37 protein-coding genes are annotated in these 46,486 nt (G+C 48.6%); 13 read left to right on the top strand and 24 right to left on the bottom strand.

The annotated features are described in order from the left end of the window. Positions 1 to 204: 204 nt before the first annotated feature. The 7 genes from ACKFKF_RS21325 to ACKFKF_RS21295 form a co-directional block, all read right to left on the bottom strand. Positions 205 to 939 (bottom strand): glycosyltransferase family 2 protein, encoded by a 735-nt coding sequence (locus ACKFKF_RS21325; RefSeq protein ID WP_446869588.1) that lies wholly within the window; start codon positions 937 to 939, stop codon positions 205 to 207. Between the two features lie 69 nt (positions 940 to 1,008). Further along, a complete protein-coding gene (locus ACKFKF_RS21320; protein WP_446869587.1) occupies positions 1,009 to 1,575 on the bottom strand; it encodes a class I SAM-dependent methyltransferase in 567 nt (188 codons plus the stop codon). A 97-nt stretch (positions 1,576 to 1,672) separates the two neighbouring features. Next, positions 1,673 to 3,106 carry a hypothetical protein gene (locus ACKFKF_RS21315; RefSeq protein WP_446869586.1) on the bottom strand — a complete coding sequence of 478 codons (1,434 nt, stop codon included), beginning with the start codon at positions 3,104 to 3,106 and terminating at the stop codon, positions 1,673 to 1,675. 887 nt (positions 3,107 to 3,993) lie between these two features. After that, the gene (locus ACKFKF_RS21310) at positions 3,994 to 4,173 is read right to left on the bottom strand and encodes a hypothetical protein (RefSeq protein WP_446869585.1); all 180 of its coding nucleotides are present in this window, start codon (positions 4,171 to 4,173) and stop codon (positions 3,994 to 3,996) included. A gap of 120 nt (positions 4,174 to 4,293) precedes the next feature. Next, positions 4,294 to 4,458, bottom strand: a complete 165-nt coding sequence (locus tag ACKFKF_RS21305; RefSeq protein ID WP_446869584.1) for a hypothetical protein — start codon at positions 4,456 to 4,458, stop codon at positions 4,294 to 4,296. Between the two features lie 174 nt (positions 4,459 to 4,632). Continuing rightward, positions 4,633 to 5,652, bottom strand: a complete 1,020-nt coding sequence (locus ACKFKF_RS21300; RefSeq protein ID WP_446869583.1) for a long-chain acyl-[acyl-carrier-protein] reductase — start codon at positions 5,650 to 5,652, stop codon at positions 4,633 to 4,635. Between the two features lie 131 nt (positions 5,653 to 5,783). After that, positions 5,784 to 6,479, bottom strand: a complete 696-nt coding sequence (locus ACKFKF_RS21295) for an aldehyde oxygenase (deformylating) (protein ID WP_446857168.1) — start codon at positions 6,477 to 6,479, stop codon at positions 5,784 to 5,786. A gap of 288 nt (positions 6,480 to 6,767) precedes the next feature. On the opposite strand from ACKFKF_RS21295, the gene ACKFKF_RS21290 reads away from it, so the two are divergent. Beyond that, a complete protein-coding gene (locus tag ACKFKF_RS21290) occupies positions 6,768 to 7,595 on the top strand; it encodes a carbohydrate ABC transporter permease (RefSeq protein ID WP_446869582.1) in 828 nt (275 codons plus the stop codon). Here ACKFKF_RS21290 and ACKFKF_RS21285 read toward each other — a convergent pair. After that, positions 7,592 to 7,867: a hypothetical protein gene (locus tag ACKFKF_RS21285; protein ID WP_446869581.1), complete on the bottom strand. Its 276-nt coding sequence runs from the start codon at positions 7,865 to 7,867 to the stop codon at positions 7,592 to 7,594. The two genes, ACKFKF_RS21290 and ACKFKF_RS21285, sit on opposite strands and share 4 nt — an antisense overlap. A gap of 101 nt (positions 7,868 to 7,968) precedes the next feature. Here ACKFKF_RS21285 and ACKFKF_RS21280 point away from each other — a divergent pair, with 101 nt between their 5' ends. Next, complete coding sequence (locus ACKFKF_RS21280; RefSeq protein ID WP_446869580.1) at positions 7,969 to 11,268, top strand: type ISP restriction/modification enzyme; 3,300 nt, start codon at positions 7,969 to 7,971, stop codon at positions 11,266 to 11,268. Between the two features lie 356 nt (positions 11,269 to 11,624). Here ACKFKF_RS21280 and guaD read toward each other — a convergent pair whose 3' ends face one another. From guaD to ACKFKF_RS21240, 8 genes are all read right to left on the bottom strand, one after another. Continuing rightward, a complete protein-coding gene (gene guaD, locus ACKFKF_RS21275; protein ID WP_446869579.1) occupies positions 11,625 to 12,959 on the bottom strand; it encodes a guanine deaminase in 1,335 nt (444 codons plus the stop codon). Between the two features lie 41 nt (positions 12,960 to 13,000). Then, entirely contained in the window at positions 13,001 to 14,383 is a 1,383-nt protein-coding gene (locus ACKFKF_RS21270) for a glycoside hydrolase family 76 protein (protein WP_446869578.1), read from the bottom strand. 188 nt (positions 14,384 to 14,571) lie between these two features. Next, on the bottom strand, positions 14,572 to 15,285 hold the full coding sequence (locus tag ACKFKF_RS21265; RefSeq protein ID WP_446869577.1) for a phosphatase PAP2 family protein: 714 nt from the start codon (positions 15,283 to 15,285) through the stop codon (positions 14,572 to 14,574). 174 nt (positions 15,286 to 15,459) lie between these two features. Continuing rightward, positions 15,460 to 16,359, bottom strand: coding sequence for a S66 peptidase family protein (locus ACKFKF_RS21260; RefSeq protein WP_446869576.1), 900 nt, complete (start codon positions 16,357 to 16,359; stop codon positions 15,460 to 15,462). A gap of 54 nt (positions 16,360 to 16,413) precedes the next feature. Next, on the bottom strand, positions 16,414 to 17,493 hold the full coding sequence (locus ACKFKF_RS21255) for a glycosyltransferase family 4 protein (RefSeq protein WP_446869575.1): 1,080 nt from the start codon (positions 17,491 to 17,493) through the stop codon (positions 16,414 to 16,416). Positions 17,494 to 17,661: 168 nt separating this feature from the next. Then, positions 17,662 to 18,849 carry a HEAT repeat domain-containing protein gene (locus tag ACKFKF_RS21250; protein WP_446869574.1) on the bottom strand — a complete coding sequence of 396 codons (1,188 nt, stop codon included), beginning with the start codon at positions 18,847 to 18,849 and terminating at the stop codon, positions 17,662 to 17,664. A gap of 364 nt (positions 18,850 to 19,213) precedes the next feature. After that, positions 19,214 to 20,326 carry a DMT family transporter gene (locus ACKFKF_RS21245; protein WP_446869573.1) on the bottom strand — a complete coding sequence of 371 codons (1,113 nt, stop codon included), beginning with the start codon at positions 20,324 to 20,326 and terminating at the stop codon, positions 19,214 to 19,216. 60 nt (positions 20,327 to 20,386) lie between these two features. After that, on the bottom strand, positions 20,387 to 20,539 hold the full coding sequence (locus ACKFKF_RS21240) for a hypothetical protein (RefSeq protein WP_446869572.1): 153 nt from the start codon (positions 20,537 to 20,539) through the stop codon (positions 20,387 to 20,389). 454 nt (positions 20,540 to 20,993) lie between these two features. Between ACKFKF_RS21240 and sppA the strand changes: the two genes are divergently transcribed. Together sppA and aroH are read left to right on the top strand one after the other, a co-directional pair. Then, positions 20,994 to 21,845: a signal peptide peptidase SppA gene (sppA, locus tag ACKFKF_RS21235; RefSeq protein ID WP_446869571.1), complete on the top strand. Its 852-nt coding sequence runs from the start codon at positions 20,994 to 20,996 to the stop codon at positions 21,843 to 21,845. 140 nt (positions 21,846 to 21,985) lie between these two features. Next, positions 21,986 to 22,381, top strand: a complete 396-nt coding sequence (gene aroH / locus ACKFKF_RS21230) for a chorismate mutase (RefSeq protein WP_446857156.1) — start codon at positions 21,986 to 21,988, stop codon at positions 22,379 to 22,381. A 214-nt stretch (positions 22,382 to 22,595) separates the two neighbouring features. Here the strand turns inward: aroH and ACKFKF_RS21225 are convergent, their stop codons facing one another. Both ACKFKF_RS21225 and crtR read right to left on the bottom strand, forming a co-directional pair. Next, the gene (locus tag ACKFKF_RS21225; protein ID WP_446857155.1) at positions 22,596 to 22,988 is read right to left on the bottom strand and encodes a phage holin family protein; all 393 of its coding nucleotides are present in this window, start codon (positions 22,986 to 22,988) and stop codon (positions 22,596 to 22,598) included. 156 nt (positions 22,989 to 23,144) lie between these two features. Next, positions 23,145 to 24,089 (bottom strand): beta-carotene hydroxylase, encoded by a 945-nt coding sequence (gene crtR / locus ACKFKF_RS21220; protein ID WP_446869570.1) that lies wholly within the window; start codon positions 24,087 to 24,089, stop codon positions 23,145 to 23,147. A gap of 257 nt (positions 24,090 to 24,346) precedes the next feature. On the opposite strand from crtR, the gene ACKFKF_RS21215 reads away from it, so the two are divergent. Next, positions 24,347 to 25,123, top strand: a complete 777-nt coding sequence (locus ACKFKF_RS21215) for a COP23 domain-containing protein (protein WP_446869569.1) — start codon at positions 24,347 to 24,349, stop codon at positions 25,121 to 25,123. Positions 25,124 to 25,298: 175 nt separating this feature from the next. Here ACKFKF_RS21215 and ACKFKF_RS21210 read toward each other — a convergent pair whose 3' ends face one another. Continuing rightward, the gene (locus ACKFKF_RS21210; RefSeq protein ID WP_446869568.1) at positions 25,299 to 28,343 is read right to left on the bottom strand and encodes a PAS domain S-box protein; all 3,045 of its coding nucleotides are present in this window, start codon (positions 28,341 to 28,343) and stop codon (positions 25,299 to 25,301) included. 717 nt (positions 28,344 to 29,060) lie between these two features. On the opposite strand from ACKFKF_RS21210, the gene pyk reads away from it, so the two are divergent. Then, entirely contained in the window at positions 29,061 to 30,842 is a 1,782-nt protein-coding gene (pyk, locus tag ACKFKF_RS21205; RefSeq protein WP_446857151.1) for a pyruvate kinase, read from the top strand. A gap of 154 nt (positions 30,843 to 30,996) precedes the next feature. Next, complete coding sequence (locus ACKFKF_RS21200) at positions 30,997 to 32,448, top strand: phosphoglucomutase/phosphomannomutase family protein (RefSeq protein ID WP_446869567.1); 1,452 nt, start codon at positions 30,997 to 30,999, stop codon at positions 32,446 to 32,448. A gap of 222 nt (positions 32,449 to 32,670) precedes the next feature. On the opposite strand, the gene ACKFKF_RS21195 is transcribed toward ACKFKF_RS21200, so the two are convergent. Together ACKFKF_RS21195 and ACKFKF_RS21190 are read right to left on the bottom strand one after the other, a co-directional pair. Next, a complete protein-coding gene (locus tag ACKFKF_RS21195) occupies positions 32,671 to 33,198 on the bottom strand; it encodes a pentapeptide repeat-containing protein (protein ID WP_446857149.1) in 528 nt (175 codons plus the stop codon). A 272-nt stretch (positions 33,199 to 33,470) separates the two neighbouring features. Next, positions 33,471 to 34,847 carry an LCP family protein gene (locus tag ACKFKF_RS21190; RefSeq protein ID WP_446869566.1) on the bottom strand — a complete coding sequence of 459 codons (1,377 nt, stop codon included), beginning with the start codon at positions 34,845 to 34,847 and terminating at the stop codon, positions 33,471 to 33,473. A 465-nt stretch (positions 34,848 to 35,312) separates the two neighbouring features. On the opposite strand from ACKFKF_RS21190, the gene ACKFKF_RS21185 reads away from it, so the two are divergent. Continuing rightward, positions 35,313 to 36,374, top strand: coding sequence for a mannose-1-phosphate guanylyltransferase (locus ACKFKF_RS21185; protein WP_446869565.1), 1,062 nt, complete (start codon positions 35,313 to 35,315; stop codon positions 36,372 to 36,374). 68 nt (positions 36,375 to 36,442) lie between these two features. Here ACKFKF_RS21185 and ACKFKF_RS21180 read toward each other — a convergent pair whose 3' ends face one another. Then, the gene (locus ACKFKF_RS21180; protein ID WP_446869564.1) at positions 36,443 to 37,288 is read right to left on the bottom strand and encodes an alpha/beta fold hydrolase; all 846 of its coding nucleotides are present in this window, start codon (positions 37,286 to 37,288) and stop codon (positions 36,443 to 36,445) included. 50 nt (positions 37,289 to 37,338) lie between these two features. After that, positions 37,339 to 38,061, bottom strand: a complete 723-nt coding sequence (locus ACKFKF_RS21175; RefSeq protein WP_446869563.1) for a lysophospholipid acyltransferase family protein — start codon at positions 38,059 to 38,061, stop codon at positions 37,339 to 37,341. A 484-nt stretch (positions 38,062 to 38,545) separates the two neighbouring features. Between ACKFKF_RS21175 and metG the strand changes: the two genes are divergently transcribed. The 5 genes from metG to ACKFKF_RS21150 all read left to right on the top strand — a co-directional run bounded on the left by metG (position 38,546) and on the right by ACKFKF_RS21150 (position 44,706). Further along, complete coding sequence (metG, locus tag ACKFKF_RS21170) at positions 38,546 to 40,153, top strand: methionine--tRNA ligase (protein WP_446869562.1); 1,608 nt, start codon at positions 38,546 to 38,548, stop codon at positions 40,151 to 40,153. A gap of 79 nt (positions 40,154 to 40,232) precedes the next feature. Continuing rightward, positions 40,233 to 40,847, top strand: a complete 615-nt coding sequence (locus ACKFKF_RS21165; RefSeq protein WP_446869561.1) for a LabA-like NYN domain-containing protein — start codon at positions 40,233 to 40,235, stop codon at positions 40,845 to 40,847. A gap of 94 nt (positions 40,848 to 40,941) precedes the next feature. Further along, a complete protein-coding gene (gene lptC / locus ACKFKF_RS21160; protein ID WP_446869560.1) occupies positions 40,942 to 42,096 on the top strand; it encodes an LPS export ABC transporter periplasmic protein LptC in 1,155 nt (384 codons plus the stop codon). A gap of 149 nt (positions 42,097 to 42,245) precedes the next feature. Further along, on the top strand, positions 42,246 to 42,989 hold the full coding sequence (locus ACKFKF_RS21155) for a phosphoadenylyl-sulfate reductase (RefSeq protein WP_446857141.1): 744 nt from the start codon (positions 42,246 to 42,248) through the stop codon (positions 42,987 to 42,989). Between the two features lie 277 nt (positions 42,990 to 43,266). Further along, the gene (locus ACKFKF_RS21150; RefSeq protein ID WP_446869559.1) at positions 43,267 to 44,706 is read left to right on the top strand and encodes an IctB family putative bicarbonate transporter; all 1,440 of its coding nucleotides are present in this window, start codon (positions 43,267 to 43,269) and stop codon (positions 44,704 to 44,706) included. A 162-nt stretch (positions 44,707 to 44,868) separates the two neighbouring features. On the opposite strand, the gene ACKFKF_RS21145 is transcribed toward ACKFKF_RS21150, so the two are convergent. Then, positions 44,869 to 46,116: a HetZ-related protein gene (locus ACKFKF_RS21145; protein WP_446869558.1), complete on the bottom strand. Its 1,248-nt coding sequence runs from the start codon at positions 46,114 to 46,116 to the stop codon at positions 44,869 to 44,871. Positions 46,117 to 46,486: the final 370 nt, after the last annotated feature.

Raw genomic sequence — 46,486 nt, 5'->3', positions numbered from 1 at the left:
TGAATTTACTGTCCTCTCTTGCATTCCGGCTTCCTAGTTTTGTCAGTCAAGCAGTTCTTTCATGTTGCAGCGCTGAAGTTATTGACTAGGAAAGAATTTTTCTGCATGTCTCTTCACAAGAAAAACTCACTCTATTTCCTGTGTGAAAATTACCTATAGAGTTCTCAGAAAGAGGCGCAATAGGTAAGTTCTTGCCTAACATCCCTAAAATCTGCTTAAGCTTCTGGCTTGCTGAATAGAAGAAACCTTTGAGGAAAACAAGTTGTATTTAAAAATACAAACGATCGCGCGAATGCCGTCCTTCCAAGTAATTTTCTTACCTTCTTTATAAGTGCGACCGTAATAAGAAATTCCAACTTCGTAGATTCGGCAACCCATTTTTGCAACTTTCGCGGTGATTTCTGGCTCAAACCCAAATCGATTTTCCTCAATTTGAACCGCCTGGATGACCTCTCGTCGAAAAGCCTTGTAGCAAGTCTCCATATCAGTGAGATTAATATTAGTCATCATGTTAGAAAGCGTCGTTAGAAATCGATTTCCAACCATGTGCCAATAGTAAACAACCCGATGAGGCTGACTGCCCACAAACCGTGAACCAAACACCACATCCGCTTTCCCTTCTACGATCGGCTGGATCATGACCGAAAACTCTTGAGGATCATACTCAAGGTCAGCATCTTGAACGATGACAATATCCCCTGTTGCGGCTGCAAATCCTGCCCTCAAAGCCGCCCCTTTGCCACGGTTTCTAGAATGGTAGATCACTTGATTAACCTGAGATTCTACTTGAGATTTCAAAAGTTCTCGTGTACCGTCGGCGGAAAAGTCATCCACAATAATCACTTCCAGGTCTCTAATTGGTGCAGCTTTGACCGCTTCAACGACCTGCATAATGGTGCCTAACTCATTGAAACAAGGAATGATGACTGACAGTTTCATAGTGATAGATCTTCCCAAAAACACCTGTACCGACGCTCAACCCAGTTTTAAGTTTTTAGCTTGCTCAACCTATTGCGATCGCTTGACAACAGTGCAAAAGTTATTCATCCAAAACTGAAAATACTGATGTTTAAATTCCTTGAAGCTAGAGTCGTCTACTAAGACTTTTCTTAGCCTTTGGCGATCGTAGTATCGCTTGTGATCTCTAATTTCTGCTTCACTAATAATCTTTAGTTTGTAGGATAAAAACTCTAAAACAGGCTGTGACCAAACTGAGGGAACCGTGAGCACGAGTTTGCCATTGTCTCTCAAAACTCTGTGAATTTCTTGCAGAATTGGTTTTTCTTGCTCAATATGCTCTAAAACAGCCAGCATGGTGACTACATCAAAGCTGGCATCCTCGAAAGGTAGAACGCCGCCCAACATCATTTGAGTCGTTTTAAGATTTCCTGACTGCATAGTAGGCACTTTGAAATCAATGCCCACACCCTGCTTGATGCGAGGGGCGATCGTCTTCAAAAAAGCCGCTTTGGTACCGCAACCCACATCTAAAATTTCTGCGTCGGGTGGGATTTGCGAAATTACTTTTCGTAAGCGCAACCACCGCAACAACGGCTCCAATAGTGCTTCAGGCATAATTTTGAAAAAGTAGCATTCCAAAATACTCAGGATATCAGATAGTGCAAAGCTTAACCTGCTCAAAGCCATTTTGGGGTTGACGACTCACAGCGCTTTAGGTGCCGACTTTTGCAAGGATTTCTAGTAGCGATCGTCCTTCAACGTCATTCATTTCACCTGTTCCAGTGATTACTAAATCAAAAATCATTTTGTACAGACCCGCCTGTGGAGGAAAGGCGACTTCTCCCAAAGCGTTGGCTGTTTTCTGACTTCGAGGTCTTCCAGAGACATAAAGCTGACCCGATTTTATGAGTTGACCTTGCTGATCGAAAAAGCGAATCCTCACATAGACTTCGCCCAACCCGGCCCCAGTCTCATAACCTAACCATGTGGACTTTCCGGTATTTTTAACTTTTGCTTTCAATACATGAGTGGTGCCAGGAGCGACTGATAGTGAAGTTGTAATCGGCTGCTTTTTCTCATCTCTAATTTGCAGAATAGATCCTTTCAGTCCTGCTATGTAGTCTAAATTTCTGGCAGGCTTAGTAATTCTAAAAAATAAGGTTTGAGCATGTCTTTCGATTTGACTATCCCGAAGTTCCCACAGTCGCCAGGTACTTTGTGATTGGGCGTAGCTTCTATCAATTGTGATTGGAATCGCCTCCCACATGGATGTCCCAAATGCTCCCACTACTTGAACGAAAAGAGAAAATAAAAGCACAGATAAGAAGACGAAGGTTTGTATGTTGAATAAACTGCGTTTAGTCTCGTTGAGCAATTTTAAGTGAGCTACGATCGTATAGTTAATTAAAAAGCAAGCGATCGGCAAAGCATCCGTCAAGAATCTTGGGCCATAGCTATAGCCAGCCCACCAGATTTCAAAGAAGCAGTACTGAATAAAGAGCACAAGTGCAGCTAAGAAAAGGTAAAGAAGCAGTTTCTCATCTCTGTTTGACTTAAGCTTTAAGACTTGTCCCAGACCGGGAATTGCGTAAAGAACAATAGGAGAAAAAACTAGGAAACCTCTACTAGGACTCACAAGAAGTGCAGAAAATCCTTCAGCAAATCGCTTTAGAGTAAACAGATAAAGACTGCCTGCTCCACCATAACCTCCGCCAAAACTACCAAACTGGTAAAAATTCCAAATAGCACTGATCAAGACAGAGGATAAGCCCAGAAATAGAAAGAAACTTTGCTTACGGTAGGTGAATAGAGCGTAGGTTAAAATTGCCAGCAGAAAGACAATATTAGTTGGGCGAATTCCAGGCAGAAGACCGCAGAAACTGCCTGCAAGGAGTAAGAGTATCTTTTCTCGTTTTTTAGAATGGTTTACTTTTAGTAAACAGAGCAATGCGGCAAGCGTTATTAGATTGGTTGGCCCATGTTGCCAGAGTCCTTGAGAGCTAATCATCCAGGTTCCTGTTGCAAAGGCGTAAACAAAGGTGGAAACGATCGCTACAGATTTACCAAACTTGAGCTTAGATGCTAAGTAAAAGATGACTACCGAAAGGGACGCGACGATCACAGCAGCCATCTTTTCAAAAAACAAGCGATCGACTTCAAAAGCAGCGCTCGTAATATCAATTGACTGAAATCCTTTAGAGATTAGTAGGTAGATATAGAAGCAAACGTAAATTGGAAAAGTAACAATTGCGGCTCCGATCGGATAAAAGGCCGTCAAAGATCCTCGAATGTTTTCAGCAAAGAAATAGTGGTTAGCAACAAAGAATAAATAGGTATTCCTAAAATTCTCAAAGTTCAGCGTGTGGTTGATCAACCAATTGAAGGCAAGCAAGGTGTTAGGAATCGTATCACCTGCACTAATGGTTCGTCCATTTAGAAAATAGATGATGAAGCAAGCACCGAATATCAGCCACCCTTCATGTGCTAGAAAAGTACCTGAAACTTGGAGAATGTTTTTTTTGGATGACATGCTTTGAACTGCTTCTATTCAAAAGTTGAAGGAGTGATCGCTTTATCTGACTCAATAATTATCTTTAAGCTGACCTCGTAAGTAGTAGAAAATGGTCACAAGTGAGCAATGATTCTATCGATATTTTTTGCTGCTGCAAGGTTTATTTAAAGAAAATAAGTCGCTCTAGCAATCCCAAATCACTCGTGAAATGCAGACTTGATCGTGCCCCCTAAATCTCCCAACTTTGGGGGACTTTGAGGCGAGAGACTTCCTAGATTTCAAGACCCATTCCCCAGTTTCAAAGCTGGTTGACTGACAAAACTCCTGAAGCCCCCGTTTTTTGTAGGTTGGTGTTGAGCAACGCGAAACCCAACAGTCGCCTCTCTCACGTTGGGTTTCACCGAGTTCAGCCCAACCTACTGGAAAAGATCTGTCAGTCAATCAGGTTTCAAAGTCCCCCAGAATGGGGGATTTAGGGGGCGTAGCGGACTGGAACGGAGCGACAGAAATCTGTTCATGACTCATTTAGGATTGCTATAGCTGAAATTAAACTCAAAACGTTCTAAAGCATAACCCATTGTTTTACTTCGTGCTTCTATGCTTTTGATCACTGTCATTGCTAGATCATACGCATCCTCAAACATCTGTCCGGTGACCTTCATGCGCTTTGAGTTGATGCCATTGACCTCAATCTGATTCATCAAAGCACTAAGTAGAGAGCACAATAAATAAGGAGCGTGAGAATCGTCGTTTCGATCAAATAGGCTGAGGTGTAATGTCCATTGGAAGCCTCCACAAGAAAACTAAGCTTTGCCAATTCCCTAGTGGCTGGTTCTCAGGTTATCAAAGGTATAAATAAACCAGTTGAGGGCAAGCAATGTGTTGGGCACCGGATCAGCCGTCATTATCGTTTGCTCACTAAGAAAATAGATAAGAAAACACGCCAAAAAGATCAGCCACCCCTCATGAACAGAAAGGTTCTTCAAAGATTTTCTCATCAATTCTCTGCCTGCGAATTCTTGAAGTCATTATAGGGTCGAGAGAATTTGAGATGGAGACAGCGATCGACGCTATTAAAACTCTCCCCTTCTAACCAAAAAAATAGACGGATGCAAGATCCGCCCGTTCACTTAAAAGATTGTTAGAGGGTAGAGCAATTCTTAGATTAACAACGGTCGGAACCCGTGTTTTACCGACGCTTCGCCGATTTGCTCCATCTTTTCGATCGTGATCCGGTTTCTTCCCCAAGAAAAGTTAGTGTGCCACTTCTCAAATTCCAGCAGCATTGATTCCGCAAAACAGGCGAACAGTTGACGAGCAGGCACATCCATATTGACAATGCTCATGATTCGCCAGTCAATATCGAGGGAGTGTTCGACAATGCCACCATTCAACACGGTAATGCCAGGATGCTGGATTTTGGTGCCCAGATTTTTGGGGTAGCCGCCGTCGATCAGCAAGCAAGGCTGTTTGAGAACGGTTGGATCGATTTCAACACCTTTGGGCATACTGGCGACCCAAACGATGATGTCCGCTTGGGGCAGAGCTTCTTCTAGTCCGACAATTTTGCCGCGGCCAAGTTCGGCCTGCAATTCCTGCAACCGCTCCTGGTTACGGGCGATCAGCAACAACTCAGTGACATCCGTTCGAGCATCAAGCCAGCGACAGACTGCGCTGCCAATATCACCCGTCGCCCCGCAAACGGCCACCGTCGCCTCAGATAGATTGATTCCAAGCTGTTTGGCGGCTTGCTCGACCTGACGGCAGATAATATAGGCGGTATGAGTGTTGCCCGTCGTGAAGCGATCGAACTCCAGCATGACGTTGCGGACTTGTCGAATCTGCTGCAAATTGAAGTTTTCAAAGATGATCGATGAGAACCCCCCCAGGGCTGTGATGTCGATACCGTGCTTTTGGGCGTGAGCCATCGCGTTGATTACTTTGCGCGTCGCGGCTTTGATCCGACGAGTCGCCAACATTTCGGGCAAGAAACAAGACTCGACGTATCGACCCTCAATTTTTTGTCCGGTGGCACTGGTGACCGTAATGTTGTCAACAATCTGGGGCGGGGCACTGCACCAAAAATCTAACCCCTGGTCAGCGTATTCTGGATACCCTAACTCTCTTGCAACCGATTGAGCGTGTTCTAGACTTGTGAGATGACCAATTAGACCAAACATCGACAGATATGGTAGCAGCCCGTGGATGGCTGAGATGGGTGAGTAGGAAGGGATGAGGGAGAGCTTTGCCCTGCATTCGCGAGGAGGGATGAGGGAAGCGATCGCAATCCTTACATCCCCTGTGAATCCTTTTAGACGGTTGCGAGTCCGTAGGCAGACATTTTCATGATGTCACGGGTGGTAAAGCCGATGTTGCTCAGGGCTTCGCCGTATTGAATCATGAAGTCTTCGACAAGTGCCTCGCGCTCCATGCCGAGAACTTTGGCATCGGTTTCGACCTGGTTGAGCATCTTCCAGACGATCGGCAAATTCTGCTTGTTGGCGGCTTCGAGTTCTGCTTTAGAAGCTTCAAAATTTGCTTTTAGCCATTCTTCACCATAGTTAAGGTGAGTGTATTCGTCCTTGACTACGCCTTCAGTGATTTTGCGGGCAAAGTCGTCGGCTACGGGGATGTAGATGTTGTAGGCGGCGATCGCAAAGCATTCAATGATCAACGACTGAATCAGCAGGCAGGTGACGACGTTTCCTTGGGCGGCCGCAGTTTGAAAATTCTCGTGGAGTTGTGAGAAAAACTGACGGGCAAATTCCATGTCTGGGGTGACTTTGAGGTTGCGTCCACAGGCTTCAAAGCCTTTTTTGTGGCGGTTCTCCATTTTTGCCAAGCCGAAGAGTTGATCTTTATCATCAGGCAGAAAGTCCGCCAATCGCTGATAATTTTCGTGGGCTTCTTGCTCGCCTTCAATGACGATCGCGTTGATGCGGCTGTAGGCATCTTTGTAAAGCTCGCTGTGGAAGTCAATCTCTGGGGTCGCCTCAAGTTGCGGCATAGAACAATTGTCTCCTGGTCGTGGATAAGTCGGGGTAAGCCGATTTTGGGACTGTAAGGGTTAGGGAAAATGGGGTTCTTAACTCCAGTCTGCTCCCACTCTACACTTTACCGTCTCTGGTTAAGATGAGGCTGAGAATCGTTAAATTCTGCTCTGATGGTGCAGTTGAGAGCTAAAATGCCAGTCTGGTGAATTTGGGTCGTTCAAGCGTTAAGTGTAGCTTGTGACGATGAACTTTTCTTAATTTTTCTATCAAGAACCGTTTCATCGATCCATCAAAGGAAATTTATGCAGCGAGAAAGTTCCTTCGATCGAGCCGCTTTCAGTGTAAATACCTTGAGTGTGCAATGGCTCAGTTTGTTCCTGCTAGTTTTGGGCGCAATTTTGGTGCTGTTGCCCTTGAGCGTGATGGCGGGAATGTCGTTGACCAAAACGGGGGGCGGCTGGACGTTTGACCACTATCGAGAAGCGTGGGAGCGGGGCGGTTTTTTGCTGGCGTTCGCCAATTCGACCTTTGTGGCGCTGGCGGTGACGGCAATTCAAATGGTTACATCGGCGTTGGCAGGTTATGCGCTGGCGCGGCTGCAATTTCGAGGCAAGCAGGCTTTATTGTTGGTCATTTTGACGACATTGGTGATTCCGTTTCAAATTCTGGTGATTCCTATTTTTTTGGTGTTGAAATGGGGGCATTTGATTAACACGTATGGCGCTTTGATTTTGCCGACAGCGGTGAATGGATTTGGGATCTTTTTGATGCGGCAATATTTTCAGACGATTCCGATCGAGCTAGAAGAAGCGGCCATGTTGGATGGAGCTAATCGGTTTCAGATTCTTTGGAGAATTATGCTGCCGTTGTCTCGTCCGGCTTTGGTGACGCTGTTCCTATTTACCTTTATTGGCGAGTGGAATGATCTATTTAAACCGCTGGTGTTTACGACGCGATCGAGCCTCCGGACAGTGCAGCTTGCGTTGGCGGGCTTTCAAGAACAGTTCACGAACAATTGGACGCTAATGATGGCGGCGGTCGTGATTGCGACGATTCCGGTTGTTCTCTTATTTTTGTTAGGTCAACGGCAACTAATTCGCGGGGTGGCGGCCACGGGGATTAAGAATTAGATTAGGGCGCTTTTTGCTTCGTTGTTTGAGTTTTCTGCCCCCCAACCCTCCATTCTGAGGGACTTTAGGATGTTCAGGAGCCGCGATCGCTGTTCTAAAGTGTGCAATTGGAGTAATTTACTCGGCCTTTCGAGTTCTGAAGTCAAATGATGGAGTTCTGAGGTCGAAACTTTGAGTTCTGAAGTCAAATGATGGAGTTCTGAGGTCGAAGTTTTGAGTTCTGAAGTCAAATGATGGAGTTCTGAGGTCGAAGTTTCGAGTTCTGAGGTCAAAGTTTCAAGCAAGAAGGTTGGCCTTTCGAGTTCTGAGGTCAAATGATGGAGTTCTGAGGTCGAAACTTTGGGGGTCGAAGCTGATATTTCAGGATTTGAGGGTGGAAGATGGAGAATTAAGTGGGAACACTGAAGCGGCGGAAGGCGTTTACCAAAAGTTCACCAATTACACCGGGGCTGAGAGCATAATGTCATCTTTCTCGTTTGATGTTTATCTAAAGTCAATTCAAAAGAATCTGCAAAAGGGCAGTGAGCGCAGCCATTACCCAGCATTAAAAGATTTGTTGGATGATCCTGCTGTTGGAATTGATGCGGTGATCGAGGAAAAAGGCAACAAAGCAGGGATTCCAGACTTTACGGTTAAGCGACGAGACTTGTTGGTGGGCTATGTAGAAGCCAAGGACGTTGGATTAGATCTGGATCAGATTGAGAAATCAGAGCAGTTGCAGCGTTATCTCGAAGCCTTTCCTAATTTGGTGTTGACCAATTATCTAGAGTTTCGCTGGTATGTCAACGGCAAGCGCAGGCTAAAAGAAGCTTTAGCTGATCGCAATGGTAATAAGCTGCAAGTTAGAGAAACTAACACGATCGCGGCTCTGCTGGATCAGTTTCTCAACTACACGGGCGAGATCATTAGCAGTCCTGAAGACTTGGCGCGACAGATGGCGAGGTTGACGAAGGCGATTAAGTTGGCGACATCAACGGCACTTGGGCTAGAAGAATCTCAGGGCGAGTTGCATCAGTTAAAGCAGGGGTTTAGTGAGGTGTTGTTGCCCGATTTGAATGATGCTGACTTTGCGGATATGTATGCTCAGACGATTTCTTATGGGCTATTTGCGGCAAGGGTGGGTCATGCTCAAAATTCAGGAAGTGATACGTTTACTCGGCGCACGGCGGGCACTTACATTCCGGCAACGAACCCGTTTTTGAAGCGGTTGTTTAATACGATCGTAGAAACCGATGCAATTAGTCAAATTGATTGGGCGATCGATGATCTGGTGCAAGTGCTGTCTCAGGTCGATATGGGCAGCATTTTAGAAGATTTTGGGCGGCGGACTCGTCAAGAAGATCCGGTTGTGCATTTTTATGAGACATTTTTGGCGGCGTACAATGCGGCTTTGCGAAAGAGTCGGGGCGTTTATTACACACCGGAGCCTGTGGTGTCTTTTATTGTGCGATCGGTGGATGCGATTCTCAAAGATCGCTTTGATCTGCCGTTGGGGTTGGCTGATAATGCCAAAGACCCGGTGACGCAAAAGCCGAGGGTGCAAATCCTTGACCCAGCCACGGGGACGGGCACATTTTTGTATGAAGTGGTCAAGCAGATTTATCGAAATTTAGAAGAAATCGGCATGGCCAATCAGTGGGATAGCTATGTCAAAGATAATTTGCTGAATCGGTTGTTTGGCTTTGAGTTGTTGATGGCTCCTTATGCGATCGCTCATCTCAAACTCGGTCTACAACTGCAAGAGTTGGGCTATCAATTTAAGGGCAAACAGCGATTAGGCATCTACCTCACGAATACGCTGGACGAGGCCCTCAAAAAATCAGAGATCTTGTTTGGTCAGTTTGTCGCCCAAGAAGCCAACGAAGCCTCAGTAGTGAAGAAAAACGCACCGATTATGGTGATTTTGGGAAATCCACCGTATTCGGGAAGCTCTCAAAATGCTAGTAAGCGGAAGAGAATTGCAAAGGCTAATGAAAGCTATTTAGCTGACATTAGATACACAGGAAGAGTTTGGGAGAAAATCGTAAAAACAGCGAAAAAGCCTCAAGAAATTACTGAGCTAACTTACATTGGTGAGCTTTTGGAGCGTTACAAAGGCAGAGTTCGGAAGGAAGGTGAGAAAAACATATCACCTCTAGACAATGACTACCTAAAATTTATTTGCTTTGCTCATCATCGTGTTGAACAGACAGGCTATGGAGTGGTTGGATATATTACTGCAAGCTCTTATCTAAATGGTTTAATTCACCGTGGAGTTAGAGAGGAACTCTTAAAGACATTTGATCAGTTTTATGTAATGGATTTACATGGAATACCGGATCAGAACTGTCCTGATGGAAGTCCTGATCGAAACGTTTTTGATATCAAAGAGGGCGTATCCATCGTAATTGGAGTTAAGGATAATAACCCATCTGTAAAAGAGCCTAAGAAGTTGTCAAAAGTTGCCTACTATGATTTGTGGGGTAAGCGCCAAGAGAAGTATAATTTCCTCTCTAGTGCTGACATTGAATCTGTAGAATGGCAAGAAATACAGCCATTACCACCAAACTACTTTTTTGCTCCTAAAGACTTTAGCTTAGGCGATGAGTACCAAAGTCTGGTAATTGTGACGGATATTTTTAGTCTCTATAAAAATGGTATTCAGTCAGGTCACGATGATTTTGCCGTTTCTCTAGAAGAAACTACACTCACAATTCGGCTAAAAGATTTCTACTCTAATCAAATTAGTAACAGCGAAATACAATCAAAGTACGGCTTAAAGGACAAAGCAGGATGGGTATTTGAAAAAGAGCGTAATGCAGCTATTACAGAAGGATATATATCAGACTTACTTAAGCGCTACTTTTATAGACCTTTTGATAATCGTTGGATATACTTCAGCAAAAGGACTTTAAAGCGACCAGTCAAGGATGTAATGCAACATCTACTGCAAGAAAATACAGCTTTAATACTTTGTAGACAGCAAGTAGAACTAGGGTTTGATCACGTTTTTGTGACTAACCTATTAGGTGATTGCAATGCAATTTCTATTGAGTCGCGAGAATTCAACTATTACTTTCCTCTTTATCTTCATCCTGATACTGACAATCAGCAAGGCAATTTATTCGCTGAAAGATCTCCAAATTTCTCTTTAGAGTTCATTGCAGCAATTCGAGAGAAGCTTGGCTATGTGCCGACTCCAGAGACCATCTTTTACTACATCTACGCCATCTTCCACAGCCCCACTTATCGCCAACGCTACGCCGAGTTTCTCAAAATCGACTTTCCCCGCGTACCTCTGACCAGCAACGATCAATTATTCAAAGACTTGGGTGCAAAAGGCGAAGAATTAGTCGCTCTACACCTGATGAAATCAAAAAAACTCAACAAACTGATCACCATACTGGGCGGCGATGGCGACAATGCCGTAACCGAAGTTACCTACAAACCGTCCGAACAGCGAATTTATATCAACAAAAACCGCTACTTTGAAGGCATCACCCCTGACGTTTGGGAATTTAAGATCGGTGGTTATCAAGTCCTAGACAAATGGCTAAAAGATCGCAAAAAAGCCAAACGCACCTTATCTTTTGACGACGTATTGCACTATCAAAAAGTTGTCGTTGCTCTCAAAGAAACCATGCAGACCATGCAAGCGATTGATCAATTGATTCCTGGCTTCCCGATCAAGTAACCCTTATTGTGAAACATCACCAGGAGAAACTAATGTGAGCATCAGCCCTAAAAAGCAACTATTAAAAGAGATAGAAAAGCATCCGATTCTATACTTAAAGAAGTACTAGATTTTTTGCTGTTTATCAAATCTAGAGAACTTGAACAAACGCAATTAGAAATTAGCTTATCTAGTGAATCCAGTTTGGCGGAAGATTGGCTGACCCCTAAAGCTGACCCCTAAAGAGGATGAAGCGTGGCAGCATTTGTAAAACACTCAATGAAGGGTCAGTATTGATCTACAGTGTTGATCTACAGCGCACTAATTCCAAACGTATCGTAATTGACGTTGTTAATACTGGCAAGGTTATCCATCAGTTAAACGCGCTGGTAGGTCAGCTCTCCCGCCACATAGGTCGCACAAACAGCCCGATCGTCTCCCATTATTACCAGACTAAACACTTTATCGGCGAGTTCATCCAGTGTAGTAGCGGTTGCGATCGGGTTGCGGAAAGCCATAACTGGAGTCGATCGCGTATCCAATACAGTAAAATCTGCCTCTTTTCCAACTTCAAAATTGCCGATTTTGTCATCAAGTGATAGTGCCCTGGCTCCGCCCAACGTCATCAAAAACAGTGCCTTAAAGGGAGAAAGATTTTGTTGGCGCATTTGAGCAATTTTGTAAGCTTCATTTGCTGTTTGCAGCATCGAAAAGCTAGTCCCCCCGCCAACATCTGTGCCCAACCCCAACTTGACCGGGTGTTCAACGGATTTTGCTTGCTCAATTCTAAACAGTCCGCTCCCCAAAAATAAGTTAGAAGTAGGACAAAACGCGATCGCTGCTTCGGTCTCTGAGAGCCGCCGAAACTCTTCATCTGTAAGCTGGACACCGTGGGCGAAGACGGAGCGATCGTGAACTAATCCGGCGCGATCGTAGACATCTAAATAGCCCGCAGCATCGGGAAAAAGTTCTTTTACCCAGACCACTTCATCGACATTTTCAGACAAGTGGGTGTGCAGATAAACATCCGGAAACTCTGCTAACAGTTTGCCTGCGAGACGCAGTTGTTCATCACTGGAGGTAATCGCAAATCGGGGCGTAATCGCGTAGAGCAATCGGCCGTTTTTGTGCCATTTCTCGATCAGTTGTTTGCTTTCTTGATAAGAGGTTTCGGCGGTGTCACACAGGTAGTCAGGCGCATGGCGATCCATCATAACTTTGCCTGCAATCATCCGCAGATTTCGCTGACTGGCTTCTTCAAAAAAAGCCTCTACCGATTCGGGGAAAACAGCCGCAAACACAAGCGCCGTTGTTGTTCCATTCTTCAACAATTCATCTAAAAAGAAACTTGCCACTTTTTGAGCATAGGACTTATTGTTAAACTTACCTTCAACTGGAAAGGTATATTGATTTAACCATCCTAAAAGCTGTTCGCCATATGCCGCAATCATTTCGGTCTGTGGAAAGTGAAGATGAGTATCAATAAACCCAGGCACAATCAAGCGATCGACATAGGAAACCACTTCAATATCCGAATAGCGATCGCAAAGCTGTTGATAAGCTCCCAGTTCTTTCACATAGCCATCTTCTAAAACTAACAGCCCATCGGCTAAGTAGCGAACACAGTCTGACTCATTCACATAAAAAGGATCATCGATAAAATCTAGAAAAGCACCGCGAATAGCCAGCGATCGTGCAGGTGAATTAACCATCAAAATATCCAGGTAAAAGTATCCAGGTAATTGAACAAACGTTACGATCGTGGCTCAATTCGCATTTCATCTAACGTTAATGAATTTTGGCTGCCTTTGAGCGCATTAAAGATAATAGACACGGTATTCTCGCCAGCATTCAGCCAGACATTAGAAACGGTGGTCTCGTTCCAGGTCTGACCTTGTGGAAAAATCTGATTATCTACGACCTTTTTACCATTAGCATAAACATATCGAGATGCATTTCCCTCAATCGTCGCATAGCGAAACTTAAGATCATACTTTCCAGAACAAGAAACTTTGACATTAAAGGTCACAGAATCGTTGTTAACTGTACTTTTAACATACCCAGCCCCCCGAAATCCTGGCTCGATCGCTGCCTGCTTTGCTCCAGATAACATTGCATTCTCAGCCTGATAGATTCCCGTGGTTCCCAGCAAGATTGCCGCATTCACAGCATCCATCGCAGAACTTTGTCGAGATGCATCCGCCTGATCAAACTCGCCCGCCCAGCTTAAACCAAATTGGTTACTACGATCGCGCCGTGACCAGATCGCCGCCGCATTTTGCGTTATAAAATCTTTGTACTCAGGCTTGGGTAACGTCTGGTAAAGGTCAGACAAATTTCGCATAAAAATCCCCTTAAACTGCGGCCCATCAGCTCCACAATCCCGATTGATTTCACAGGGTTCCTGTAAGATGCCATTGGGTGCCAGCTTTTGAATTGCAGCATCGGCGATCGCTTCTGCCTGAGCCAACAAGGTCGGATCTTTTGTGCTGTGATACAAGTCTACTAACCCACCCAAAATCACGCCCTGATTATATGTCCAAATTGTTTTACCATTATTCCGGCAAGCATCATCTAAACCATCATTCACCAAGTTGTCAGAGTTGATCATTCCGGTGTTTCTAAACCATTCCCATTCTCGTTGTGCCCAGTTTAGATAATAGACTGCTTCAGCTTGAGTAGATGATCGTCTATGGAGTTTAGCTGCGATCGACAAAAACAATTCATTCGTAATCGCATTTTTGTATTGTCGGCGTTTGTGCCACCAGATTCCACCGCCGCAGGTTGCATCCCAGCCTTGGGTCATATTCTCAAAGATGGTTTTTGACATCTCTAGATAGCGACGTTGACCCGTTACATCGTAGGCTCTAATCCAAGTTAGCGCCCACCAGCCTTCGTCATCATAAAACCAGGGATTGAGAAAGTTAGTGTGCTTGTTTTTCTCAAAGGTATTGAACACATTGCCCCGATAAGGAATTGTCTGAGTGATCGTCGCATAGTCGATCGTCGTCTCCAAAGCATTTGCCGAATTCCACCAACCTGTTGTATTCCATAGCCCTGTCGAGAGATTATAGAAAGCTTGCAGAGCAGCCATTCCAGCCGCCACACTCGGAGAACAACTTCCCGGAACAACCATTCTCTATTGCCTCGCTGAACCTAAATAGGCGATCTAATATTACAGATCTTCAGTCGCTTATATATAACTATTTTTAGTCAATCACTAGCGACTAGAGACTTGCAGACAAATGATATCCCAATGTAGAAGCATAGTGTAGAGGCATAGCAATGTCATGCCCTTAGCGGAATCCACTTTTAACGGGTGCTTTATTTATTGGGTGTTTCTTTTAGTCGAGGTTGAGTCGATCGCGGTCTGATCAACAAACTTACGCCGATTGCCCAGGCGATCGAAACCAGCCATCCAGCCAAAACATCACTGGGATAATGCACACCCAGATAGAGACGAGTCCATCCGATCGTCAGCACAAATACGGCTCCCCCAATTAGCACCCACCATCGCCATCGAGTGTTCCAGGTCAAAATAACCAGGGTGGCAACCAGCGTCATACTTGACATCGCATGTCCGCTCGGAAACCCGTAATCAAACTCCGGAGCGGGCGACTGCCACAAGCGCGGACGAACTCGATGAAGCAGTGCTTTTGCAGTTCGATTGATCAGAATGCTTCCTGTTAGCGTCGTGACCAGATAAGCCAATGAGTGCCATCGTCGTTTGACTAGCAATATCAATCCTGTGACGATCGCAATCGGAAACACGCCCAAAAAGACTCCCAACTTGGTGAGAAAGGTCGCGATCGCATCGAGTTGTGGCTGGCTAGTCGAGTGAATCGCCAAAAGAATCGGTACATCCCAAGGAAAGCCGCCCTGATGCTCCCAAACATCTTCTGCCAGTTCTCCAAAAAATTGCAGAGGCAAAAAGACTCCAATCAGCAACAGGATTAGGGATTTGCGACGCGCAATTAGTACATACTTGAGAAACTTGAGAAAAGACTGAAACAGTTTGGGGAGACCAGAGTCAAGCATTCATGGAAGTACAGGGTTAGAACAGAGGTTGGAAAGCTCCTACTTGCTTAAAGTTAGGCGATCGCTCCTTTAAACCCATCAATCTGGAGTGATAAGAATGGGCATTAGATGACCTTCAGATAGAATTTTTGGCATGGTAACCCCAGTGGACAATTGCATAGAATTCACGTTAACTTAGCCTTCGTTTGGGAAGCTGAGAATTCCTTGATCGCCATCCAACAAAGCGGGGATTCCGACGGGCAGCGCGGCATTTTCGCCATCGTGACCAAAGGGCAGATCGGAAACGATCGGAATCTCCAAATCCCCTAATCGATCGCGCACCACTTCTTCAACGCTAAAGCTCGGAACGCTAGCAGGTGGCTCACATTGGCTAAATCTTCCTAATGCAATGCCGCGAATTTGGTGAAAGGCACCACTCGATCGCCACTGGGTCAACATTCGATCAATCCGATAGGGCGCTTCGCTCACATCTTCTAGCGCTAAAATCACACCCGCCAAATCAGGCTGTAAGGGCGTATTCAAAAGATGGGTCGCCACGGTCAAATTTGCGGGCAGCAACAATCCGGTCGCTTGTCCGTTTCCCCAACCTGTGCCTTGAATGGGGGGTAATACTGTCTTCTCAAGCCAATCAAATAATCGTCGCGTTGACCAATCTGGCTCGGTGGCGATCGTCGTCAATAAAGGAGCATGAATGCCCGAAATTCCCTGCTGACTGAAACTCCACAGCAAGCTTGTAATGTCTGAGAAGCCAATCAGCCACTTGGGTTTACTGATCGGCAGCGTCCAATTTTCGAGCAGTCTCGCCCCGCCATATCCGCCTCTAGCGCAGAGAATGCCACGACAAGCAGGATCTTTGAGGGCCGTTTCTAGCTGAGTGCGGCGGGCTTGGTCAGTGCCAGCGAGATAGCCCCAGCGATCGTCAAACCCATCGCTTAATTGAATCTGATAGCCTCGATCGCGCCACACTTCAATCCCTTTCTCAAAAGCAGAAAATTCTCGTAACGTACCACTCGGCGCAATCACCCGCAGCAGATCACCCGGTTTTAGCGGTGGTGGAATTTGGCAAGGCTTCATGGGGAGAGGGATGAGGGAGGAGGGAGGAGGGACGAATGTAGGATGGCTTTTGGTTTAGCGTATCAGGTCGGCAAACCAGGATTCTAGACGATCGCCGAAGGCTTCGAGAGAATAGTGGGCTTGGGCTTGTTGGCGGCAGAGCGTACGATCGAGGGCATCGATTTTCTTGATGGCGGACACCAATCCATCCACGCTATCGGGTTCGACGAGCCAGCCTGTTTCACCATCGCGCACAATTTCTGAGGGGCCACCGCGACGATAGGCAATCACCGGAACGCCACAAGCCAGGGACTCGATCGCCACATTGCCAAATGCCTCTACCCACCGCGGAGTCATTAACAAAGCTCTCGATTCTCCCAAAACTTGCTGTAGCTCACGGGTTGAGAGAAATCCCCCATACTCAACGGGCGCACCTGGATGGTCAATCAATATCTTTTGCCAGTAGTCTTCATCCTGGATCACGCCCCAGATTTTGAGCGGAATTCCCACCCTTTCAGCGGCCGCCACTGCATCTTCTAGCCCTTTTTCGGGGGCAATCCGACCGACCCAGGCAAGCTGATTTTTGGGCTGAGAACAAAACTGATAAAGCGACAAATCAAAGCCGTTTTGCAAGTTGCGACAGTGATTTTTGAATCGAAACGTCTCGGCCTGAGCCAAACTGTGAACCCCGATCGTTCCTTCAAATTCAAGCGCGACTTTCTCAATGATCTGATCCATCGCCTCCGTTAGCGAACCCATACTCACTAGATGAGCGATCGGGCGCTCAAAAAACGGAGTCAAATAAAACGGCAGCCAATCGTAAGCAAAATTAAACAGGAGATCATACTCGTGCTGTACCTGACGCGCATAGTCCCACATATTCCCCAGGACAGAATTTTGAGGAATCGTCACCAGCGCATCGCGTCCTTGAGTTTGAGCCGTGATTTGAAGTGTGCCAGCGATCGACACGAGAGAAACGCCTTCTAAGACTGACCCTTGTGGAGCGACGATCGTCAAAGAATGACCTCGCTGACTCAACGCCTGAGCCACACTCTTGAGCGTCAACTCGACACCCCCACCTAACCCCGACCCCAGCGCACCAACCGAGGTAGACAACAACAATATTTTGAGCGGTTTTTGAAAAAAATGAGACACAAAAAGAAGGGATGAGGGATGAAGAATGAAGCCAAACGGACTTAGAACTTTCTCACAGATACACCCTATCCTCAAATCAACCCATTATGTAGCGCACCCTTGCAGTAACTCGAAGCAATCCCTCATCCCTCATCCCTCATTCCTCATCCCTCATTCCTCATCCCTCTCTTACGGCAAACTCTCCGGCGGACTCACCGAATTTTTGAGCGCAGGCAGACTCTCCATTCCTGGTACAGTCCGAATTCGATTTAATTGCCCCAGGGCCCAACGGGCTGTCTCCTGAACCTCTTGATCGGGATCGTCAGTCGCTTTGTGTAACAGATGACTGATTTGAGCCACCATGTCATAGACTCGCGTCAGGTCGCGAATCGCATTTTTCCGAACGTCTGCATTCTCGTCCTGGAGCGAAATCGCCAACGCTCGACTCAGCGGTTTGAGTGTCCGAGTTCCAATTTCTGAGAGCGCTGAGAGAATCAAACTTCGCTGCTTTGAGTCAGAGTCAAGCATCAAATCAACCATCGGCTGGACTGCGCGCGTGTCTCCTCGTTGACCCAATTCCCAAATGACCTTTTGCCGTTTGGCCGGATCAGGTGTCCGAAGGTCTCGAATCAACTCATCGACGATGTTAATTTTCGCCAGCCGAGTCGTTTCTGAAACCTTGGGTGTTTCTGTGACATAACTCATGGGTGGTTCTGTATGCTGTGGAAGGGTTTCCGAAACGGTGACTGTCGTGTGACCGTGACCGTTGGAATTAGAGTGCCCCTTGAGCGCAGCCGAATCACTTACCCCATTTTCTGAGTGGTCTACAGGAGACTCACTGGGTCGATCGTGCGATTCTTCAGAAGATTCAACCAAAGCGTCCGGTAATGGCTGTTCTGGTTGGGTAGGTCGATCGACTGGTTTTCTGCGCCTCCAGGCTAACAAGCCGACTCCGCCCATCAAAAGCGCGCCCCCGATCGCGCCTGGTATCATCCATCCTGGTGCATTCTCTGATTTTTGAGGCTCATCCGCTTTGGCTAACTTGGCCTCTGGCAGACTCGTCGCTTTTTGAAACTTACTGACCGCCTCCGCCGTACTTTGTTCGTAGATGCCCGTAATTTCGCCGTCAAAGTAGCCCAAGAGCTTGAGGGTTTTTTGCAGCTTGCTCACCTGGGGGCCTTGAGCGCCGATCGTCAATTCTGTCTGACCAGCGTCTTGAGAAGGGGCTTGAGCAAATTGGAGCGCTTTGGGGGAAATCTGGGCAACCGCGTTTTTTGGGGTTGTCAATTCACCTGCAAAACTGGCTGCTGGTTTGGAGGCGACCGTCATACACACGGCGCAAGCGATGAATAAAAAACCAGGGCAACGAGAAATCATAGGCTGACCCAAAAGGGGGGTGCGACTAGCGTATCAACAAAGGGGGGGAAGTTCTTTTAGCTAGCTCAATCCTAACCGCCAGATCAATATAGTGCCCTCAAAAAGTTTGGCACCTACACAGAAATGATAATCCGTCAACTAGTGATCAGTCTTCCGCCAACGATCTCAAATTCAATGGAATCGTCATCTGTAGGGTGTATTGAGTCATGCGAAACGCAGCGATTCTGTCTGAGGGTAAGTTTTGAGCAGCTTAATGCACCCTATGTAATCTTTGGGGTTATTAAGTTTACAGGTGGTGCTCTTTGAGACTGGTGGTGCGTTTCGCATTGCCCAACACACCCTACGGGATTTTAACTACACAGGCTTAGGGCAATCTTTCGGGTTCAGTTTCGACGACGGCCAACGGCACTCCCGCGATTTCACTGGTTTCTGGTTGTGCTGACAGAGAACTATTCTTGAGCGCGTCCGATTGATCCGGAGAAACTTCTTCAGAGAACGATCGCTTTAATTTCTCAGTCAAGACTTCTCGCTGATTGATTAGATAAATGCTCACCAGCGTCAAACTCACGCCTACCCACTGAAGCGGACTCAGCACTTCAGACAAAAATAGATTGCCAAACAGCAGGGCAAACACGGGAGTCAAAAAGGTCAGCGAACTCAAACTGGTCAGACTGCCGCTGGAAGCAAAGTAAAAAAATAAACCGTAGGCGATCGCGCTGCCAAAAATTGTCGAATAAGCCAGCGCCGCCCAGTTAGCACTACTCAAATGAATCCACTGATCGGACTCAAGCTGACTCGATAGCCCAAAGAGCGGCAGTCCTCCCAAAATCATGTGCCACCCCGTCGCGCTCACTGGGTCGGCATACCGACAAACGTAGCGAACTAAGACGGTTCCGACTGCCATCGACAGGGCCGCCAACAGCATGAGCCACTGTCCGTTATCAAATAGGTTCAAGACAAAATTCATTCCTGAGAAATTATCTAGAACCCACCGCCCCTGAGCGATCGACTGCACGGCTGACGAAATCCATTCCTCCGGTAGCCCCAGCAAACTGATTCCGAGAACGCCGATCGTCAGCCCCAGCCAACCCCACAAGCCGATTTTTTCGCCAAATAGCCACAGGGCCATCAAGGCAACGGCCAGCGGTTGAGAGTCAATCATCACTGACCCCAGACCTGCCCCGGTTCTCATCAGTCCTTGAGCGAGAAATCCTTGAAAAAGTGCGCCATCGACGATCGCAAACAGCGAAATCCACAGCCACGCTGCCCAGCCCTTGGGTTGAGGTCGTTCCATCCAGGTGGTCGCTATCAGCACCATCACTCCCGCAGGCACGAGCCTCACTCCCGCTAAAAAGAACGGAGTCGTCTGCGGAATCACTCCTTTCATGGCGACCATTGCCGTGCCCCAAAGAAAGAAGGGTGCAATCAGCAGCAACGGCGCAAAGGGAAGTCGAGATTCAGTAATCTTCAAGTGCATGGGATTTGCTGATGAGGGGGTTGAGCTTATTGTATTTAATTATGTAGTTCTATGAAGCACTTAATCATTTTTGAGGTTCAAGTTAATACCCCACACGCCACACGCTGATTGACTGACAAATTTCTCGTAGTTTTGTAGAACCCTGCAAAGTGCGATCGCTAAAATCACCTCAAACTGACCACGGAACAGCAGCGCTTTAAGAATTTTGTCCATCAATCCGCCTCAAACCTGAAATCTTTTTGTTCAGAACACGATCGTTGCCATCTGAAATTGAAACGTTGGAGTTCAAAACACGATCGTTCCTATCTGAAATTGAAACGTTCCCGTTTGAAATCGAAACGTTGCGGTTCAGAACACGATCGTTCCTATTTGAAATAGAAATGTTGTGGTTCAGAACACGATCGTTGCCATCTGAAATTGAAATGTTGGGGTTTGAAGGGCGATCGTTCCGCTTGACGAAGGGGTTCTTTCTGGACTGGCTAAAAAATCTCTGATCATTTCACAGCCTCTTCGCGAAGCATCACCGCTGAACCTGTCCGTGACAGCCACCTAGCGACAGAAATTAGAAGTTTGTCCGTCAACCAGCCTCACGCTTCACTCCTCACACCTCACCTCCAAATGAGGCACACTAGAATTTGGTCATCCACACTACATTGTGCAAACTCCTATGCTTCGGCTCTTTAAGCCCCGGTCTCGTAAACAAATTGCTCGAATTGAAATCAATGGCGCGATCGCGGGCGCAACTCGAAAGCGTGTTTTAGAAGCGCTCAAAACCGTTGAAGAAAGAAAGTTTCCTGCCCTGCTGCTGAGAATTGACAGTCCAGGAGGAACCGTGGGCGACTCGCAGGAGATTTATAGTGCGCTGAGAAAGTTGCAGGAAAAGGTCAAAATCGTTGCAAGCTTTGGCAATATTTCCGCATCTGGCGGGGTCTACATCGGCATGGGTGCCCAACATATCGTGGCCAATCCAGGAACGATCACAGGCAGCATTGGCGTAATTCTGCGGGGCAATAATCTGGAACGGTTGCTGGAGAAAGTTGGCGTTTCCTTTAAGGTGATCAAATCGGGGCCTTACAAAGATATTTTGGCGTTCGATCGCGAACTCACCGACCCCGAAAAAATCATTCTGCAAGACTTGATTGACATCAGCTATTCTCAATTTGTGCAGACGGTCGCTGAGTCGCGCAATCTACCCAACGAGACGGTGAGAACCTTTGCTGATGGGCGCGTCTTTACGGGTGAGCAGGCCGTAACCTTGGGACTGGTCGATCGACTCGGCACCGAAGAAGACGCGCGTCGCTGGGCGGCCGAACTCGTAGGTCTCGACCCCGAAAAAACCAAATGCTTCACCTTTGAAGAAAAGAAACCCCTCGTCAATCGCCTCACCTCTAACAACAGCCTGATCAGTAACCGCCTGACTAGAGCGATCGACACCGTTCCTGGACTGTCAGCGGGAATGGACTGGCTAGAATTTGAACTCTCGACCAGTGGGCTTCCTCTGTGGCTTTATCGTCCCTAATGGCGGCGGGAATTGAGCGGGAGTTATCACGACCTTCAGGTTGACATTGCATCAAATCTCAGATCCTCACTCCCCATTCCTGACTTCCCTCTCTTACAATTGAACGGCTAACAGTCTAGAGAAAACCTGGAGGATGAGACGTGCAGTGGAGAGTTCGAGCGATTCGTGGAGCGACAACGGCTTCGGCAAACACCGTCGAGGCGATTCGAGAAGCAGTGACGGAGTTGATGGACGAGTTAGAGGCTCACAATCGGCTTGACCCCGACGAGATTATTAGCGCAACCTTTTCGGTGACTCGTGACCTGGATGCAATTTTTCCGGCGGCGATCGCTCGTCAGCGTCCCCACTGGGATAATGTGCCGCTTTTGGATGTTCAACAAATGTATGTAGAAGGAAGTTTAGAGCGTTGTATTCGCTTTTTGATTCACTTTAATACACCCGATCCCAATGTCAGAATTCACCATCCCTATCTTCGACAAGCCAGAGATCTAAGACCCGATTGGTTAATGGCTCAAGTTGGAAATTCTTCAAATTAAGAACCATTTGATAAAAACAAAACTTTAGGGACATCGGCCTTCAAAGCCTTGTCCCTAAAGTTTTAAATTACGGTAGCTACCCTATTTGAGTTGTGAGAATTCGGTGGTTAGCATTTAGTAATCAGTTGTTGATCGAAGGCAAATAACTAATGACTAAGAACCCATCTTTTAACAATTCTCACAACTCATTCAGGATTGCTCTATCAGCCAAACGTTAAACATCAGTGGTCAGATTAGTGCTTTTGAGATCAACGTTGCGTTCTGCAAAGTATTTGTTGAGGAAGGTGCTGGCAAACGACAGGATCACGGGTGCCAGAATAAAAGAAACCGGCCCATGAACGCTAAATCCAGGCGTGATTGCAGCCGCTAACGAGAAGCAGATTCCATTCACAACCAGCGTAAACAAACCCAGCGTTAGAAAGTTGATCGGCAAGGTCAGCAGTGTCAAAATTGGTTTGATAAAGGCGTTGACTAGCCCGATCGCGACCCCTGCCACCAAAGCCGCCACAAATGATTGAATATTAACGCCAGGAAGCACAATGTCTGTAACCAGCAAACTCAGAGCGGTCGCCAACAGCGTAAAGAGATAACCGAGATAATTCTTCATTTCTTGAACCTCAATTTCATCAATAGTTAATTCTTCTATTCATAATTTTTGCGGATCGATTATCCAACAGCCTCCACACACAGACAGATTTCGCAGACTAGACCCTACAAAAAAAGGACACCGGATTGCGATGTCCCATTCAGAGAGGTTTAACGGTTACTTGCCGACTGAAACCGATTCTTCTTGAGCCGTGACCAGCGTCAATTCTTCGGCGGGTGATTCTACAGGGTTATTGTGATGAAAGTGAATCCCTAAAAAAATGTCGTAGACAAAGCCTAAAAAGTTTTCTTTGAGTAGACCAACTGATTGTTTACAGCCCTTGGCATCCAAAAGCGGCTTAGTCGCATAGTAGGCGCGTTCGTAGTTGTACCAGGGCACCGATGGCCAGAGGTGATGCACGAGATGATAGTTTTGCCCCATGATCAGCCAGTTCAGCAGCGCATTGGGGTAAACTCTGGCATTTTTCCAGCGATCGCGCTCCGCAAAAGGACGATGTGGCAAATAGTCAAAGAACAATCCTAAAACTAAGCCAACGATCGCCAAAGGCACAAACCAGAAGTTAAAGACGTATCCCAAAAAGTGATAGTGGAAAGCCACATAGACCACAAGCACTAAAGAGAGCCGCGCCCAAAACCACTCGATCAATTCATTCTTGCGCCAAAGTTTGCGCTTAAAGAAGAAAATCTCATGGTAGAGAAACCGAGCATTAATAATCCACAGCGGCCCCATCGTTGAGACCACATGATCCGGGTCATTGTCAGGGTCATTCACAAACGCATGATGCTGCATGTGAACACGGGTAAACACCGGAAAAGAAAAACACAACAGAAACGCACTGCCATGTCCTAAGAAAGCATTCATCCACTTATCTCGATGAGCTACGCCATGACAGGCATCGTGAATTACAGTTCCGACCATGTGGAGCGCCAATACATTCATACAGAAGCAGCACCAATCCACCCAACCCCAGCACCAATAGCCCAACGTAGAAATCACAGCGATCGCCACCGAGAGCCAAAAAATGATGAGCGTCGGATTCAAGTCACCGGGAGCGCCGAGTAACTCTTTGGGAACTGTCAGGGGCTTTTTTGCCTCCGACATCTTTTCATCTCTCCTTTTTTACATCCTCGCGTCAGTATACGATACGCAACACCGTGAAGTTAAGTAAAGTCTCTTTAAGGTAGACAATTCGTTCAAAAACCCGACACCACCCAAATGAGCCGCCCCTCAAAACTCATCCCCTGGGAACTTGCTCAAAGAAAATAGGGTCAGGGGAAGAGAACAGTGAGAAGGGTTAAAACCACTATCCCACTTAGCATTCACGCGATCGATACTCACACAATTGAGGTTTATTTATCATGTCACGACGACAGTTTGGGTCGAGCTTAAAAATTGGAACGCTGGCAGTCAAGCGTGTAAGTCTTTTGATGGGAGCCACCCTGCTGTTGAGCGGATTGGCAACTACGGTTCCGGCTGGGGCACAAAGCACTTCACCGTCTGGAGATGTGATCATCAACACGGAGCCGGGCAATTCGGGGTCAACGACTCCCCCTTCTATCATCAATGGTGTTCGGTTTGCGTGTCAGACGATGAACGGACAGCCCACCGTCATGTATCAGCCCGAAAGCCAGCCGTCTCAGGCGTTTGCTTGGGCCACTCCGAGCACGTTGGGCGGCGGATGGGATTCGGCGCGTCGCTGTAATGAAATTAGCCGCCGTCTAGAGGCTTACCGTCCTGATGGGCTGGTGGAAATGAAGACAGGCGTTGAGAACGGATACAACACAATTTGCGTGACGACCGATCGCGTTCCTTCCTGCCGTATTGTTCTAACCGTGCCCCCTGGACAAGATCCAGTCAGTACTCGCGATCGCGTCTTCCAAAATCTGACGGTGGCCGATAGCGGTCAACAAACTCAAGGAGTCGTCACCTTCGGCGAATCGAGCAATTCAGGCATTCTCGGTCAGATTGGGCAAGCTTTGGGAATCAACCGCAGAAATAACACTCGTGTGCGATCGGGGGATATTAACCTCAAGCCCTTCCTCGATCGTAAAGATGGGGGAACTGGAGAGCGTCTGAGTGGCGGTGTCACAGTGCGCCAAGCGCCTCGGTCTAACAATCGTCTGAGAATCCGCTAGTCTTTGGGGGAGGGATGAGGGATGAGGGAGAACTTCGATGAGCTGTTCCCCCTTTGGGGGTAATCTGCTTTGTGAGGAGGGGTACGGTAGGGGTGTTCCTGCAAGGCGCTATCAGTAGTCTGGCAAGAACAAAGTGAGGAATGACGGTTCCCGTAAACCGATACAAGCGATCTTTTCATCCCTCATCCCTCATCCCTGACTGAGCCAACTGCGCCACGATCGCCACTAACTGATCGGGGTCAGTTGGCTTTGTAATGTGAGCTTGAAATCCAGCCGAAAGCGCCTGTTGCTGATCGTATTCGCCTGCGTAGGCAGTGAGGGCGATCGCGGGGATCTGACTTTTGCGACCCGGCAGCAGGGTTCTGATCTGGCGCATCAGCATGTAGCCATCCATTTCGGGCATTCCAATATCGCTGATCAGGAGGTTTGGCTGAGAATAAGCGAGGGTTTTGAGGGTTTCAACGGCGGAGGAGACAGCCATCACGTCAGCGCCTTCTTGCTCTAAAACAAACGTGACAAAATCCCGCGAGTCCGCATCGTCATCCACCACGAGAATCTGCAAACCAGCGAGAGGCAAGACAGAGAAATTTTCTTGGGTTCGATCGCCCAGAGGCCTCAGAGTCAGTTCAGGGTTTGTCATGGTGTCTTGTTTGAGAAGGGGTAGTTTGACCGTAAATGTGGTTCCTTTGTCTTCGCCCAGACTCTCTGCCCAGAGGGTGCCGCCGTGAAGTTCAACCAGTTGTCGGGCGATCGCCAGCCCCAGCCCCAGACCGCCGTGTTGTCGCGTCGTTGCGCTGTCTGCCTGCCGAAAGTAGTCAAAAATGTAGGGCAAAAATTCGGGACTGATGCCCTTTCCAGTGTCGATAACCCGAATCTGAGCCATGCCTTCGATCTGTTCGACTAGCACTTCGACTCGGCCGCCCGGAGGCGTAAACTTAACCGCATTGGAGAGAAGATTCCAAACGATTTGCTGTAGACGGGTCAGATCTCCCAAAACGGTCAGAGGCGAGGGATGCGGTTCATGGTTGTCTGCTTGGTAGTGAAGCTCGATCGCTTTTGCTTCGGCAGCCAGACGCACGGTTTCTAAAGCCGCTGTGACGATCGTTCTCACATTTACAGGCGCGACATTGAGAATCAGCTTACCCCGCAGAATTCGCGAGACATCCAGCAGATCTTCGATGAGTTGGGCTTGCAGACGGGCATTGCGCTCGATCGTCATCAGCGCTTCTGTGGTTTTGGCTCCGTCAAAGGTGCGGGTTTGCAGCAGTTTTGCCCAACCTAAAATGGGGTTTAAGGGCGTACGTAGCTCGTGGGAGAGAACGGCCAAAAATTCGTCTTTGATCCGGTTGGCAGATTCTGCTTGGGCGCGGGCTTGCTGTTCGGCGGCATAGAGACGGGCATTCTCGATCGCCACTGAGGACATTTGCGCTAATTGCACGAGAATGGCTTCGTCTTCTGACGTAAATTCGCCCACCGTTTTGTCAGATAGCTGAATCAAGCCAATATTGTGCCCGTCTCGCCCGGTCAACGGAGCCGCCAACCAACCCCGCATGGGAGGATGATCCGCCGCGTGAGCGCCAAACCCTTTCCAACCCGGATGGGCTTCTAGCTCGGTTTGGGTCAGCCGCATTGGGCGATTGAGATGACACACGCAGGCATAAATGCCAGAGCCGTCGGCAGGTTCTTTATAATCACGCCACGCGGCATATTTGTCAGACAGAGAAACAGCGCTAATGGACTGGGCCCAGTTTTGGTTGGCGGTCAGGCTGGTCACAGATTGATGTGCGCCGATGATCGATCGCGCCTGTTCTGTAATGGTTTTCAGCACTTCGTCAACCGACAGCGCAGAATTCATCACGAGAGCCGCCTCGGTTAAGCCATGTAGTTGAGCGGTGTATTGCTGGGATCGGTTTAACATCTGTTCGCGTTCGACTTCGGCCTGCTTTTGTGAGGTGATATCAACCGTCACGCCATCAAAGCGAGTTGGATTGCCCTCCTGGTCATAAAAGCCTCGCCCGATCGCGCGTATCCAGCGAATTTGTCCCATTGGTGAAACGGTGCGGTAGTCGATTGTGTAATCAGATTTTTCTTCGAGGGAGGTGGCGATCGCTTGACGAGTCGGTTCGCGATCATCGGGATGCAGACACTTATAGAAGAGGTCGATCGTCACATCAGTGTCAGGAGAAAGCCAAAAATGTGATCTACATTGGTCGCTCCATTCCAGCTTGTCAAAAGGCAGATCGCAATACCAGAGTCCTAATTCTGTCGATTTTAAGACCAGATCTAGCCGCTGACGATTAAGCTGTAGAGCGAGTTCGGCTTGCTTGCGTTCAGTGATGTCGTGATTGACTCCTAGCGTCCCCATCGGGTTGCCCTGGTCATCCGAAAACGGCACGACGATCGTCTCCGTCATCCCCTGGGAGCCATTTTTGTGAATAAAGGGAATTTCGCCTTGCCAGTAGCCAGTCGTCGTCACGCCGTTGAGAATTTCGGCTGTCAGTTGGGTTGCGGATTCAGGGGGGTGGATGATGCCCGGAGTTCTGCCCAGCATTTCTGTTTTAGAGTAGCCAAAAATCCTTTCTGCGCCAGGGTTCCAATCGAGAATCTCACCTTGCAGATTGGTCAAGATCACCCCATCGTAAATGCGATCGAAGACGAGCGATCGCTGTCGTAGCTGGTCTTCGGTATGCTTACGGAGGACTTCGTTGCGCTTTGCTTCGGTCATGTCTGTAATCTGGACAACGTACGATCGTCTGCCCCAAAAGCTTTCTTCGTGAGTCGTTTCTTTGACCTCGATTAGCGTTCCATTTTGTTTGCGATGTCGCCTGTTTGTGGGAGCAAGCGCTGAAGACTGAAGCTGCTCTATCAGATGGGGAACCTCTTCGATTGGGCAAATATTCAGGATGGTCATGTCCAAAAAGGCTTCTCGTGTATAGCCATAGTGCTGAATCGCCGCCTCATTGACCGCCAAAAATGCCAGTGTCTCCGGGTCATAGATCCACATCGGCTGCGGACTGTGCTCAAACAAGCGACGATAGCGATCTTCACTTTCTGCGAGGGCAACTTTGAGATGCGTCAGTTCATCCGTCAGTTCATCCATTGTGGAACATTGCTCTGATTCACAAGCCGACCTTTGGAAATCAGGTTGGGGATCAGCGAGAGTGAGCGATCGCGCTGGTGGCAAGGGAGCAAGTTCTTCAGACTTTTCGTGACTTTGCATTCGTCAGCTTCAATCATCCAAAAGTAGGGGTATCGTCAGTGAGCCATTCTAAAGGTTTAGAGATCCTGGAATGGAAACTGTACGATCGGAGGATGTGTACCTTTCGCTCTAATTTTTAGCATTTCTTAAGATAGACCGGGATCTACCTTTTGAAGGGGAATCGATCTGTGAAACTGCGGAGGCCCCAAAAATCGATCTCAGCACTGACAGAATGACTTTAAAACACACTCCCTTCATCGATTTCCATTCCCTATCTTCACGCAGAAGCATAGCCAAACATGGTAGTATCCCTGTTGCCGATTTGCGGAGACAAGCCACTTTTTAGACACTAGCCACTTTTTAGACACTTCATTCTCAAGAGTGACCAAAGGCTGGTTGCGACGACCCCACTGGCTGATATAGAAATTGATGGAATTGATTTTTATGTCCTTCCTTTTAGAGGGGGCTAGGCAGATTTCAGCGTGAAGCAGCCCAACGGAGTGATCCCCTCAATCCCCGTCAAAAAGGGGACTTAAAGAAGTCGAACATCGCGTAAATAATGCAAAAATCTAGGGTGACCGATCGCCGTCAAACTTCAGATCAGTCCTGGTCAAAACTGAGTTATCTCAAAACCTGGCAGGTTTAAGCTTGCGTTCATTATTTAACTTCACCTCTTAATCCTCGTTTTAATATTCATTCTTTGATCTAATCCCCTCTAACCTCCTCGGACTCCTGTTCATGCAACTGCAAAACTCCCAGCGTAGAACGAAGATTGTGGCAACGATCGGGCCTGCCACCAGTAGCCCAGAGGTGCTGCGTCAATTGATCGAAGCCGGGGCAACGACACTACGCCTCAATTTTTCTCACGGCACCCACGATGACCATCTGCGGAGCGTTCGACTGATTCGGCAAATTTCCTACGATCTCAATCAGCCTGTTGGCATCCTCCAGGATTTGCAGGGGCCCAAGATTCGGTTAGGACGCTTTGAAAACGGCTCGATTATTCTCAACAAGGGCGATCGCTACACGTTGACCAGTCGCCTGATGCCGGGGACACAAGAAATTAGCTCGGTCACCTACGACCAGTTGGCGCAAGAAGTGCCAGAGGGTGCCACGATCATGCTAGACGATGGGCGAGTCGAGATGAAGGTGGAAGCGGTCGATCGTCCCAATCAAGCCCTGCACTGTCGCGTCGTCGTGGGCGGCCCGCTGTCAAACAACAAAGGCGTAAATTTCCCCGGCGTTTACTTATCGATCAAAGCGCTAACGGACAAAGACCGCAAAGACTTGATGTTTGGGCTAGATCAAGGCGTAGATTGGGTGGCGCTAAGTTTTGTCCGCAATCCTCAAGACGTGTTGGAGATCAAAGAACTCATTTCTAGTGCCGGAAAATCCGTGCCTGTGATCGTCAAGATTGAAAAGCACGAAGCGATCGAGCAGATGGAAGCAATTTTGTCGATCGCGGATGGCGTGATGGTTGCACGGGGCGATCTAGGAGTCGAACTGCCTGCCGAAGATGTACCCATTCTACAGAAACGACTGATCGCCACCTCCAATCGTCTGGGCATTCCGGTGATCACGGCGACTCAAATGCTGGACAGCATGGTACACAGTCCTCGACCGACTCGCGCTGAGATTTCGGATGTTGCCAACGCGATTTTAGATGGCACCGATGCAGTGATGTTGTCGAATGAGACGGCCGTGGGCAAGTACCCGATCGAAGCCGTTTCGACAATGGCTCAAATTGCGGTGCGGATCGAGAAAGAAAAGGGCAAGCGAATCTCGGAGGATGCAGGGCGATCGATCCCCAATGCGATCAGTCAGGCCGTTGGGCGGATTTCAGAACAGCTAAATGCCAAAGCGATCATGTCGTTGACCAAGACGGGATCAACCGCCCGCAACGTGTCTAAGTTTCGGCCGACGACTCCTATTTTGGCCATTACTCCCCACGTCGATGTCGCCCGACAACTACAGTTGGTTTGGGGCGTTAAGCCACTACTCGTCCTCGATTTGCCCTCAACCTGGCAGACGTTTCAAGCGGCGTTGAATGTAGCTCAAGAAAAAGAAATGGTGTCTGAAGGCGATCTGGTCGTCATGACAGCCGGGACGCTGCAAGGGGTGGCTGGCTCGACCGACTTGATCAAAGTAGAAGTCGTCACCGCCGTTCGAGGTAAGGGGATCGGGATCGGACAGGGTTCTGTTAGTGGACGCGCCAGAGTCGCTCAAAACGGCATGGACATCAATCACTTCAGCGCAGGTGAAATTTTGGTGGCTGCTAGTACGAGTGCTGACTATATTGAGGCGATTCGCAAGGCAGCGGGGATCATTACTGAAGACAGCAGTTTGACCAGCCATGCGGCGGTGATTGGGCTGCGGTTGGGGGTTCCGGTGATTGTTGGGGTCAAGAATGCGACTTCGGCGATTCGAGATGGCGAGATTGTCACGTTGGATATGCAGCGAGGATTGGTCTACTCTGGCGCAACGGTGTCACCCAATGAGGCAGCTTTGTCGGCGGTGTAGCCCTAAATTTTTGCATCAAGCTGTCCGGACTTCTCTCAAAATCTGAACGATCGCCTCATCTACTTAAACTTACGATCGCCCTCTTGAAATCGATCCGCCCATTCTCGCTCATCACGGATACACTCAAAGATGAAAAGCTTTGGGAGACTGAAAGATGGCGGATGCTGCGATCATAACGACCATTCAACCGATTAAGTTTGGCACGGATGGCTGGCGGGGAGTCATTGCGGCCGACTTTACGTTCGATCGCCTCAAACAAGTGGCTCCGCTGGCCGCTCAGGTGTTGGCTCAGGTCTATGGTCAACAGACGGGCAGCAACACAATTATTGTGGGCTACGATCGCCGCTTTTTGTCTGAAGAATTCGCTCAGGTCACGGCTGACTCGATCCGCGCGATCGGCTTTGATGTGTTGTTGTCAGAGACGTTTGCGCCGACTCCTGCCTTTAGTTGGGCCGCCAAACAGCAGAATGCGCTGGGCGCTCTAGTGATCACGGCCAGCCACAATCCAGGAGCCTATTCTGGGCTAAAGGTGAAAAGTGCCTTTGGGGGATCGGTGCCTCCAGAAGTTACTCAGCAAATTGAAGCGCTGCTGCAAACGGGAGAAGTGCCCCAACCTGCCCAAAAACCAGGCTCACTTCAAAGCTTTAATCCCTGGACGAGCTATTGTGCGGGGCTGCGATCGATGGTAGACATTGCCGCGATTCAAACGGCGATCGATCAAGGCAGTCTGACCATTTTTGCTGATGTGATGCACGGAGCCGCCTCAACGGGGTTGTCTCAGATTCTCAATCGCCCAGTTCATGAATTGAATTGCGATCGCGATCCCCTCTTTGGCGGTGGCGCACCTGAACCACTTCCCAAGTATTTGCCTCAATTGCTTCAGACGATTCGCGATTATGAGAGTACGGGATCGGTCGTTGGGCTGGTGTTTGATGGCGATGCCGATCGCATTGCAGCCGTTGATGGTCAGGGCAATTTTCTCAGTTCTCAAGTGCTAATCCCGATTTTGATCGAGCATTTGTTTCTACGAAGAGGCTACAGAGGCGAAGTCGTCAAGACGGTTAGCGGCTCAGATCTGATGCCTCAAGTCGCCAAACTGCATAATCTGACGGTATTTGAGACTCCGATCGGGTATAAGTACATTGCCGATCGCATGTTAGACGCGCAGGTTCTCTTAGGCGGTGAAGAATCCGGCGGGATCGGCTACGGACACCACATTCCCGAACGCGATGCCCTGCTCTCAGCCCTCTATCTGCTCGAAACGGTTGTCAAAACGGGACTCGATTTGGGTGAGTCTTATCGTCAGCTTCAGGTCAAAACGGGATTTTCGGCGGCTTACGATCGCATCGATCTTCCCCTCGCCAGCATGGAAGTCCGCGCAAAACTTGTAAATCAGCTTCAAAATCAGCCTTTAAGTGAAATCGCTGGACTTGCCGTTCTCAATTGCCAAACGGATGATGGCTACAAGTTTCGCCTAGCCGATCAAAGCTGGCTCCTGATTCGATTCAGCGGCACCGAGCCTGTCCTGCGACTCTACTGCGAAGCGCCAACGCTAGAGCAAGTCCACCAAACCCTAAATTGGGCAAAAAATTGGGCAAACCGCTAACCAAACACGAATTCAACAGACTTCTTCGCGCCGTCATAAAGTCGGAAGAGCAAGCTAAATTCCCACCGTAAGCAACTTTGAACCAGAACCCTTCTCTTAAAGTCCCCCAGAATTGGAGGGTTGAGGGGCAGAAGGTGCAGCCAACGAAGCGAAAAAATTTCATCGAATTCATGTTCAACTGAGCCTTGAATATGAGCGTTACATCAACTCAGTTTTCACCCCTTACTTACAGCCCAGACTCTCTCTCGTATCAACTCCTGTGACTGGATTGGTGCCCGAAGCCGTTTTGCAGAGCATGGCAACGTAGTAACGATCGATAATCGCATCCGAAAAGTCTGCCCCAGTGACCTTGGCTTCGTCAAATAGTGTCCGCGAGAGTGTCGCCCCAACCAGAATGGCATTGGTCAGATCGGCTTTGTAGAGGGTGACGCGATCGACCAGGGCCCCTTCCAGATTTGCGCCAGACAGATTGGCACCCCAAAGATTGCCGTTCGTCATCATGGCATTCTTTAGATTTGCTCCTTGAAAGTTGGTTTCTCGCATCTCAGCCGCCACAAATACCCCGCCTTCGAGGTCTGCATTCGAGAAATCTCGCCGTTCAAGCTGCGTATTCGTGTAGTTAATCGTTTTCGCCTGAGCATACGCAGGACGAGCACCCAACAACACCCAAAGCCACGCCAACCCCAAAATAATCAGCAGTTGGAGGAGATGAATCAGCGTCGATTTGAGCGATTTAAAGGTTGAATACATGGGCGTTTGGGCTTAAAAATTTGAACCTGAAAATACAGCTTGTACAGAACAATGAACTGTAAGAATCCTGATGGTTGACTAGACTCTTCAACAATCCTCAGATTGCTCAACTTGACGCTCGGCGTTGCTGAATCAGGGGATGAATTGCCCCCCAACCCCCCATTCTGGGGGACTCCCGGACTTTCAAAGTCCCTCACTTGTGGGGGACTTAGGGGGCGAAAAGATTGACACTTCCCACAGATTTATCCCTCCAATCAGCAACGCCACGTAATCTACTGCTTTGATTTTACCTGTGATTGATTCACCCAATCGTTGCCCACGCGAATCGTTAGATCAGAATCTAAGTCACCCGTCGAAGCCGCCTCCACACTACCAAACTTCAATGACCCTTGCAGAAGTTTGGCCGCTTGAAGATCGCCTTTCTGAACGATGATTTGCGTCTTACTTTGCTGATCTGCCCAGTCTTGAATCGGGTAAACATTCTCGTAGCCCAGACGATTTAAGTATTGAACAAATTGACTCGCGGCTTCTGGCTGACTTGACGCATTCTGTACCGCAATTTTGAGATTGGCACCGGCCTCAGATGTCGCCTCACTCATCCCAGTTTTGAAATACTCCTGCATTACCCGATCGCGCCCCTGAGTATCCATGATCCAGTAGCTGGCGATAAATTCATCGGGCGCACTAAATCGACCGGGCAGCAGCACCATCTTAAAATCGTTTTTGTCAAGCTTTAGTCCCAGATTTACTAGCGCCAGCATCTCTTCTACACTGAGATTGGTATCAATGTACTTTTGCATCATCGTCACCAAACCAGGAATGCGCGGCAGCATCAAAGGACTAGAGAGCTTCGATCGCAGTGCCTTAATCAGGGCTTGTTGACGCTGTACTCGCCCAATATCGCCAAACGAGTCATGACGAAACCGCGCAAACTGTTCGGCTTTGTCGCCATTGAGGGTTTGCCAACCGGGAGCCAAGTCGATTTTGAGTTTCTGAGTTTTGTCTACATAAGACATTTGCTCTGGTACATAAATATCAATACCGCCCAGCAGATCGACTAACTCGCGAAACGCATCGGTACTGACTCGGACGTAGCGATCGACGCTAATTCCATTCAAGGTATTGCCCACAACCTGACGCGCTAGCGCAGGGCCACCACTGGCGTTGGCTTGATTAATTTTGGTTGTTCCGATGCCAGGAATGTCTACCTGGGTGTCTCTGGGGATCGACAACAAATTAACGGTATTGTCCGTTGGATCAATTCTCAAGAGAAGCATTGTGTCGCTGCGTCCCGAAAATACCGCTTCAGATCCCACAGGGGCATCCAAGACGCGATCGATACCCATCACCAAGATATTTACCGGACGACCAACCTGATACTGAAATCCACTTTTCCACAGGTCACCCAGAAGTTTTTGACCCTCAGCAGGAGCGACAGCGCCCGGAAGCGGGGTAACCAGTGCCAATGTGGTGCCAAAGGTCGCCGAAGCGGTGGCAGCAATCAAGAAAGTAAATCCCCAAAAGAGCGATCGGGCAGTAGAAGACTTGGACTTAGGAATTGCAGGAGTCGAGGCATGGGGCATAGCGGAGTTGGATGCGGGTTTCTCCAACGTGCCTGGCTGCTTTGTTTGGCTTTTCAACGGTTCCACTCAATCACACCTCAAAAACTGACCCTTGCTCAGACGCTAGCTACGCTGCTGTCTTACTAGATTCCTGGCTATCCTAACCCAAAGTCGATCGAGTCTCCGTCCGCTATAAGTGAGAATTGATAGCACCTTGGGCCCATCTGCTCACTCAAAAATCTTTGGGACTTTGGACACTTTGATCACTCAGCAGCGACTCAATGAAGAATTGTTTCCGCATACAAGCTTCTGGGAATTCTACACTTGAAACTGTCCCAGAGGCTAGTCAGGCTCCTTTGAGGTTGCGCGCAAAGCGTCCATTATTTGGCAGAGATACCAAATGAGAAGAGTCCGCAAAGAACCTTTAGGTTGCGAAAAAGATGTGAAAAAGATTGACTAAGATGTGACAGAAAGCGCATCTGCCACTCTTTTTTCTTGAAGATTTTTAGCCGCAAAGTTTAGCCCCTCACGAGAAGCAGAAGCCTAATTTCTATGACGCAACCTCTGATCCCCGTAATTTTGGCTGGTGGTAAAGGTGAACGGTTTTGGCCCCTGAGCCGCAAGCACCGCCCAAAGCAATTTCTCTGCCTGGATGGGAGTGGCAGCAGTCTTTTGCAATCAACCGCCGATCGTCTTCTGTCGATCGCTCAAGGCTGGGATAATCTCTGGGTCGTGACGGCGGCTCACCTTGCAGATGGCGTTCGCGAACAGCTTCCAGAGTTACCGATCGAGAATCTGTTGGTTGAGCCTGAAGGCAGAGACACAGCGCCTGCCGTCGCTTGGAGTACCTTAGAGATTGCCAAACGCTATGGCAACAGTGCCGTTGTAGGGTTCTTCCCGGCTGACCACTGGATCGACAATCAGGAGACATTTGATGAGACGCTGAAGGCTGCGATCGCCGTTGCCGTCCAAAAGTCTGCCATTGTGACCTTGGGGATCACCTGCACCCACGCTGCAACCGGATACGGCTACATTGAGCAGGGCGAAAAGATTGGACTGTATGGAAACTACCCAGCCTATCGCGTCGATCGCTTCACCGAAAAGCCCGATCGCGAGACGGCGCAAAAATTTCTAGACAGCGGTCGGTTTAGCTGGAATGGCGGCATGTTTGTCTTTGAGGCTGAGGTTGCTCTCAAGGAACTACGTCACCACGCGCCTGAAATTTTGACCCCATTGGAGGCAGACGGCGTGGTTGCCTACCCAACCATTCCCAAAAAAAGTATTGACTACGCGCTAATGGAGAAGACCGATCGCGCCTGTGTGTTGCCTGTGACGTTTGGGTGGGATGATTTGGGCGATTGGGCAGCGATCGAGCGTCTACAGAAAAGCGACAGCCCCAATGTTGAACTCGCCAATCACGTCGGATTAGACACCCAAGGAACTCTGCTTTATTCCACCAATGAGGATGAATTGATTGTGACGATCGGGCTAGAGGATACCGTAATTGTCCGCGACGGCAAGGTTACGCTAATCGTCAAAAAAGACCGGACTCAGGAGATCAAAGCCATTCTCAAAACACTGCACGATCGACCAGAGTACCAGAATCTTCTCTAGAGAGTGGGGCAACGGAGGCAGGGGCGCAAGGAATACAGTTGAAAACTATTCTCAAGCTAAAAATTCTGTCATCCGTTGCTCAACAATCGGTTTGGAGCAGTTTCTACACAGCAGTCGGTTCGCGAGTCTGAGACAGAAGCTTCTAGAAAACCGTGAGCTTCCATGATCTTGAAGAGGTTCACTTCGGTTTCTAGCAGGCAGGTGTGTCCACTTTGGGGCAAGACCACTACTTGAGCATTCTGAAAAGCACGCTTGAGGCGATAAGCTTCTGGCACCGAGGGAAACAGCTTGTCATCGACGCTGGCCAACAGTAAAACTGGCTGGTTAAGCTGCTGCAATTCTGATGTCGGAGTCTGGAACTGGTGTAGGAGAGACATCCGCCAAATCGAAGTTTTTTGGGGCACCGATCGCACCGCTTCGATCAAGGCTTGTCTGTCTGCGGGTGCAATCCGCCCAAACGAAGCCAACAACGGTAAAAACGTCACCGACGAAAGCTGGTACGCCACTTCTGGCAAATAGCGGCTCAAAGACGATCCCCATGTAATCCAGGGACGACGATTAAACGAGGAAGCCGGGTTTACCAAAATCATCCGATGAAACAGATGAGGCGCAAGTACAGCAACTTTCATTGCAAGACAGCCGCCAAACGACTCGCCACAGAGGTAAACCGATCGTCCTTCATCTCCCGCGATCTCCTGGTTGATCAGATCAACGACCTGTTGCGCCAGCGCTTCCCAACTATTTAAATCATCTGGTGGAATCGCCAAACAGCGCACATCAAAGCCCGCTTCTAACCCAGCCGTCTGCGCCCTCAATAGCTGCCCTGTGCCATCCATACCAGGCAAAAAGACGAACAGTGGAGCGTTTCGCCTGAGTTTTTTGGGGGTGAGAAAGATCGGGTGACTTTGAAGCATTGCAGGAATCGGCGGTGAGGAATAGGAAAAAAATTAGCGGTCAAAAGCGGTCAGAAGCAGCCCTGATGCAGCAAATCTTTGATCTCATCGTGGCAGTGATGGGTCAAATCGTTGACGATCGTTCTTGCTTGTTTGCCCTGATAGTGTTGACGTTGAGCGGGCTGAATCCAGTAAGGGCGACCAATCATCACATTCACTCGCTGATACATCACCAGAGGATGCCAGCCCTCTTGATTGAACAATGGCTCAGAGGGATCAAAGAAGCTGAGAAGTTTGAGCGGAACGGCCGACGTTTTGGTTTCTGACTGGACGGCGATCGCCACAGGCAAAACAGCCAAATTCTGAACCGGGGCCCTGAGTGCAAGATGGGCAAATCCACGCTGAAAATCACCCATCTGAGTGCGATCGGGACTGTTGACCATCGGATCAGTGCCCTCCGGAAACACCCCAACCGCTTGCTGAGTCTTGAGAAGCTGAGTTGCTTGATGAAAAAAGCTCTGCTGACGCTGCTCAGGAGCCTCTAGCGGAAAACAGCCCAGTTTTGTAACAATCTCCCGCATCACGGGAACCTGCCCCATGTAGTGATGACACGCAAACCGAATCGGACGATCGATCGCTGCCATCAACAAGGGAGCATCCAAAAAACTTCGGTGATTGCTGACCACGAGTAGCGCACTGTCTTGAGGAACGCGATCGCGATGGTGCAGATACATTTGCATTCCCAGCGTCAGAAGCAGCAAGCGCGAAATTTGAAGCGGACTATCAGATGCCATGCAAAATGAACCAGAATCTTAAGATCAAGCCTTTCCTCTAGTTAACATTACTTTACTGAAGTCAACAAACGTCTACAGGCAGAAAGATCGGCTGAGAAGCTTCTACCGTGCGCTGAAGTTTTTGAATCGGCTCACTAATCGCTCAGAAATAAGGCAGGCCAAGGGCATTATTTTTACCAGTTCTGAGCAATTTAGCAAGCGTCCATCTTCTAAAATCTCTGACCTAACGGAGGACGATCGATAAGATTTTCCTGGGGCTAAGTTCGGTAGATTTGAGGAGTGAAACGCATTTTTGAGCGGAGTTGACCGCTAAGATTGAGAAACTTCTATCAATGAGCAGAGAAGCCAAGTGGATGAATGGATAGAAAACTCAGTGGGGCGATGGTTCCTTTTCTATTCATAAAATTTTGTTAGGGCAGGGGTGCGCTCAGTCTACTGTGACCCTGGTTAAAAGCAGTTTTAGCGATCGTGTTTGATATTATCTATGAGTTCTGAAGACCCTAAGCGTTCTACCTTTACAATCACAACGCCCCTCTACTACGCAAACGGTTTGCCGCATGTGGGGACGGCCTATCCAACGATCGCCGCCGACGCAATAGCCCGATTTCAACGATTGCAGGGCAAGCCAGTCCTATTTGTCACGGGGACGGATGAGCATGGGCAAAAAATCCAGCGTACGGCAGAAGGATTGGGGCGATCGCCTCAAGAGCACTGTGACCTGATCGTGCCAGAATTCAAACAACTTTGGAAAAAACTAGGGATTCGCTACGATCGCTTTATTCGCACCACTGAGGAACGGCATGGGGCGATCGTCAAAGAATTTTTTCAGATCGTTTGGGACAAAGGCGACATTTATCTCAGTCAACAAAAGGGCTGGTACTGTGTCTCTTGCGAAGAATTTAAAGAAGAACGCGAACTGCTAGACGATCACTACTGCGCGATTCACCCTAACAAACAAGCCGAATGGCGTGACGAAGAAAACTACTTTTTCCGGCTATCAAACTACCAGGAAAAATTAGAGAAGCTGTATCAAGAGCATCCTGAATTTATCCAGCCAGCCAGCCGACGCAATGAAGTTTTAAGCTTTGTCAGCCAGGGATTGCGCGATTTTTCGATTTCGAGAATTAACGTCGATTGGGGCTTTCCGGTTCCTGAGAATCCGAAGCACACGCTGTATGTCTGGTTTGACGCGCTTTTGGGTTACATCACCGCCCTACTCGATCCAGAAAGCGAACCGACGCTCAAGAATGCCTTGTCTCGGTGGTATCCGATCGACGTTCATCTCATCGGCAAAGATATTCTGCGGTTTCATGCGGTCTATTGGCCAGCGATGCTGATGTCTGCGGGATTACCGATGCCCGATCGTGTGTTTGGACACGGTTTTCTGGTTCAAGATGGGCTAAAAATGGGCAAAAGTACCGGAAACACCATTGATCCGGTGGCTTTGGTCGATCGCTACGGCAGCGATGCGGTGCGCTACTACTTTCTCAAAGAAATTGAATTTGGGCGAGACGGCGTGTTTGATGAGACGCGCTTTGTGAATATTCTCAACGCTGACATGGCAAATGATCTGGGTAATCTACTTAACCGGACGCTTAAAATGGTTTCCAAATACTATGGCGGTACGGTTCCTGATCTGGCGATCGACGACATTCCGTTAGACAATCCGCTCAAGTCCGCTGGGGTGAAATTGGGCGATCGGGTTCAGCAAGCCTACGAAGCGTTGTCCTTTAATACAGCTTGTGAGGAGATTTTAGCGCTGGTGCGTTTGGGCAACAAATACATCGACGAGCAAGCTCCTTGGACGCTTTACAAACAAGGTCAACAACACGCGCTACAACAAGTTCTCTATGCGGTTTTAGAATCGGTGCGGTTGGCGGCTTTTTTGTTGTCTCCGATTATTCCGATCGGCAGCACCAAGATTTACAAACAATTAGGATATTCAGTGGATTTTGCTGAAACGCCTTTAATTGATGATTCAATCACATTGATGAAGCACGGAATCTGGGGCACCCTTCCGCCAAACCAGACTTTGGGAGAGGCGCAGCCAGTTTTTCAAAAACTAGAACCTCCGGAGGAGCGTTCGACTTAAAGGAATGAGAGGGGTCTTCATCACTGGTTTGGATTTTAAGCATCAATACTCTTTAACAACAAACTGAGGAATATCAACGGTGTTAAACCATATTCACGAAAGCGAAACTGTATTTTCGCCTGAGCAAGTTCTAGAAAATCGTGGCAGAGTGGCTATTTTTATCGATGGCTCTAATCTCTTTTATGCCGCCCTACAACTAGGGATCGAAATTGACTACACCAAGCTGTTGTGTCGGCTGACGGCAGGTTCGCGTCTGTTGCGTTCCTTCTTTTATACAGGAGTCGATCGCACCAACGAAAAACAGCAGGGCTTTTTGTTGTGGATGCGGCGCAACGGCTATCGAGTCATCTCCAAAGATTTGGTGCAACTCCCTGACGGCTCCAAAAAAGCCAACCTGGATGTCGAAATCGCCGTCGATATGATGTCTCTGGTCGGCTCCTACGATACGGCCGTTTTGGTGAGTGGCGATGGCGATCTGGCTTATGCGGTGAATGCGGTGAGCTATCGAGGCGTGCGAGTCGAAGTGGTGAGCCTGCGATCGATGACCAGTGATAGCCTGATTAATGTCGCCGATCGCTACATCGATTTAGACAACATCAAAGAAGACATTCAAAAAACGCCGCGCAGCTACACCTACCGTCCGCTATCGGGGATCGGCGTGATGGACGACGGCGAAGACGATCCGTCTATTTGAGAAGCAACGGGAAACGGGAGCCTTTTGAGAGGGAGTTCGTCAAGACCTTGATGGATGTTCAAAAGTCTTCTGGGCATTCGCAAGGAGAGCTAGCTTGAATTTGCATCGATCGACCTACCTAAACCTGTTGCTGATCACGCTACTGGTCGGCACTTTTGCCTGTGGAAAACGGGATACGGCAGCAGACAAGTTAGCCAACGACACCCAGGAAATCCAGAAGTTTGACAGCAATCTCAACTGGAACGACATCACCCTCGAACAGGTAGACGACAAAGGCAAACTCTGGTGGAAAGTCAAGGCGAGACAAGCGACCTACAGCAAAGATCAAAAGAACGCCACCGTTGACAATCCCAAGGGAGAACTCTATCAGGACGGCAAGCCTGTCTTTAAAGTTGAGGCGCAAAAGGGTGAAGTGCAGCAAGATGGCAAGGCGATCGTGCTCAAAGGGCAGATCATCGCCACCGATCTCAAAGATGGCACCGTGCTAAAGGGCAACGAAGCGGAATGGCGACCTGTCGAGGATGTTTTGCTGGTTCGCAATCGTGTGACCGGAATGCACAAGCAGATGCAGTTTGCCGCTCAAGAAGGCCGCTTTCAGACTCGTGCGCGGACGATGGAGCTAACCAAACAAATTGTGGCTTCCTCAAAAGATCCCGAAATCCAGGTGAGAACGGAGCATTTGACCTGGAACATTCAAACTCAGAAAGTGGTGGGCGATCGCCCCATGCAGATCGATCGCTTCAAAAACAAGGTGCTGACGGAGAGAAGTACGGCCGATCGCGTCAATGTTGATCTAAAAGCAAAGACGGTTAACCTTCAGCAAAATGCCAGAATTGACTCAAAACAGCAAAATGTCCAGGTCAGCAGCAACGATTTGTTGTGGAATCTGGACGCTCAGACGATTAATTCTAGCCAGCCCGTGACGATTCTCAACCCATCTCAACAAGTGACGCTGACGGCCAATCAGGGACTGCTCAATTTGCAGAAAAACACCGTTGATCTGACCGGGAATGTCAGAGGGATCGGACAGCGAAATGATTCTAAACTGGATGCCGATCGAGTCACCTGGTTTTTGACGACTCAACAGTTTCAAGCCGATGGCAACGTCAATTATCGTCAAGCCAATCCGCCCTTTAGCCTCGCGGGCCCTCGTGCAGCGGGGAGGCTTCAGGATCAGCAGGTTGCCGTGAGTGGGGGCGAAAGTGGCGGGAGAGTGGAGATGCAGATTGTGCCGCAGATGAGGCAGTAGGGATGAGAGAGAACTTTGTTCCGCTTCGCGAGGAGGGATGAGGAAGGAGGGATGAGGGATGAGGGATGAGGGAGGAAAGCAAGTGGTGCAGTCGAGCCGATAGAATGGGGATTGCACTTAAGACGATCCTTCTCTGAGGAGAACCCATCATGGCGCAACTGATCGCGCAGCCTCTTGACATTCCTAGCCTCGATGCAGAACTGTCTCAACAAAGTCCCCAAAAAATTCTGCAACGGGCATTGAGCCAATTTGATAACATTGCAATTTCTTTTAGCGGTGCTGAAGATGTTGTGTTGATTGATATGGCGCACAAAATTAACCCCAACATCAAAGTGTTTAGCCTCGATACGGGCCGCCTCCACGCCGAAACGTATCAGTTTATCGATCGCGTCCGCAAACACTACGGGATCACGATCGACATCATGTATCCCGATGCGACTCGACTCCAGGAGATGGTTTCAGCGAAGGGACTCTTTAGTTTTTACGAAGACGGACACCAGGAATGCTGTGGAATTCGCAAGGTCGAACCGCTTCGTCGTAAGCTGTCTACATTGGATGCCTGGATCACAGGTCAACGTAAGGATCAAAACCCTTCAACTCGTGCCAGCGTTCCGATCGTGCAGGTGGATACGGCGTTTTCGACGGACGATCGCCAGTTGGTGAAGTTTAACCCGATCGCGAACTGGTCTTCGGCGGATGTTTGGATGTATATTCGTGCTTTTGAGGTGCCCTACAATCCTCTCCATGAGAAGGGCTTTGTGAGTATTGGTTGTGAGCCTTGCACCAGAGCAACCTTGCCCAATCAGCATGAGCGAGAAGGCCGCTGGTGGTGGGAAGAAGCCACTAAAAAAGAGTGCGGTTTACACGCGATCAATCCCAATCAGACGACTTGATCCATGTGACTTCGACAAGGTTGTTTGCTTTGCTTACAAATCCGGGAACGCTCCTAAATTCCCTAATTCTGGCAGGGCTGATTGACCGTGAAGAAAGGTTAGGCTGACGGGAATATCTGCATCTACTGGATCTGACCGTCAGTTTCATTGTCTGGGTTAGCGGGGTTTTGGCGCAAAATCTAATGAGGTTCCCTTGTCAGCGATCGTTTTTTGAGGATAATGACTGATAGCTCAAAGGCCCCTTGGGCAACTATTCTCTAACGCTGGTAAGTCGCTTATGAATTCCGTTTGGCAACAGGTCACGCTGGCAACGCTGCCACTTCATCAATGGCGATCGACGAGCTTGCTTCATCGTCCGGTGGGGCTGTTGCAGTCGTGGCGCAAAACAAGCTGGCTGATGCAGTGGGCAGACGCGATCGGAGTGGTGCTGTTGAGTCTTGTGTTTGGTCTAGCGCCCTTTGTTTCGAGCGACTTAATGGGAGTGCTGCTGGTTGCGTGTGCCGGGTATTGGGTCTTACTCACGCTTTCAGACGATTCCCCAGTGTCCGGTTTTGGGCAGAAGAAGGCAATTTGGGGTTCAGGATTGACTCCGATTCACCTGCTAGTGCTGCTCTATTGGGGAATTGCGACTGTTGCGGCGGCGGTGTCTCCAGTCAAGCGAGAAGCCTTTACAGGCTGGAGTAAGCTGACTCTCTATCTGATTTTGTTTGCGTTGATGGCGCGAGTGTTGCGATCGTCAAGGCTGCGATCGTGGCTAATTACTTTCTACCTACACATTGCTGTTTTGGTGAGTGGATATGGGTTGAGACAGTGGTTTTTTGGAGCGGATGCGCTGGCTACCTGGGTTGATCCTGAATCGCCATTTGCTAAGACGGTGCGAGTTTACAGCTTTTTAGGAAATCCGAATTTGCTGGCGGGCTATTTGTTGCCTGCGATCGCGTTGAGTATTGCTGCGATTTTTGCCTGGCGAGGGTGGCTTCCTAAAGGGTTGGCGATCGTCATGACGGTTGTGAATACAGCTTGCTTGATTTTGACGTTTAGCCGGGGCGGTCTGATCGGATTTGTGGTACTGATTTTTGTGATTTTGCTGTCGCTGCTGTATTGGTGGAGCATTCATCTGCCGCGTTTTTGGCAGGTCTGGTCGGTTCCGATTTTGGTGGGTAGTCTGGCGGGCGTTTTGATTCTTGGCGTGTTGTTTGTGCCGCCGCTGCGAAGTCGGGTTTTTAGCATTTTTGCGGGACGCGGAGACAGCAGCAACAATTTTCGCCTCAATGTCTGGGCTTCTGTGATTCAAATGATTCAGGATTACCCCGTCTTGGGAATTGGGCCAGGTGATTCGCCGTTCAAGAAAATCTATCCGCGTTATCAACGGCCCCGCTTTAGCGCTTTGAGTTCTTACTCAATTTTGTTAGAAGTGGCTGTCGAAACAGGCTTGATTGGTTTGACCGCGTTTTTGTGGCTGCTGCTGGTGATCCTTCATCAGGGATATGTCCAACTCAAACGACTCCGACAGCTTGGCAACCGGGACGGCTTTTGGCTGATTGGCTCGATCGCCGCTCTGTTGGGCCTGTTTGGTCAAGCCCTATTTGATACGGTACTGTATCGTCCGCAGGTGAATACGCTCTGGTGGATGGCGATCGCCCTCATTGCCAGTTTCTACACCTATCACCAGCCTGCTTTGAATGAGTCGGTGAGCGATCGTGAGCAGCTTGATTAGAGAATTGTCACAAAAACCTTGAAGTCTACCAAAATGGGAAATTTGGGAAGCAGACAAGCTAAATATCGAAGCAAAGAACTCATCAAATTTCCATTAAAAAAGTGGGACAATTGCTTACCCCACCCAAGATTGCATTACCCAAAACGGATTCTGAAAACCGCTCTATTTGTTGAGTTGGTTTCGAGTCTGACGCGCGGCTTCGAGTAGAGTGCCCCAACGTTTTTGCAGTTGTTTTGCAGTACATTTCAACGTCTGCATAATTTCCTGATCGCTGGTGGTTGATCGCTTCAAACGGACTAACTGCTGCTGCTCAGGAGACAATTGGGCAAAAAACAGTTCCCATTCTGGCTGAGACAGCCCCAAATTTTGGTCAAGGTCAGCCCCCAACCACTCGTGAACCAGTTTCCAGCTTTGAGACGTTGAGAACTTTTCGACGTGGTACTTAAACCGCTGCTGCAAATAATCGCGCTGGCGGGGCGTGAGATTCAACACTTCGTCAATTTCTGGAACGGACAGATCTTGCAGTTTGAGAGCGAGATAACTGGCACAATCGTCCTGCCCTTGAGATTCGAGATATTGCATCAGTTCGACGACGACGCGATCGCGCAGCGCCCCTTCCGAAGGATCGACTTTCTCAGCCACCATCTGTTCTCGAATCATCTGCATAATTGGCGATCGACCATACGCTTCTGCTTCGTCTCCCTTGGCCGACTCCATTGCGGTCTCAATATCAACGGCGATCTCTTGAGGCTGACGACTAGCAAATCGTTGGGCCCGCAGAATGATTAACTGTTGATTGTGCTGAGTAGGCAAGGTAATGCGCCGTTTGCCATACTGCTCGGTAAAGGCCATGTACTCAGCCAGTTGGAGACGAGTTCGAGGTTGGTAATCTTCGGGCAGGGTATTTTCGCGACGAAAGGCTCTCAGCGACTCAGTATAGAAGCCCTGCAAAAAATCCTCAATCAGCGTAAATCGAGCCTGAAAACTGAGTTGGAGGTGAGCCGGGGCGATCGGACGATAAACCATCGTACTCAAGGTACTGTGCAATTCTACGCGGCCCTGTCGAGAACCCAGTCGATAATAGTTGACGCATTTATCCAGACGATAGCGACCCAGCGTTAGTCGCCAAGATCCGACCTCTCCAGAAGTTTGAATGCGATCGCTTTTACTACAAATCCGCTCGACTTCGGCGGCGATGCGGTGGGCGATCGCTTGAGCAGCTTTTTCGGTAACTTGAATTTCGGCTTGCAGTTCTGTGGTGAGCAGTTGAGCCAGCTTTTCGATAGGAGAGAGAATGCGGTTATCTTCTGGTGTAATGGCTGTATCAGAGACCGGAAGACCACCGTTGTCAGGGATAGAAGCCGTAAAGGGGGTTGCTTCTTGTTGAAGGTTGGCAGATTTTGCGTTCATTGTCAGACCCAGACTTGGTAGTGCATGTCAGTCCCTACATCGCAGATTTAGGCGACTACGGTGAATCCGGATGCGCGTATGGCAGTTTTATATTTGGTCAGTTTTTTCACTCAATGGCGCACCATGAGATAGTTCAGCCCACCCAGCCAAAGGATGACAAGTGGCTCAAACACGATAACTCAGTAGGTACGATCGACCCAGCTGATAAAAATATACTACTGTGTTTCAGTGGACGATCACCAGGGTGGTTGGGGGAAGTGAGGAGTGAGGAATGAGGAGTGAGGAGTGAGGAGTGAGGAGTGAGCAATTAAATTTCTTCGGCGTTGCATAATGGAGGGATGAATGAGGGTGTTGTACTATGCAGTGTCGA

The organism is Phormidesmis sp. 146-12, from assembly GCF_052939495.1.
The sequence above is the reverse complement of the archived record's forward strand: the minus strand, read 5'-3'. Positions and strand labels throughout refer to the sequence as shown.

Excerpts from the sequence above, each read along its gene's own strand:
- ACKFKF_RS21325 (WP_446869588.1), bottom strand. The coding sequence starts at position 939 with ATGAAACTGTCAGTCATCATTCCTTGTTTCAATGAGTTAGGCACCATT.
- ACKFKF_RS21185 (WP_446869565.1), top strand. The coding sequence starts at position 35,313 with ATGACGCAACCTCTGATCCCCGTAATTTTGGCTGGTGGTAAAGGTGAA.
- ACKFKF_RS21300 (WP_446869583.1), bottom strand. The coding sequence starts at position 5,652 with ATGTTTGGTCTAATTGGTCATCTCACAAGTCTAGAACACGCTCAATCG.
- sppA (WP_446869571.1), top strand. The coding sequence starts at position 20,994 with ATGCTTCGGCTCTTTAAGCCCCGGTCTCGTAAACAAATTGCTCGAATT.
- ACKFKF_RS21155 (WP_446857141.1), top strand. The coding sequence starts at position 42,246 with ATGGCGCAACTGATCGCGCAGCCTCTTGACATTCCTAGCCTCGATGCA.
- ACKFKF_RS21245 (WP_446869573.1), bottom strand. The coding sequence starts at position 20,326 with ATGCACTTGAAGATTACTGAATCTCGACTTCCCTTTGCGCCGTTGCTG.
- ACKFKF_RS21215 (WP_446869569.1), top strand. The coding sequence starts at position 24,347 with ATGTCACGACGACAGTTTGGGTCGAGCTTAAAAATTGGAACGCTGGCA.
- ACKFKF_RS21210 (WP_446869568.1), bottom strand. The coding sequence starts at position 28,343 with ATGCAAAGTCACGAAAAGTCTGAAGAACTTGCTCCCTTGCCACCAGCG.
- ACKFKF_RS21265 (WP_446869577.1), bottom strand. The coding sequence starts at position 15,285 with ATGCTTGACTCTGGTCTCCCCAAACTGTTTCAGTCTTTTCTCAAGTTT.
- crtR (WP_446869570.1), bottom strand. The coding sequence starts at position 24,089 with ATGTCGGAGGCAAAAAAGCCCCTGACAGTTCCCAAAGAGTTACTCGGC.
- ACKFKF_RS21240 (WP_446869572.1), bottom strand. The coding sequence starts at position 20,539 with ATGGACAAAATTCTTAAAGCGCTGCTGTTCCGTGGTCAGTTTGAGGTG.
- ACKFKF_RS21320 (WP_446869587.1), bottom strand. The coding sequence starts at position 1,575 with ATGCCTGAAGCACTATTGGAGCCGTTGTTGCGGTGGTTGCGCTTACGA.
- ACKFKF_RS21200 (WP_446869567.1), top strand. The coding sequence starts at position 30,997 with ATGGCGGATGCTGCGATCATAACGACCATTCAACCGATTAAGTTTGGC.
- guaD (WP_446869579.1), bottom strand. The coding sequence starts at position 12,959 with ATGGTTAATTCACCTGCACGATCGCTGGCTATTCGCGGTGCTTTTCTA.
- ACKFKF_RS21250 (WP_446869574.1), bottom strand. The coding sequence starts at position 18,849 with ATGATTTCTCGTTGCCCTGGTTTTTTATTCATCGCTTGCGCCGTGTGT.
- ACKFKF_RS21175 (WP_446869563.1), bottom strand. The coding sequence starts at position 38,061 with ATGGCATCTGATAGTCCGCTTCAAATTTCGCGCTTGCTGCTTCTGACG.
- ACKFKF_RS21145 (WP_446869558.1), bottom strand. The coding sequence starts at position 46,116 with ATGAACGCAAAATCTGCCAACCTTCAACAAGAAGCAACCCCCTTTACG.
- ACKFKF_RS21290 (WP_446869582.1), top strand. The coding sequence starts at position 6,768 with ATGCAGCGAGAAAGTTCCTTCGATCGAGCCGCTTTCAGTGTAAATACC.
- ACKFKF_RS21270 (WP_446869578.1), bottom strand. The coding sequence starts at position 14,383 with ATGGTTGTTCCGGGAAGTTGTTCTCCGAGTGTGGCGGCTGGAATGGCT.
- ACKFKF_RS21295 (WP_446857168.1), bottom strand. The coding sequence starts at position 6,479 with ATGCCGCAACTTGAGGCGACCCCAGAGATTGACTTCCACAGCGAGCTT.
- ACKFKF_RS21180 (WP_446869564.1), bottom strand. The coding sequence starts at position 37,288 with ATGCTTCAAAGTCACCCGATCTTTCTCACCCCCAAAAAACTCAGGCGA.
- ACKFKF_RS21260 (WP_446869576.1), bottom strand. The coding sequence starts at position 16,359 with ATGAAGCCTTGCCAAATTCCACCACCGCTAAAACCGGGTGATCTGCTG.
- ACKFKF_RS21195 (WP_446857149.1), bottom strand. The coding sequence starts at position 33,198 with ATGTATTCAACCTTTAAATCGCTCAAATCGACGCTGATTCATCTCCTC.
- ACKFKF_RS21225 (WP_446857155.1), bottom strand. The coding sequence starts at position 22,988 with ATGAAGAATTATCTCGGTTATCTCTTTACGCTGTTGGCGACCGCTCTG.
- ACKFKF_RS21150 (WP_446869559.1), top strand. The coding sequence starts at position 43,267 with ATGAATTCCGTTTGGCAACAGGTCACGCTGGCAACGCTGCCACTTCAT.
- ACKFKF_RS21310 (WP_446869585.1), bottom strand. The coding sequence starts at position 4,173 with ATGAATCAGATTGAGGTCAATGGCATCAACTCAAAGCGCATGAAGGTC.
- pyk (WP_446857151.1), top strand. The coding sequence starts at position 29,061 with ATGCAACTGCAAAACTCCCAGCGTAGAACGAAGATTGTGGCAACGATC.
- metG (WP_446869562.1), top strand. The coding sequence starts at position 38,546 with ATGAGTTCTGAAGACCCTAAGCGTTCTACCTTTACAATCACAACGCCC.